The 54,708-nt window shown below is 74.4% G+C and carries 54 protein-coding genes and 1 riboswitch (2 of these 55 only partly in view); of the genes, 32 read left to right on the plus strand and 22 right to left on the minus strand.

Features of this window, described 5'->3' with window-relative positions; translation table 11 throughout:
- Positions 1-12, minus strand: partial view of an SDR family NAD(P)-dependent oxidoreductase gene (locus tag ACFCY1_RS15430; protein WP_074002653.1) — the 5' end (the start) only. It extends 1,440 nt beyond the left edge of the window; the window shows 12 of its 1,452 coding nt (coding positions 1-12); its start codon is at positions 10-12; the stop codon falls past the left edge of the window.
- 429 nt (positions 13-441) lie between these two features.
- On the opposite strand from ACFCY1_RS15430, the gene ACFCY1_RS15435 reads away from it, so the two are divergent.
- The gene (locus ACFCY1_RS15435) at positions 442-1,881 is read left to right on the plus strand and encodes a GuaB1 family IMP dehydrogenase-related protein (RefSeq protein WP_049656920.1); all 1,440 of its coding nucleotides are present in this window, start codon (positions 442-444) and stop codon (positions 1,879-1,881) included.
- On the opposite strand, the gene ACFCY1_RS15440 is transcribed toward ACFCY1_RS15435, so the two are convergent.
- Positions 1,842-2,831 (minus strand): DUF5995 family protein, encoded by a 990-nt coding sequence (locus ACFCY1_RS15440; RefSeq protein ID WP_375874868.1) that lies wholly within the window; start codon positions 2,829-2,831, stop codon positions 1,842-1,844. The two genes, ACFCY1_RS15435 and ACFCY1_RS15440, sit on opposite strands and share 40 nt — an antisense overlap.
- A gap of 189 nt (positions 2,832-3,020) precedes the next feature.
- Here ACFCY1_RS15440 and ACFCY1_RS15445 point away from each other — a divergent pair, with 189 nt between their 5' ends.
- Positions 3,021-3,860 (plus strand): poly-gamma-glutamate hydrolase family protein, encoded by an 840-nt coding sequence (locus ACFCY1_RS15445; protein ID WP_375874869.1) that lies wholly within the window; start codon positions 3,021-3,023, stop codon positions 3,858-3,860.
- 38 nt (positions 3,861-3,898) lie between these two features.
- On the opposite strand, the gene ACFCY1_RS15450 is transcribed toward ACFCY1_RS15445, so the two are convergent.
- Together ACFCY1_RS15450 and ACFCY1_RS15455 are read right to left on the minus strand one after the other, a co-directional pair.
- Positions 3,899-4,294, minus strand: a complete 396-nt coding sequence (locus ACFCY1_RS15450) for a DUF3224 domain-containing protein (protein WP_375874870.1) — start codon at positions 4,292-4,294, stop codon at positions 3,899-3,901.
- Positions 4,295-4,456: 162 nt separating this feature from the next.
- Entirely contained in the window at positions 4,457-5,548 is a 1,092-nt protein-coding gene (locus ACFCY1_RS15455) for a PP2C family protein-serine/threonine phosphatase (RefSeq protein ID WP_375874871.1), read from the minus strand.
- Between the two features lie 209 nt (positions 5,549-5,757).
- Here ACFCY1_RS15455 and ACFCY1_RS15460 point away from each other — a divergent pair, with 209 nt between their 5' ends.
- Positions 5,758-6,735 carry a pseudouridine synthase gene (locus ACFCY1_RS15460; protein ID WP_375874872.1) on the plus strand — a complete coding sequence of 326 codons (978 nt, stop codon included), beginning with the start codon at positions 5,758-5,760 and terminating at the stop codon, positions 6,733-6,735.
- Between the two features lie 137 nt (positions 6,736-6,872).
- The gene (locus ACFCY1_RS15465) at positions 6,873-7,631 is read left to right on the plus strand and encodes an SDR family NAD(P)-dependent oxidoreductase (protein ID WP_375874910.1); all 759 of its coding nucleotides are present in this window, start codon (positions 6,873-6,875) and stop codon (positions 7,629-7,631) included.
- 84 nt (positions 7,632-7,715) lie between these two features.
- Here ACFCY1_RS15465 and ACFCY1_RS15470 read toward each other — a convergent pair whose 3' ends face one another.
- Positions 7,716-11,399 (minus strand): SpoIIE family protein phosphatase, encoded by a 3,684-nt coding sequence (locus ACFCY1_RS15470; RefSeq protein ID WP_375874873.1) that lies wholly within the window; start codon positions 11,397-11,399, stop codon positions 7,716-7,718.
- Positions 11,400-12,872: 1,473 nt separating this feature from the next.
- Positions 12,873-14,318, minus strand: coding sequence for an MFS transporter (locus tag ACFCY1_RS15475; RefSeq protein WP_375874874.1), 1,446 nt, complete (start codon positions 14,316-14,318; stop codon positions 12,873-12,875).
- 122 nt (positions 14,319-14,440) lie between these two features.
- Between ACFCY1_RS15475 and ACFCY1_RS15480 the strand changes: the two genes are divergently transcribed.
- Complete coding sequence (locus ACFCY1_RS15480) at positions 14,441-14,986, plus strand: winged helix-turn-helix transcriptional regulator (protein ID WP_375874875.1); 546 nt, start codon at positions 14,441-14,443, stop codon at positions 14,984-14,986.
- A 106-nt stretch (positions 14,987-15,092) separates the two neighbouring features.
- Here the strand turns inward: ACFCY1_RS15480 and ACFCY1_RS15485 are convergent, their stop codons facing one another.
- From ACFCY1_RS15485 to ACFCY1_RS15500, 4 genes are all read right to left on the minus strand, one after another.
- The gene (locus ACFCY1_RS15485; protein ID WP_375874876.1) at positions 15,093-16,283 is read right to left on the minus strand and encodes an alpha/beta hydrolase family protein; all 1,191 of its coding nucleotides are present in this window, start codon (positions 16,281-16,283) and stop codon (positions 15,093-15,095) included.
- Between the two features lie 149 nt (positions 16,284-16,432).
- Complete coding sequence (locus tag ACFCY1_RS15490) at positions 16,433-17,173, minus strand: hypothetical protein (RefSeq protein WP_375874877.1); 741 nt, start codon at positions 17,171-17,173, stop codon at positions 16,433-16,435.
- Positions 17,174-17,670: 497 nt separating this feature from the next.
- The gene (locus ACFCY1_RS15495) at positions 17,671-18,735 is read right to left on the minus strand and encodes a serine hydrolase domain-containing protein (RefSeq protein WP_375874878.1); all 1,065 of its coding nucleotides are present in this window, start codon (positions 18,733-18,735) and stop codon (positions 17,671-17,673) included.
- Positions 18,736-18,880: 145 nt separating this feature from the next.
- Positions 18,881-19,294: an HIT family protein gene (locus tag ACFCY1_RS15500; RefSeq protein WP_375874879.1), complete on the minus strand. Its 414-nt coding sequence runs from the start codon at positions 19,292-19,294 to the stop codon at positions 18,881-18,883.
- Between the two features lie 183 nt (positions 19,295-19,477).
- Between ACFCY1_RS15500 and ACFCY1_RS15505 the strand changes: the two genes are divergently transcribed.
- Positions 19,478-19,666 carry a DUF1508 domain-containing protein gene (locus ACFCY1_RS15505; RefSeq protein ID WP_049651337.1) on the plus strand — a complete coding sequence of 63 codons (189 nt, stop codon included), beginning with the start codon at positions 19,478-19,480 and terminating at the stop codon, positions 19,664-19,666.
- A gap of 234 nt (positions 19,667-19,900) precedes the next feature.
- Here ACFCY1_RS15505 and ACFCY1_RS15510 read toward each other — a convergent pair whose 3' ends face one another.
- Positions 19,901-20,605, minus strand: coding sequence for an MSMEG_1061 family FMN-dependent PPOX-type flavoprotein (locus ACFCY1_RS15510; protein WP_079272680.1), 705 nt, complete (start codon positions 20,603-20,605; stop codon positions 19,901-19,903).
- 195 nt (positions 20,606-20,800) lie between these two features.
- On the opposite strand from ACFCY1_RS15510, the gene ACFCY1_RS15515 reads away from it, so the two are divergent.
- The 11 genes from ACFCY1_RS15515 to ACFCY1_RS15565 all read left to right on the plus strand — a co-directional run bounded on the left by ACFCY1_RS15515 (position 20,801) and on the right by ACFCY1_RS15565 (position 30,607).
- The gene (locus tag ACFCY1_RS15515; RefSeq protein ID WP_049651338.1) at positions 20,801-21,148 is read left to right on the plus strand and encodes an antibiotic biosynthesis monooxygenase; all 348 of its coding nucleotides are present in this window, start codon (positions 20,801-20,803) and stop codon (positions 21,146-21,148) included.
- A gap of 202 nt (positions 21,149-21,350) precedes the next feature.
- Positions 21,351-21,478: riboswitch (FMN riboswitch) on the plus strand.
- A 222-nt stretch (positions 21,479-21,700) separates the two neighbouring features.
- A complete protein-coding gene (locus ACFCY1_RS15520; RefSeq protein ID WP_375874880.1) occupies positions 21,701-22,456 on the plus strand; it encodes a riboflavin synthase in 756 nt (251 codons plus the stop codon).
- Positions 22,453-23,100, plus strand: a complete 648-nt coding sequence (locus ACFCY1_RS15525; RefSeq protein ID WP_049651339.1) for a nicotinamide mononucleotide transporter family protein — start codon at positions 22,453-22,455, stop codon at positions 23,098-23,100. The genes ACFCY1_RS15520 and ACFCY1_RS15525 overlap by 4 nt, the downstream gene beginning before the upstream one ends.
- Positions 23,101-23,105: 5 nt before the next feature.
- Positions 23,106-24,389 (plus strand): bifunctional 3,4-dihydroxy-2-butanone-4-phosphate synthase/GTP cyclohydrolase II, encoded by a 1,284-nt coding sequence (locus tag ACFCY1_RS15530; RefSeq protein WP_049651350.1) that lies wholly within the window; start codon positions 23,106-23,108, stop codon positions 24,387-24,389.
- A gap of 48 nt (positions 24,390-24,437) precedes the next feature.
- On the plus strand, positions 24,438-24,911 hold the full coding sequence (gene ribH / locus ACFCY1_RS15535; protein WP_049651340.1) for a 6,7-dimethyl-8-ribityllumazine synthase: 474 nt from the start codon (positions 24,438-24,440) through the stop codon (positions 24,909-24,911).
- 112 nt (positions 24,912-25,023) lie between these two features.
- Positions 25,024-25,296 (plus strand): phosphoribosyl-ATP diphosphatase, encoded by a 273-nt coding sequence (locus ACFCY1_RS15540; protein ID WP_049651341.1) that lies wholly within the window; start codon positions 25,024-25,026, stop codon positions 25,294-25,296.
- A 57-nt stretch (positions 25,297-25,353) separates the two neighbouring features.
- Positions 25,354-26,202, plus strand: coding sequence for an ATP phosphoribosyltransferase (gene hisG, locus ACFCY1_RS15545; RefSeq protein WP_049651342.1), 849 nt, complete (start codon positions 25,354-25,356; stop codon positions 26,200-26,202).
- A 108-nt stretch (positions 26,203-26,310) separates the two neighbouring features.
- The gene (locus tag ACFCY1_RS15550; protein WP_049651343.1) at positions 26,311-26,751 is read left to right on the plus strand and encodes a PH domain-containing protein; all 441 of its coding nucleotides are present in this window, start codon (positions 26,311-26,313) and stop codon (positions 26,749-26,751) included.
- Positions 26,752-27,108: 357 nt separating this feature from the next.
- Positions 27,109-28,452 (plus strand): hemolysin family protein, encoded by a 1,344-nt coding sequence (locus ACFCY1_RS15555; RefSeq protein ID WP_049651344.1) that lies wholly within the window; start codon positions 27,109-27,111, stop codon positions 28,450-28,452.
- Positions 28,449-29,495 carry a hemolysin family protein gene (locus ACFCY1_RS15560; RefSeq protein WP_049651345.1) on the plus strand — a complete coding sequence of 349 codons (1,047 nt, stop codon included), beginning with the start codon at positions 28,449-28,451 and terminating at the stop codon, positions 29,493-29,495. The genes ACFCY1_RS15555 and ACFCY1_RS15560 overlap by 4 nt, the downstream gene beginning before the upstream one ends.
- A 125-nt stretch (positions 29,496-29,620) precedes the next feature.
- Positions 29,621-30,607 (plus strand): NAD-dependent epimerase/dehydratase family protein, encoded by a 987-nt coding sequence (locus ACFCY1_RS15565; protein ID WP_375874881.1) that lies wholly within the window; start codon positions 29,621-29,623, stop codon positions 30,605-30,607.
- 20 nt (positions 30,608-30,627) lie between these two features.
- Here ACFCY1_RS15565 and ACFCY1_RS15570 read toward each other — a convergent pair whose 3' ends face one another.
- Positions 30,628-32,805, minus strand: coding sequence for an AAA family ATPase (locus ACFCY1_RS15570; protein WP_375874882.1), 2,178 nt, complete (start codon positions 32,803-32,805; stop codon positions 30,628-30,630).
- A 323-nt stretch (positions 32,806-33,128) separates the two neighbouring features.
- The gene (locus ACFCY1_RS15575; RefSeq protein WP_375874883.1) at positions 33,129-33,785 is read right to left on the minus strand and encodes a uridine kinase; all 657 of its coding nucleotides are present in this window, start codon (positions 33,783-33,785) and stop codon (positions 33,129-33,131) included.
- A 212-nt stretch (positions 33,786-33,997) separates the two neighbouring features.
- Between ACFCY1_RS15575 and ACFCY1_RS15580 the strand changes: the two genes are divergently transcribed.
- Positions 33,998-35,161 carry an acyl-CoA dehydrogenase family protein gene (locus tag ACFCY1_RS15580; protein ID WP_074005169.1) on the plus strand — a complete coding sequence of 388 codons (1,164 nt, stop codon included), beginning with the start codon at positions 33,998-34,000 and terminating at the stop codon, positions 35,159-35,161.
- A gap of 267 nt (positions 35,162-35,428) precedes the next feature.
- On the opposite strand, the gene ACFCY1_RS15585 is transcribed toward ACFCY1_RS15580, so the two are convergent.
- The gene (locus tag ACFCY1_RS15585; RefSeq protein WP_181970507.1) at positions 35,429-35,950 is read right to left on the minus strand and encodes a hypothetical protein; all 522 of its coding nucleotides are present in this window, start codon (positions 35,948-35,950) and stop codon (positions 35,429-35,431) included.
- A gap of 229 nt (positions 35,951-36,179) precedes the next feature.
- Between ACFCY1_RS15585 and ACFCY1_RS15590 the strand changes: the two genes are divergently transcribed.
- From ACFCY1_RS15590 to fxsA, 5 genes are all read left to right on the plus strand, one after another.
- On the plus strand, positions 36,180-36,620 hold the full coding sequence (locus tag ACFCY1_RS15590; protein ID WP_045694655.1) for an Lrp/AsnC family transcriptional regulator: 441 nt from the start codon (positions 36,180-36,182) through the stop codon (positions 36,618-36,620).
- A 31-nt stretch (positions 36,621-36,651) separates the two neighbouring features.
- Positions 36,652-38,259, plus strand: coding sequence for an amidohydrolase (locus ACFCY1_RS15595; protein ID WP_375874884.1), 1,608 nt, complete (start codon positions 36,652-36,654; stop codon positions 38,257-38,259).
- A gap of 42 nt (positions 38,260-38,301) precedes the next feature.
- A complete protein-coding gene (locus ACFCY1_RS15600) occupies positions 38,302-38,751 on the plus strand; it encodes an N-acetyltransferase (protein WP_199823138.1) in 450 nt (149 codons plus the stop codon).
- 95 nt (positions 38,752-38,846) lie between these two features.
- Positions 38,847-40,493: an apolipoprotein N-acyltransferase gene (lnt, locus tag ACFCY1_RS15605; protein WP_375874885.1), complete on the plus strand. Its 1,647-nt coding sequence runs from the start codon at positions 38,847-38,849 to the stop codon at positions 40,491-40,493.
- A gap of 55 nt (positions 40,494-40,548) precedes the next feature.
- Positions 40,549-41,127 (plus strand): FxsA family membrane protein, encoded by a 579-nt coding sequence (gene fxsA, locus ACFCY1_RS15610; protein ID WP_074005174.1) that lies wholly within the window; start codon positions 40,549-40,551, stop codon positions 41,125-41,127.
- A gap of 160 nt (positions 41,128-41,287) precedes the next feature.
- Here fxsA and ACFCY1_RS15615 read toward each other — a convergent pair whose 3' ends face one another.
- From ACFCY1_RS15615 to ACFCY1_RS15625, 3 genes are all read right to left on the minus strand, one after another.
- Positions 41,288-41,662, minus strand: coding sequence for an RNA polymerase-binding protein RbpA (locus tag ACFCY1_RS15615; RefSeq protein WP_049655293.1), 375 nt, complete (start codon positions 41,660-41,662; stop codon positions 41,288-41,290).
- A gap of 311 nt (positions 41,663-41,973) precedes the next feature.
- Positions 41,974-43,590 (minus strand): hypothetical protein, encoded by a 1,617-nt coding sequence (locus ACFCY1_RS15620; protein ID WP_375874886.1) that lies wholly within the window; start codon positions 43,588-43,590, stop codon positions 41,974-41,976.
- Positions 43,591-43,704: 114 nt separating this feature from the next.
- Positions 43,705-43,899, minus strand: coding sequence for a hypothetical protein (locus ACFCY1_RS15625; RefSeq protein ID WP_049660046.1), 195 nt, complete (start codon positions 43,897-43,899; stop codon positions 43,705-43,707).
- Between the two features lie 398 nt (positions 43,900-44,297).
- Here ACFCY1_RS15625 and ACFCY1_RS15630 point away from each other — a divergent pair, with 398 nt between their 5' ends.
- From ACFCY1_RS15630 to ACFCY1_RS15645, 4 genes are all read left to right on the plus strand, one after another.
- Positions 44,298-44,714, plus strand: a complete 417-nt coding sequence (locus ACFCY1_RS15630; RefSeq protein WP_049660049.1) for an ankyrin repeat domain-containing protein — start codon at positions 44,298-44,300, stop codon at positions 44,712-44,714.
- A gap of 24 nt (positions 44,715-44,738) precedes the next feature.
- Positions 44,739-45,254 carry a GNAT family N-acetyltransferase gene (locus ACFCY1_RS15635; protein ID WP_049660050.1) on the plus strand — a complete coding sequence of 172 codons (516 nt, stop codon included), beginning with the start codon at positions 44,739-44,741 and terminating at the stop codon, positions 45,252-45,254.
- Positions 45,255-45,302: 48 nt separating this feature from the next.
- The gene (locus ACFCY1_RS15640) at positions 45,303-46,391 is read left to right on the plus strand and encodes a serine hydrolase domain-containing protein (RefSeq protein WP_375874887.1); all 1,089 of its coding nucleotides are present in this window, start codon (positions 45,303-45,305) and stop codon (positions 46,389-46,391) included.
- Between the two features lie 106 nt (positions 46,392-46,497).
- Entirely contained in the window at positions 46,498-46,998 is a 501-nt protein-coding gene (locus ACFCY1_RS15645) for an NUDIX domain-containing protein (protein ID WP_375874888.1), read from the plus strand.
- A 7-nt stretch (positions 46,999-47,005) separates the two neighbouring features.
- On the opposite strand, the gene ACFCY1_RS15650 is transcribed toward ACFCY1_RS15645, so the two are convergent.
- From ACFCY1_RS15650 to ACFCY1_RS15660, 3 genes are all read right to left on the minus strand, one after another.
- Positions 47,006-47,662 carry a vitamin K epoxide reductase family protein gene (locus ACFCY1_RS15650; protein ID WP_375874889.1) on the minus strand — a complete coding sequence of 219 codons (657 nt, stop codon included), beginning with the start codon at positions 47,660-47,662 and terminating at the stop codon, positions 47,006-47,008.
- Positions 47,663-47,768: 106 nt separating this feature from the next.
- The gene (locus tag ACFCY1_RS15655) at positions 47,769-48,572 is read right to left on the minus strand and encodes a thioredoxin domain-containing protein (RefSeq protein WP_049659252.1); all 804 of its coding nucleotides are present in this window, start codon (positions 48,570-48,572) and stop codon (positions 47,769-47,771) included.
- A 153-nt stretch (positions 48,573-48,725) separates the two neighbouring features.
- On the minus strand, positions 48,726-49,400 hold the full coding sequence (locus ACFCY1_RS15660; RefSeq protein WP_074005178.1) for a hypothetical protein: 675 nt from the start codon (positions 49,398-49,400) through the stop codon (positions 48,726-48,728).
- A 167-nt stretch (positions 49,401-49,567) separates the two neighbouring features.
- On the opposite strand from ACFCY1_RS15660, the gene ACFCY1_RS15665 reads away from it, so the two are divergent.
- Positions 49,568-50,446 (plus strand): CHAD domain-containing protein, encoded by an 879-nt coding sequence (locus tag ACFCY1_RS15665; protein ID WP_375874890.1) that lies wholly within the window; start codon positions 49,568-49,570, stop codon positions 50,444-50,446.
- A 115-nt stretch (positions 50,447-50,561) separates the two neighbouring features.
- On the opposite strand, the gene ACFCY1_RS15670 is transcribed toward ACFCY1_RS15665, so the two are convergent.
- Positions 50,562-51,398: a uracil-DNA glycosylase gene (locus ACFCY1_RS15670; RefSeq protein WP_375874891.1), complete on the minus strand. Its 837-nt coding sequence runs from the start codon at positions 51,396-51,398 to the stop codon at positions 50,562-50,564.
- A gap of 155 nt (positions 51,399-51,553) precedes the next feature.
- Here ACFCY1_RS15670 and ACFCY1_RS15675 point away from each other — a divergent pair, with 155 nt between their 5' ends.
- Positions 51,554-52,546, plus strand: a complete 993-nt coding sequence (locus tag ACFCY1_RS15675; RefSeq protein ID WP_375874892.1) for a slipin family protein — start codon at positions 51,554-51,556, stop codon at positions 52,544-52,546.
- Positions 52,547-52,628: 82 nt separating this feature from the next.
- Positions 52,629-53,078 carry a CBS domain-containing protein gene (locus ACFCY1_RS15680; protein WP_049657806.1) on the plus strand — a complete coding sequence of 150 codons (450 nt, stop codon included), beginning with the start codon at positions 52,629-52,631 and terminating at the stop codon, positions 53,076-53,078.
- Between the two features lie 180 nt (positions 53,079-53,258).
- Here ACFCY1_RS15680 and ACFCY1_RS15685 read toward each other — a convergent pair whose 3' ends face one another.
- Positions 53,259-53,882, minus strand: a complete 624-nt coding sequence (locus ACFCY1_RS15685; protein WP_375874893.1) for a TetR/AcrR family transcriptional regulator — start codon at positions 53,880-53,882, stop codon at positions 53,259-53,261.
- A gap of 74 nt (positions 53,883-53,956) precedes the next feature.
- Between ACFCY1_RS15685 and ACFCY1_RS15690 the strand changes: the two genes are divergently transcribed.
- Both ACFCY1_RS15690 and ACFCY1_RS15695 read left to right on the plus strand, forming a co-directional pair.
- Positions 53,957-54,460, plus strand: a complete 504-nt coding sequence (locus ACFCY1_RS15690; RefSeq protein WP_074005182.1) for a DUF1453 domain-containing protein — start codon at positions 53,957-53,959, stop codon at positions 54,458-54,460.
- A 42-nt stretch (positions 54,461-54,502) separates the two neighbouring features.
- Positions 54,503-54,708, plus strand: partial view of a hypothetical protein gene (locus ACFCY1_RS15695; protein WP_375874894.1) — the start only. The gene runs 307 nt beyond the window's last position; only the first 206 of its 513 coding nucleotides appear in the window; its start codon is at positions 54,503-54,505; its stop codon lies beyond the right edge, outside the window.

Genomic DNA, 54,708 nt, shown 5'->3' on the forward strand with positions numbered 1-54,708 from the left:
ACCGAAGTCGATCTCCTCCTCGGCGCCCTCGACCGGGTCCTGGCCGAGGTCCGTCCGCCCGGTGCCCGTCTGCTCGATGCCCGCCTGTCGGAGGTCCGTCTGGTCGATGTCCGTCTGACCGATGCTCACGCCTGCTGCCGCTTTCCCGATTCGCCACGCCCACACGCGTGAAGCCAAGCCCCTTACCGCGTGAATGCTACGGGAGCGGTCCGGACCGGGGCGAAAAGCCGACGTCGGAGGGGGTCTTTGGATGATCCTCCATGTCTACGCGCGGAGTATTGATCACGGTTTGTACGCAGCCCCAGCAATGCCCGTCGAACTGGCTTTTGCCCCCACCCTCACGGAGAATCGAACGCTGGGTGCCGGGCGCCCGAGTGCGCTCCGGCGGCATCGCCGCAACCGCACCCGAGGTGTATCCCCCCAGCCAGAGAGCCCTCCTTCATGCGCTTCCTGAACGACCTCAAGCCCTCGTACGACCTGACGTACGACGACGTCTTCATGGTCCCCAGCCGTTCCGCCGTGGGCTCCCGGCAGGGCGTCGACCTCTCCTCGAACGACGGCACCGGCACCACCATCCCGCTGGTCGTGGCCAACATGACCGCCATCGCCGGCCGCCGGATGGCCGAGACCGTCGCCCGCCGCGGCGGCCTGGTCGCCATCCCGCAGGACATCCCCACCGAGGTCATCGCCGAGGTCGTCTCCTGGGTCAAGCAGCGCCACCTGGTGTTCGACACCCCGATCACGCTCGCCCCCGGCGCCACCGTGGCCGAGGCGCTCTCGCTGCTGCCCAAGCGCGCGCACGGCGCCCTCGTGGTGGTCGAGGACGGCAAGCCCGTCGGCGTGGTCACCGAGTCCGACTGCCAGGGCGTGGACCGCTTCACCAGCCTGGCCGACATCATGTCCCGCGAACTGCTGCTGCTGGACGAGGGCATCGACCCGCGGACCGCCTTCGAGAAGCTCACCGAGGCGCACCGCAAGCTCGCCCCCGTCGTGGACGGCGAGGGCCGACTGGTCGGCATCCTCACCCGCAAGGGCGCGCTGCGCGCCACCCTGTACACCCCGGCCGTGGACGAGGCCGGCAAGCTGCGGATCGCCGCCACCGTCGGCATCAACGGCGACGTCGCGGGCAAGGCCGCGGCGCTGATCGAGGCCGGTGCCGACGTGCTGGTGGTCGACACCGCGCACGGCCACCAGGAGTCCATGATCAGCGCGCTGCGCGCGGTGCGCGGCCTGGACCCGCGGGTCCCGATCGTGGCCGGCAACGTGGTCTCCGCCGCCGGTGTCCGCGACCTCGTCGAGGCGGGCGCCGACATCCTCAAGGTCGGCGTCGGCCCCGGCGCCATGTGCACCACCCGGATGATGACCGGCGTCGGCCGGCCGCAGTTCTCCGCCGTCCTGGAGTGCGCCGCCGAGGCCCGCCGGCTCGGCAAGCACGTCTGGGCCGACGGCGGCGTGCGCCACCCGCGCGACGTCGCGATGGCGCTGGCCGCCGGCGCCTCCAACGTGATGATCGGCTCCTGGTTCGCCGGGACCTACGAGTCCCCGGGCGACCTCCAGACCGCCGCCGACGGGCGCCAGTACAAGGAGAGCTTCGGCATGGCCTCGGCCCGCGCCGTCAGCAACCGCACCGCCCAGGACTCCTCGTACGACCGGGCCCGCAAGGCGCTGTTCGAGGAGGGCATCTCGCACTCCCGGATGTTCCTCGACCCGACCCGCCCCGGCGTCGAGGACCTGATCGACTCGATCATCGCGGGCGTCCGCAGCTCCTGCACCTACGCGGGCGCCGGCAGCCTGGAGGAGTTCCAGGAGAAGGCGATCGTGGGCATCCAGAGCGCGGCCGGCTACGCCGAGGGCAAGCCGCTGCACTCCAGCTGGGCCTGACCGGCTCCGGCGCCAGCTGCGCCTGTTGTGCCTGCCGGGCCCGCCGCGTCGGGGCCCGCACCGTCGGCCGTCCGGTTCCTCGCCTCGGGGAGCCGGGCGGCCGCGGCCGTCGCGGGGGGTGTCGCGGGGGCCGTTACGGGGGTGCGGTGCCCGGGGGCCTGGCCGCGGTTCGGGGCGCCGGCCGCTCCGGTATCGCGCCCGTCCTCCGGTCCGCCGCCCTGCCTCCCGCCCTGCCTCCCGCCCGGCCCGAGCGGGAGCAGCAGGACGCGGCCGAGCAGCCCGACCGAACCGTCCAGCGCCGTGGCGAGGGCCCGGGCGGCGCCCGGCAGGTGCCGCAGCTCCCAGAGCGCCTCGACGGTGCCCCAGGCGCCCTCGCGGGCGGCCCCGACCGACCAGGCGCCGAGCAGGTGGGTGAGCGGCTCGGCGCGCTCCAGCAGGTCGGGTCCGGGCATCAGCTGCTCCCGGACGGCCGTCTCCACCTCGGCCAGCACCCGGTCGATCCGGTGGTAGTCCGGCTCGACGTCGGACGGCTCGCAGCCCCGGCGGCGGCAGGTGTCCACGACGGCCAGCGGCAGGTCGTGCTGGATGTGGGCGGCCATCCCGGCCAGCGCGAACTGCAGCGGGTGCACCCCCGGGTGGGCGCGCAGCGCGAACAGCGGCCGCCAGCAGGCGGGCGGCTCCTGCCCGGCCGCGTCGGCGGCCACGGCCCGCAGGTACCGCCCGGCGAACACCACGTCCAGCTCGGCCACCGCCGACGGGTCGGCGAAGCGCCCGCCGTCCAGCCGGTCGCGGACCGCCTCCGTCACGGTGAGGTAGAGCCGGTTGAACACCCCCACCCCGTCGGCCGGGGGCAGCCCCGCCCCGATCTCCCGCAGCCGGCCGACCACCTGCTCGACCGTCCGCGCCTCCACGACCACTGCCGTCGTACGATCCACCGCCGTGTCGGGCATGCGCCACCCTCCGATGCCGATCGTGCACTGATCGCATCATCGTGACAGCGCTGCCCGTGCCCGGGCGGATGCGGCACGCCTCCGCCCGGGCCGGTGTCGCACGACCGGGCCGGTCCCGTCGTGACATGGCGTCGACTTGGCCAAAGCCTTGCCGGTACTTTTCCGATCCCCCACCTCCTGTCATGATCCGTGACCGTGATTAACCGTCGTACCCTGATCGCCGCGTTCGCCGCGGCCCCGGCCCTCAGCACCCTCGGCGCCGCCGTGGGCAGCACCCCCGCGAGCGCCGCCGCCGACCTGTACCCCTCCAACACGGCCCTCTACGCCAACCCGACCGTGGTCGAGGGCGTGGACTACGGCCGCCGCTACCGCCGGCACCTGGTCGACGACCAGAGCCCGCAGGGCCGTACGCCGTTCGTCCGGACCACCGTCATCGCCCCGCACGGCGGCGGCATCGAGGGCGGCACCTCCGAACTGTGCCTGGCCATCGCCGGCTACCACCCGGCCGACCTCGCCCCGGCCCCGGCCGCCGGGCCGACGCACGACTTCTGGATGTTCGAGGGCCTGCGCTCCTCCAACAACAGCGAGCTGCACGTCACCTCGACCCACTGCGACGACGGAGTGGCCCGCGCGATGTGCGTCGGCAGCCGCAACGTGCTGTCGCTGCACGGCTGCACCGCCGCCCAGGCCGGACTGGAGGCCGGCGCCCAGGCCGTGCTGGTCGGCGGCCTGAACCCCACCTTCCGCCAGTACCTGATGGAGGAGTTCGCGGCCGCGGGCATCCGGGCCGTGACCGCCTCCGGCGAGGAGGAGATCGCGGGCATCTCCCCGGAGAACATCTGCAACCGCAGCCTGCTCGGCATGGGCGCCCAGCTGGAGATGACCACCGAGCTGCGGGCCGCGATGTTCGCCCCGGGCAAGAACACCCGCACCGAGCGGGCGGCCAACACCCTGCCGCTGTTCTGGGCCTACGCGACCGCGGTCCGGACCGCGATCCAGCGGCTGGAGGCGACCCAGCCCATCCTCTGACGGACCGGGGCCGCCGGCCGCGCGCGCCGCGGCCGGCGTCAGCCCAGCCCGTACTCCAGGACGTAGGTGTGGGTGCCGGACCCGTCGACGGTCAGGTGGAACTCGCCGGTGATCCCGGCCAGCTCGCCCGTGCCCGTGCCCGGCACCACCCGTATCGTCGTGCCGGTGCTGTCCCAGGCCGCGTGCTGGAGCACGAACGAGCCCTTGCGCCCGTCCAGTTCACCCGTCACGTGCTCCACCGCGACGTACGAGGCCGGGCTGCCGGAGGGGCCCGCGACGGAGAGCATCCGCACCTCGCTCTCCCCGCTCAGCCCGCCCGTGAAGGTCTTGGCGATCCGGACCCGCCCGAACGCCGCGCCCTCCCGCTCCTCCGTCTCCACCGGCTCGAACGCCGTGACCTCGAAAGACCCGCTCGCCCTGCTCCCGCTCCCCATGGCACCGTCCCCTCGTCGATCCGCGACCACCCTGCGGCCGGCTCCCCGCCGACCGTGGACCGAGCCTTGCACACACCACTGACAATCGCGGCCGGGCAGTTCTCCGGACGGCTCTCCGGACCGCTTTCCGGACCGTCCTCCCGAGCCGTCGGCGCGGCCCGGTCACGGCTCCCAGCGGATCGCCAGCACCGCCGCGTCGTCGGCCAGCCCGGCGTCCCCGACCCAGCCGCCGACGTCCGTCAGCACGGCGTCCAGCAGGTCCGCCGGGGTGCCGCCGTGCAGTCCGGGCAGCCGCTCCGCGATCGGGTAGAACCGGCCCGCGGCGTCCCGGGCCTCCGACACGCCGTCGGTGTGCAGGAGCAGCAGGTCGCCGGGCTCCGGGTCGAACCGCCGGTCCGGGTAGCTGTCGTCGGTGAGCCCGAGCAGCCCCAGCGGCGGCGCCGGGAACGGGGGCTCCAGCTCGCTCACCCGGCCCGCGCGGCGCAGCAGCGGGGGCGGGTGGCCGCAGTTCACCAGCCGCACCGGCCCCCGGTCCGGCGCCACGTCGAGCAGCAGCGCGGTGGCGAACCGCCCCTCCTCCGAGGGCCGGGCGGCCAGCGCCGCGTCCAGCCGTTCGGCGAGCCGCCCGGGGTCCGGCTCGGTCCGCGCGGCCTCCCGGAACACCCCGAGGACGTCCGCCGCCGTCTCCACCGCCGGGAGGCCGTGCCCCTGGACGTCCCCGAGCAGGATGCGCAGCCCGAAGCGGGTCTCCACCACGGCGTACAGGTCCCCACCGATCCGGGCCTCGGCGGCCGCCGCCACGTACCGCACCGCCAGGCGCAGCGGCCCGATCCGCTCCGGCGGCGGGCGCAGCAGGGCCCGCTGGGCCGCCTCGGCCACCGTCCGGACCTGGAACAGCTCCCGCTCGCGGGCCGCCACCAGGACGACGCTGGCCGCGCTGGCCAGGGTCGAGGCCAGGACGGTGACCGGCACGCTGATCCGGACCGAGAGCGGCAGCTGCGCGTTGGCCGACTCCAGCAGGCCGACGGCGACCACCGCCGCCGCGCCGACCAGCAGCGGCACCCGGGCCCGCCGGGTGGTCGCACCGGCCAGCACCGGGGCCACCGCGAGCAGCGGCGCCAGGGTGGTCCCGGGCCCGATGGCCAGCGCGGCCACCACGGCGGCGACCAGCAGCAGGAGCGAGCCGTAGAGCAGCAGCCGGGTCCGCCTCGGCAGGTGCAGCGGCGGCACCCCGTCCGGGCAGTCGGCGGTCACGCGTCCTCCAGTGGTGCCGGCCGGTCGGTCCGGCGGATCGGTCGGTTGCTCGGTTCGGTTCGGCCGGTGGGGCGGCTGGTCGGCCCGGTCGGCGGACGGTCGGAGGCCCCCGGCGTCACGAGGGCCTCCGGTCCACTTTCCCTGCCCGGCCCCGGGTCAGCACCTCGGCCGAGGGGCGCGCGCCGGCGCGCACTAGGCTGGGCCGGGAGATGAGACGCAAGAGCCGCCGCCCGGCCTCCCCCCTCCCGCAGCGCCACGGTGTGGACCCGGTCCACCTCCGGCTGCCGCTCGAAGGCCCCTGGCCGACCGTGCGGGACCACCTGGTGGACCGGCTGCCCGCCGTCCCGGCCGAGCGGATCGACGCCGCGCTGCGGGACGGCGAGATCGTCGGCGAGCAGGGCCCGATCGCCTCGGCGGAGCCGTTTCGCCCCGGCGCCCACCTGTGGTTCTACCGGGACCTCCCCGAGGAGGTGCGCGTCCCGTTCGAGCTGGTCGTGCTGCACCGCGACGAGCGCCTGGTGGTGGTCGACAAGCCGCACTTCCTGGCCACCACCCCGCGCGGCCGGCACGTCACCGAGACGGCGCTGTCCCGGCTGCGGCACGCCCTCGACCTGCCCGCGCTCAGCCCCGCGCACCGCCTGGACCGGCTCACCGCGGGCCTGGCCATGTTCGTCGTCCGCCCGGAGGACCGCGGCGCCTACCAGACGCTGTTCCGGGACCGCCTGGTGCGCAAGGAGTACCAGGCCGTCGCCGGGTACGACCCGGAGCTGAGCCTGCCGCGCACCGTGCGCAGCCACATCGTCAAGGAGCGCGGGGTGATCGCCGCCCAGGAGATCGACGCGCCGCCGAACAGCGAGAGCCGGATCGACCTGCTGGAGCGCCGCGACGGCCTCGCCCGCTACCGGCTGCGGCCGCTGAGCGGGCGCACCCACCAGCTGCGGCTGCACATGTGCGGCCTCGGGCTGCCGATCCTCGGCGACCCGGTCTACCCGGTCGTGCTGCCCGAGCCGGCCCCCGACGACTTCCGCCGCCCGCTGCAACTGCTCGCCTCGACGATCGAGTTCACCGATCCGCTGACCGGCCGGGAGCGCCGCTTCGAGACCCGTCGCACACTGACCGCCTGGACCGATCCGCAGGGCTGGGCCGATGACGCCGGTCCCGGGCCCCAGGACCTCCGAACGATCTAGCTAGGGCCAACGTCCGAGCCGGTTCCCGTTCCGGTGGCCGATCCGCCGACCGGCCCGGCGGCGGGATGGTGTGCGGCATGAACGCAGGTACCAACGCAGGCACCAACGCAGACAACAACGCGGGCATGAGCGCGGGCATGACGAGCGCAGGCACCGGCGGGGCGCGGCGCGCCGCCGTACCGCGGAGCGCTCCCGTCGCCCTGGTCACCGGAGCCTCCCGCGGCCTCGGCCTGGCCCTCGCGCGCGCCCTCGCCACCGACGGCTGGCAGCTGGTGATCACCGCCCGGGGAGCGGCCGAACTCGCCGCCGCCGCAGCCGATCTGGCCGCCGTCACCAGGGTCGTCGCCCTGCCCGGCTCCGTCGTCGACGACGACCACCGCGCCCACCTGGCCGGGGCCGCGGAGGAGCTCGGCGGCGCGAGCCTGCTGGTCAACAACGCCGGAACGCTCAACGGCGCCCCCGGCCCCGGCGGGCAACCGCTGCCCCGGCTGGCCGACTTCCCGCTGCCGGGCCTGCTGGAGACCTTCGAGGTCAACACGTTCGCCCCGATCGCCCTCACCCAGCTCGTGCTGCCCCAGCTGCGCGCCCACGCCGGCGCCGTCCTCAACGTCAGTTCCGAGGCCGCCGTGGTGCCCTACCGCGGCTGGGGCGGTTACGGTGCCAGCAAGGCCGCGTTGGACCTCGCCGGCGACGTACTCGCCCGGGAGGAGCCGGAGTTGCGGGTCTGGTCGGTGGACCCGGGCAGTATGCGCACCCGGATGCTCCAGGAGGCCGGCCCCGGCGAGGACGTCTCCGGCGCGCCGCTGCCCGAGCGGGTGGCGCCGGCCCTGCTCGGCCTGCTCCGCGACCGCAGGCCCTCCGGCCGCTACCGCGCCGAGGACCTGGCCGGCCGCTGACGACACCCCCCCGCTCTCGGTGTCCCGCCCCAACTTGCCGCCCGCACACCGGCCGAGAGACGCGGTGCGACAGCCGCCGGTCGTTCAGGCGGACGGTGTTGCCCCCGGGGGCAGCTCCAGCTCGAACCAGACCACCTTGCCGTCCTTGGTCCGGCGGCTGCCCCAGCGGTGCGCGAGCTCGTTGACCAGGTGGATGCCCCGGCCGCCCTCGTCCTCGCTGCGGGCGCGGCGGATCCGCGGCACCTCGGACTCCTGGTCGGCGACCTCGACGGTGAGCACCCGGTTGCAGTACAGCCGCAGTTGGGTGGGCGATCCGGCGTGCACCAGCGCGTTGGTGATCAGCTCGCTGGTGAGCAGCTCGGCCCAGTCGATGAGCGCGTCGAGCCCCCAGGAGGCCAGCGTCTCGCGGGTGAAGCGGCGCGAGTGGGCGACCATGGCGTGGTCGCCGGTGAGCCGCAGGGTGGCGATCCGGTCCGCGCCCTTCGGGCGGACCTGCGCCATGATGACGGCGATGTCGTCCTCGCCGGTGGTCTCGGTGAGCCGCTTCAGGACGGCGTCGCAGGTCTGTTCCAGCGAGCCGCGCCGGTCGGCGACCGTCCGGCACAGCAACTGCAGTCCCTCGTCGAGGTCCTGGCCCCGGCGCTCGACCAGCCCGTCCGTGTAGAGGGTCAGGATGCCCTCCTCGGGAAGGGTGAACTCGGCGCTCTCGAAGGCGACTCCGCCCACCCCCAGTGGGGCGCCGGTGGGCAGCTCGACCAGGTGCGCCCGCCCCTCGGTGTCGGCGACCACGGGCGGCAGGTGCCCGGCGCTGGCCGCGGTGCACTGGCGGTCCACCGGGTCGTAGACCACGCAGACGCAGGTGGCGAACTGGCCCTCGCCGATGCCCGCGGTCGCCTCGTCCAGCCGGTACAGCACCCGCTCGGGATCCAGGTCCAGGGTGATCAACGTCCGTGCGGCCGTGCGGAGTTGTCCCATGGTGGCGGCGGCCCGGATGCCGTGGCCCATCACGTCGCCGACGATCAGCGCGACCCGCCCGGAGGACAGCGGCACCACGTCGAACCAGTCGCCGCCGACCTCGCTGACCACGCTGCTCGGCAGGTAGCGGTAGGCGAGGTCCAGCCCGAGCGTGCGGTGCACCTCCTGTGGCAGCAGGCTGCGCTGGAGGGTGAGCGCGGTGTCCCGTTCGCGGCGGTAGAGCCGTCCGTTGTCGATCGCCAGCGCGGTGCGGGCGGCCAGCTCCTCGGCCAGCGAACGGTCCGCCGACCCGAACGGCACCGGGTTGCGGGAGCGGACGAACTCCGCGCCGCCCAGCACCTGTCCGCGCGCCACCAGCGGCACCATCAGGTACGAGTGCACCCCGGCGTCCAGGCTCGGCTGCACCCGGTCGGGCGAGGCGACGATCCGGCTCAGCTCCTCCTCGGTCACCTCGGAGACCAGGATCGAGCGCCGGGTGCGCAGGCTCTGCGCGTACAGCCCGGCCGACTGCGAGGTCTCGCCCACCTGGTCGGCCGCCCCGAGCATGCCGCCGTCCGGGCCGGTGTCGCCGACCGCCACCGCCCGCATCAGCACCGGGCCCTCCGCCGGGACCGCCCCGGGCTCCTCGCCGCTGAGCACCGCCTCGCGCAGGTCCACGGTCACGAAGTCGGCGAAGCGCGGGATCACCACCTCCACCAACTCCCGGGCGGTGCGGTGCAGATCGAGCGTGGTGCCGATCCGGTTGCTGGCCTCGTTCAGCAGCGACAGCCGCTGCTGGGCGGCCCACGCCTCGTCCAGCGCCCGCTGCCGGGCGGCGGCCGCGTCGCGCTCGCGGGTGAACAGCAGCGCGTTGTCGATCGAGACGGCCGCCCGCACCGCCAACTCCCCGGCCAGCGCCACGTCGTCGTCATCGTACGGGCGCTCGACCCGGGTGCGGTAGAAGCCCGCCACGCCGACCGGGGTGCCGCGCGCGATCAGCGGGACCACCATGAACGACAGCACGTTCTGCTCCCGTACGGCGGCTTGCCGCACCGGGTCGTCCGCGAACCAGGCCATGCCCTCCTCGTCCATCCTGGGCACCAGGACGGGCTTGCGGTGCGCCAGGCACCAGGCGTACGGCGAACCGGGCACGAAGCGGTGCAGGTTGCCGGTGCGGGCGATCGGCGCCAGCGTCGAGCCGGGCACCGAGTGGAAGGCCATCCGCCGCAGCAGCGCCGAGCCGTCCACCGGGGCGGTCGCCTCGCGCTCGCCGCGGACCAGCTCCTCCAGCACCTCCACCACCACCGTGTCGGCCAGCCTCGGTGCCGCCACCTCGGCCAACTCCTGCGCGGTCTGGGCGAGATCGAGCGTGGTGCCGATCCGGGCGGAGGCCACGTTGACCAGCGCCAGACGCTCCTGCGCGGCCCTCGCCTCGCGCAGCGCCTGCTGCCGGGCCAGCACGGTCTGGTGCTGGCGCAGGTACAGCCGGGCGTTGTCGATCGCGACGGCCGCGCGCGAGGACAGCTCGTCGCCGAGCGTGATGTCGGCCGCCGCGAAGGACTCCCGCGCGCCGCGCCGCGAGTACACCACCATGCCGAGCGTCGTACCGCGCGCCACCAGCGGGGTGATCCGCACCGAGCGCGGGCGGTCGCCCAGGTAGGCCTGGCGGCGGCTCTCGTGGACGGGCTCGCTCAGCATCGGCAGCTCCCAGGAGGGCACCACCACCGTGCGCCCGCCGGCCAGCGCCCGGGCGTACGGGGAGTCCGGCCGCAGCTCGTACACCGCGTCGACCGGCAGCGAATCGGCCGGGTAGACAGCGTCGGCGGAGGCGATCGCCAGGCGGCGCACCAGCAGCGGGACGTCCGGTGCGGGCGGCTCCACGTTCCGGCCGGCCACCAGTTCCTCCAGCCCGAACACCGCGCTGATGTCGGCGACCCTCGGCACCATCGCGTCGACCAGCTCCCGGGCAGTCTGCCGCAGGTCCAGCGTGGTGCCGATCGAGGCGGTCGCGTCGACCAGCAGGGACAGCCGCTCCTGGGCGCGGGCCGCCCGGGCGTCGGCATGGAACCGCTCGGTGATGTCGATGACCGTGGCGCACACGCCGAGCACCCGGCCGCCGCGGTCCCTCAACCGGAAGTACGAGGCCGACCAGGCGTGGTCGTGGCTCGGGTCGCCCGGGGTACGGCCGTGCGCCAGGTCGTCCACCACCGGCTCGCCGCTCTCCAGCACCCGGCGCATCACCGCCTCGGACTCCGGGGCGTTGATCCCCGGCAGCACCTCGGTGAGCCGACGGCCCAGCGGCTCCTCGACGCTCAGGCCGTTCGCGTCCGCCAGCGCCGCGTTCAACCGGACGAAGCGCAGGCCGGTGTCGAACACCGCCATGCCGACCGGGGACTGCGTGAAGAACCCGTCGAGGAGCGCCAGATCGGCCTGGAGCCGGCGCAGCGTCGTCACCTCGGAGGCCACCGCCAGCACCATCGGGGCGCCGCCCGGGCCGCGGATCGGATACGTACGGAACTCCAGGTTCACCAGGTGCCCGTCCCGGTGCCGCACCGGGAACACCCCGGACCACGACCGGCCCGCCAGGATCTGCCGGAACAGCTGGAGCACCTCCGGCCGGTGCTCCTCGGAGGTCAGCAGCGTCGCCGCCCGCGCCCCCACCGCCTCCTGCGCAGGGTGCCCGAGCAACGCCTCCGCGTCACCGCTCCAGTGCAGGATCCGCCCGTCGGCGTCGATCAGCGCCGTGGCGATCGGCACCATCAGCAGGGCGTCCTGCCGAGGCTGCCCCGCGCGCTGCGCGTATTCGTCCACCATGGCCAGAGAACCGTCCCAGAAACCGTCCGGAGATCGTTCCCACCAGCCCTGCCATCTTCGCACGCACCCCCACCCACCGCAGCCGCCCCAGCCCCCACACCCCGCACCCACCCTCAGGCCCTGCCCACGGCGGCAGGGCCTCCACCACCACCTCGAACCGGCAGCTCCCGCACGAGAAGTCGATCCAGCCGGCTCCCTGTGCGCCCTACCCGAGCACGGTTCCTGTCGCTGCGGCCTCCACCACGCCCCGAGCTGGTGCCCGCGCGAGAAGTCGGCCCAGTCGACTTCTCGCGTCCCTACCCTCAGACGCCGCCCACGGCAGCGCGGCTTTCACCACCACTCGAACCGACAGCTCCCGTGCCATCCGTCGGCCTCGGAGCGACTGCCCCGAGCCCCTCACCCCGGTTGTGCGCAGGAAGTCGACCGGGCCGACTTCCTGCACCCCGCACCCTCTGGCGTTCTCGATACCGGTGCGGCCTCCCGCTGCCGCGACGAATCGACGGGTCCCGTGCAGGAAGTCGATCCAGCCGACTTTCCGTGCTTCGAGTCCGAGTGCGGTTCCTGCCGGCAAGGCTTCCAGCACGCCCCCCAAGCGGTGCCCGCGTAGGAAGTCGGCTTGGCCGACTTCCCATGTCCTGCTCCAGTGACCCTGCTCGCCAGGCAGCGTATTGCCAGGGCTTGCTTCGCTTGTGCCGCGCTATCTGTTTGGCCTCGGCGCGAGCGTCCGGAAGCAGCCCACCCCCGGCTGCGCGCAGGAAGTCGACCGGGCCGACTTCCTGCACCCCATTCCCAGGTGTTGTCCATGGCGGTGTGGCCTTCACTGCCGCGACGGATCGGTGGGTTGCGCGCGGAAAGTCGATCTAGCCGACTTTCCGTGCTTCCTGCCCGAGCGCGGTTCCTGTTGTTCCGGCCTCCGCCAGGGCCCCGAGCCGATGTGTGCGCGAGAAGTCGGCCCGGTCGACTTCTTGCGCCTCGCCCAGTGGCGCTATTCAGGACGGGGCGTTTGGTCGGGGTGCCCGCTTCGCCGGTGTCCGGCTCGCACTTCAGGCGGCCGAGCTCCGGTTGATGTCGGTGGAGCCGGGGCGGGCCCTTCCGCCTGGGTGTGCGTGGGAAGTCGATTGAGCCGACTTCTCGTGCGCTTGGAGGGTGGGATTTCAGTGTGTGGGCTCCCGGTCTGCTCACGAATTGTCCGTCGGCCTCGGCGCGGTCGTCCGGAGGCCTTCAGCATTCTGGCGCCTGGATCGGCCCCGGCGGCTCCGGGGTTCGCTGCTTCAGGCCACATGTTGCGGCAAATGGCATCGGCAGCGGCTCAATTTGGGTTCTGGGTCACGGAAAGTCGTCCAGAACGTCAACCGTTGCCGACAAAACCGGTGCCTGTGTTGCCACAGGTGGGGAGGCGTTTCGGCTGCCGCGGCGGAAGTCGGCTTGGCCGACTTCTGGTGTCTCGCGGGGGTGGGAGGGGGGTCTGGTGGCTCACGGGACGGGGGTGGGGTGGGTGGTGCGGGATTCGGTGGTGTGGGCGGCGAGGGCGAGGAGGGCGCCGAGGAGGCAGAGGGCGGCGGCGGTGAGGGTGGCCCGGTCGGTGCCTGCGGCGAGGGTGTGGGCGGTGGGGTGGGGGGAGCCGGCGACGGTGACGGTGAGGGCCACGCCGAGGGCCGAACCCAGGTAGCGGGAGGTGTTGTTGGCGCCGGAGCCCATGGCGGCCCGGTGTGCGGGGACGCTGCTGACCGCGAGCCGGGCGAGCGCCGCGTTGAGGATGCCGCTGCCGATGCCCGCGACGGCGAGTCCCGGGGCCAGTCGCAGCCAGGACGAGCCGGGGGTGAGCCCGTACAGCGCGGCCTCGCCGGTGCCGCAGACGAGCAGGCCGAGGGCGACCTGGGCGGTGGCGGGCAGGCGGGTGGCCAGGTGGCGGGCCTGGAGCGCGGAGACCACCGAGAGGCCCGACCACAGGGCCAGCACGCCGGCCGCGGCCGGGCCGGACAGGCCGAGCACGCCCTGGAGCAGGGTGGGCAGGTAGCTCATGAAGCCGACCAGGGCCAGCCCGGTGAACAGCGCCCCGCCGGTGGCCGCGATGAAGCCGGGGCTGCGGAACAGGGCGAGGTCCAGCATCGGCTCCCGGACCTTCGCCTCGACCATGGCGAACGCCGCCAGCAGCAGCACCCCGCCCGCCAGCAGCGCCACCACGGCGGGCTGTCCCCAGCCGCCGCGGCCTTCGGCCAGTCCGGCGATCAGGCAGGAGGTGCCGGCGGCGAGGGTGAGCACCCCGTACGGGTCGAGGGCACGCGGGCGTTCGGCCCGTGACTCCGTGAGGACCCCGGCGGCGCAGCCGGCCACCACGGCCGCGGCCACCGCGATCCCGCCGCTGACCGCGCGCCATCCGGCCCACTGCTGGACCAGGGCGCCGTACACCGGCCCGATCGCGATGCCCAGCCCGACCGCCGCGCCCCAGACGCCGAGCGCCCGGATCCGGCCGGGCCCGGGCGGGTGGGCGTGGCTGATCAGGCCGAGCGCGGGGGCCAGGACGGCGGCCGAGGCGGCGCCGAGGAGCACCCGGGAGGCCAGGTAGACGGCGCCGCCGGGGGCGAGGGCGGCCAGCGCCTCGGCGGCGGCGAACAGCAGCACGCCGAAGGTGAAGACCCGCTTGCGGCCGTGGTCGTCGGCGGCGCTCCCGGCGGTGAGCAGCAGCGCCGAGATGCCGACCAGGGTGCCGGTGAGGATCCAGGTGCGGCCGGAGGCGCCCAGGTGGGCGGCCTGGGCGGTGGCGGCGAGCGAGGCGGTGGGGGCGGTGTACGCGACGGTGGTCAGGGCGGTCGCCGCCGCGGTGGTCGCCAGCGTGGCCCCGGGCCGGACGCGCGGACCCGGGGCGGTGGGGGTGGCGGGGGAGGAGGCGGGTGAGGAGCCAGGTGGTGCGGGGGGCATGGGTGTTCCCTCCGAGGGCCGGACCTTCATGGTCTGGTGAATGAACCTTCGTCTCGAATGGCACGCTACCACCGCTGGTCTGTTCATTGAACCCACTAGGGGGGTGGACTAGGCTGACGCCCATGGCCCTGGGAACCGACTACGAACTGCAGGAGTGCGCGCTGGCCCGCGCCCTGGAGGTGGTCGGCGAGCGCTGGAGCCTGCTGATCGTGCGCGACGCGTTCTACGGCGTGCAGCGCTTCAACGACTTCCTCGCCCACCTCGGCATCCCGCGCGCCGTCCTCACCTCGCGCCTCAACGCCCTGGTCGCAGCCGGGGTGCTGCGCAAGGAGCCGTACCAGCAGGCGCCGCTGCGCCACGGCTACCTGCTGACCAGTACCGGGCTCGAACTCTGGGGCCCGCTCTACCAGTTGAGTCGCTGGGGCGGCCGGCACGCCACCGAGGGGGGCCCGTACCACCTCTTCGCGCACGCCGTCTGCGGCACCGACCTCGACCTCGTCGGCGTCTGCCCGGCCTGCGGCGGCGGGCCCGTCCCGCCGACCGTGGTCGTCATGCGCCCCAACCCCGCCCGGGCCGGCGGCCACCGCGAGGACCCGGTCTCCCGCGCCCTGGTCCGCCCCCACCCGCTGCTCGAACCGATCGCCTCGGCGGCGGTGCTGCCCGGCTGACCGTCGGCAGAGCGCCCGTACGCCGACGGGGCCGCCGGCGCGCTGCCGACGGCCCCGCCCCGGGAGCCGCTGTCACTCGGAAATCGCTGTCATTCGGGGACGGCCATCAGGGGGTGAACCGCACCTCCGGGTTGGCGGCGCTCGGCCCGTCGAGCAGCGGCTGCGGGACGCCCTTCAGCTGGAGGTCGAAGAACGCCCCGACGTACTGCCGGGTGAGGGCGACGGCCCGCTGGCTGCCGATGGTGGTGTCCGGGCCCTTGGGGAGGCCGAGCCCGTCGAAGAAGAGCGGGAAGTCGGTGAAGCTGCCGTGGTCGGTGCCGTCGACGGTCAGCCAGCGCTTCCAGCCGTCCAGCCGGGGCCAGCTCCTGAGCCAGCTCTCGTCCTCGCCGCCGCCGGGCAGCGGGTGGCCGATCATCAGGTACGGCTTGCCCTTGATGCCGGACTCGGGCACCAGGTAGTCCATGGTGCCGTCCAGGTCGACCCCGGCCCGGATCCGGTCGTCGGTGAGCAGGGCCGGGACGGTGGCGGCGCCACCGGCGGAGTGCCCGGCCATGGCGATCCGGTCGCGGTCGATCAGCCGGGCGTAGCGCCAGGCCGGGTGCGGGCGGTCGGTCAACTGGTCGATGACGAAGGAGACGTCCTTCGCCCGGCTCGCGTCCAGGGCCTCCCAGGCCTCCTGGGTCCTCAGCGTCCCGCACACCTCGCAGGGGAGCGTCCGGCCGTCGGGGAAGGTGGTCCCGGTGTTCTCGTAGGTGTGGTCGACCAGCGCGACGACGTAGCCGCGGCTGGTCAGGTCCTCGGCGAGGCTGCTGAGCGTGGCGCGCGGCATGGTGAAGCCGGGCGACAGGACCACCAGCGGGTAGTGGCCGCCCTGGGGGCGGGCCCCGGACTCCGCCCACGTCCGGGTGCCGGACACCGCCTCGGTCGGGATGGTGTTGCCCGGCAGCTTCCCGTCCAGCAGCGCGCGGGCGGCGGCGGGCGTCATGTACGGGGCGGGGGTGCCCGTCCCGGCGTGCGCGGGGTAGTACATCGAGACCATCAGCTGGCGCGGACCGGCGGCGGGCACCCACGGGTCCGGACGGTTCTGGTCCACGAGGTGCAGGACCTCCTGCCCGACCGCGTACGGCCCGGCCGGGCGGGGGAGTTCGACCTGGGCGGCGGCCCGGGTGGTCGGGTTCGCGGGAGCGGTGGCGGAGTTGGCGGGCGCGGCCGCCAGGGCCGGCGCGGCGGCGGCGACGGACAGCGGCAGCGCGAGCAGCAGGGCCGCAGCGGCGGCGGTCGTACGGAGTCGGCTCATGTCAGCGACCGTAGGCCGCCCGCCACGGAACTGACGTCCACTCAGCGGCGTACTGATCCCTTCCGGAAGGCGCTGTGGGGCCCCCTAGGGGACGGGCCTGGGCGGACCTGCGGGAACCTGCACCGGGGCTGCTCGGCCCGGGCGGGCCGTCAGCCGGTGGAGGCCGTCCGTAGGTCCTCCAGGAAGCCTGCGGCCGCACGGGCGTTGGGCACCAGGAAGGTGAGCGGGAGACCGGCCGAGTGCGTCCGGACCTCCAGCTCGCCGAGGGCGGAGGCCCGGGCCGAGTGCACCTCCGGCCACCGGTAGGCCTCCGTCGCGGCGAGCGGGTGCGGCGGCCGGTGCACCAGCCCGCCGGCCGTCACCGTCAGTCGCCCCCGGACGAAGCGGACGCTCCCCTCCGCGCGCAGCGTCTCGTGCAGGGCGGCCCGGAGCCCGGGGGAGAGGCGCTCCTCCAGCTCCCGGAACAGCCTGCCCAGCCCGCCCAGGTGCGCCAGCACCAGCGGCTCGTCCGCGCCCGCCGGCCATATTCGCCCGTGCTCGTACTCCCCGTGCGGACCTCCCGGGGAGTACTCGGTGGCCTCCATCGCGCGCCAGGGCAGCGGCTCCTCGCCGCCGCCGGCCGAGACCAGCACCAGCCCGCCCTCGTGGACCCGTACGGAGCGCAGCCCGGGTGTGGGCCGCAGCCGCTCGTACCCGCTCACCGCCACCACCGCGGCGGCGGCCAGTACGGGCGCGGGCCACCACTCGCCGAGCGCCAGACAGACCACCACGGAGACGGCCACCCCGAAGGAGTGCAGCCACACCCGCGCCGGCCAGGACAGCGGCCGGAACCGTCTGTGCACCCGCAGCACCGGGCCCAGTCGACCGGCAGCGCCGGCCACATCGGCCACGCCGGCCGCACCAGCCACGCCGGCCGCACCGGCAGAAGCGGCCAGGTCGGCAGAACCGGTCGCACCCGCCGACCGCACCCGCGTCGGCGACCACGTCACCGCCACGTCGGCCCCCTTTCACTCGGCTCAGTCGGAGGGCTCCCCCAACGGAACCGCGACTTCCAGAACCCCAGCATCGACCGCGCGCCGCCCCCGGCGACAGTGCCAATCAGCACCTTTTGGCCTGGTTCGACCCCGCCATCATCGCGCCCCGGCCGCAGCGGCCCGCCATGGGGGTGGGGACGAACGGCCCAGGTGCCCCGGGCGGGGCCGCAACGCCCGCCCGGGCGCCCGCACCACCGTCATGCCGAGCTCCCTCCGCTCCGCGGCAACCCCTCGGGAGGGCCGCAACCATCGGATGCCCAGGATCGACTCCTCACCGCGCCCGCCGACAGTGCCGATCGGCACATTCCGACGGAAATCCCCCGCCGTCACCGCCGGAACCCCCGCCACCGCCCTCACCCCGTCGTCGCGAACCCGTTCTGCAGCCCGCGCAGCAGCGCCGTGCCCGCCGGATCGACCGACCGGCGGGTGTTGGCCAGCACCACGGCGCCGACCCGCTTCTCCGGGTCGAAGGCCACGAACGAACGGAACCCGCCGGTGCCCCCGTTGTGCCAGATCTGGAGGTGCCCGCCCTGCTGGGTGTGCAGCCGGTGCCCGAGCCAGCCCAGGTGCGTCCAGGCGAAGGGGTTGACCCGGTGGCGGGTCTCCCGGGTGAGGGCGATCGCGGCCGACAGCGGCGCCTCCGGCTCGCGCCCGGCGGCCAGTTGGGCCCGCAGGAACACCACCAGGTCGGCGGCGGTCGACCGGAGCCCGCCCATGCCGGGCACGGCCCCGAAGCTCCAGTGCGGCACCGGCCGGCCGCCCGGCGTGTGCCCGTGTGCCAGCCGCGCGGACTGCTCCTCGTCCGACCGCACGCAGGTGTCCACCAGGCCCAGCGGTGCGCAGACCTCGCGCGCCACCAACTCCTCGTACCCGACGCCGGACCGCTGCGCGAGGGCCAGGCCGAGCAGCCCCGCGCCGAGGTTGGAGTAGCGGAAGCCGCGCCCGGGCGCGGTCCGCAAGCGCGTCCGCGCGAGCCCGTCGAGCACCCGCTCGGTGGTGCAACCGGCGTACGGATCGGGCTTGTTGGGGGACAGCAGTGACTGCGCCAGCATGCCCCGGGGCAGCCGGGGGAGCCCCGAGGTGTGGGTGGCGAGGTGCCGCAGGGTGATCGGCTGCGGGCCCCTGGCCGGGACGACGGCCCGACCGCCCGAGGCCCCCGTGAGCACCTCGGCGAGCGGTTCGTCCAGCCGGACGGCTCCGTCGAGCGCCAGCCGTGCGAGCACGAGCGAGGTGAACACCTTGGTGACGGAGCCTATGTCGAACAGCGTGTGCGGCCCGGGTATCCCACCGCCCGGACCGGTCCGCCCGGCACCCCGGATCTCCACGTGGTCGCCGGCCAGCCCGGCGACCACCGCGCCGACGTGTCGGCCCGCGAGCCGGTCGGCCGTCTGCTGCACGAGACAGGCGAGTTCGTTCATGCTCGCGAGCCTAGGCGCCCCGTTCGGCCGGATCGTCCGCCCGGAAAACGATATCGACCCCGCCGATGCTCCTGCGGAGGTACGACCCCCCGTCGCCCCCCCGCGCGATCCCCACGGCAGGGCACGGAGCCGGAGCCCCGCCCCGTCACCCCTCCAGCGCCTCCCGCAGCCGGGCCGCGACCTCCGCCGCCCCCGCCTCGTCCGGATACCGCCGCCGGGGCCAGAAGAACCCGCGCAGCCCGTCCTTCGGATTGCGCGGCACCACGTGGACGTGCAGGTGCGGCACCGACTGGCTGATCCGGTTGTTCGCCGCCACGAAACTGCCCGCCGCGCCCAGCCCGCGCTCGACGGCCCCCGCCACCCGCTGCACCCGCAGGAAGAACGGCCCGACCTCGGCCGCGGGCAGGTCGGCCAGCGTCGGGTGGTGGGCGCGCGGCACGACCAGGACGTGCCCGGGGAACAGCGGCCGGCGGTCCAGGAAGGCCACCGCCACCTCGTCGTCCAGCACCCGGTGCGCCGGCTCCTCGCCCGCCACCACCGCACAGAAGACGCAGTCCATCCGTCCATTCAAACCACCGGCCGGCCGCCCCGGCACCTCCGCAAACCCCGGTGGGCCCGGCATCACCCGTCCGGCCGCCGCCCGGGTGCGGCCTGGGCGGTGCCGGGCGCACGGTGGCGCCGGGGGCCGGACAGCGGGCGCATCGAGCGCTCCACGAGGAGGCCCCGCGAGGAGGTGGCCCCGATGTCGGGCAAGTTCGAGGTCTATCAGGACGCCGGTGGCAAGTACCGGTTCCGGCTCAAGGCGGGCAACGGCGAGATCGTCGCCACCGGCCAGGGCTACGCCAGCAAGGACGCGGCCCACAAGGGCGTCGAGGCGGTCCAGCGGGCCGCCGACGGCGCGCCCGTGGTGGACCTTCCCAAGGCGGCCTGAGCCCAACGCCGCCCGAACCCGAGGCGGCCTGAGCCCACCGCCGCCTGAACCCAAGGCGGCCTGAGCCACGGGGCGGCCGGAGCCCCGAGGCTCAGGCCGGGCGCGCGGCCCGGCGCCCGACCCACCGGGCCGGCCGCCGGGCACCTCGCCGAGCACCTCGCCGGGCACCCGCAAAACCGACCGCCGGACACTCACAGCGAGACGGGGACCCCGAGCGGAGAAGTCCCCGCTGCCTCACTCGTACCGGTACAGCAGCGCCTCCCGCTCGATTTGCTCGATCATCTCCACGGTCAGCGACTCGTCCCGCAGGTGCGAGAGCGTGACCTCCGCCGAGCTCGGCTGCTCGTCCTTGGCCAGCCAGTTCTCCGGCTTCCACGCCGAGGAGCGCAGGAAGGCCTTCGGGCAGTGCCCGTACACCTCCTCGACGGCGACCACGATGGCGCTGCGCGGCGGCTTGCCGACGGCGGTCAGCTGCCGCAGCAGCTCCGGGTCGGTCGAGACGCAGGCCCGCCCGTTGACCCGCAGGGTGGCGTCCCGGCCGGGGACGACGAAGAGCAGCCCGACCCGGCCGGTCTCCAGGATGTTGTGCAGGGTGTCCAAGCGCTTGTTGCCGGTGGCGTCCGGAATGGCCAGGGTGTACTCGTCGAGCACCGAGACCAGCCCGGCCGGCCCGCCGCGCGGGGAGACGTCGCAGCGCCCGGCGGCGTCCGCGCTGGCCACGAAGACCAGCGGGGAGCAGGCGATCAGGCGCTGGGCTACCTCGTGCAGGTGGTCGACCTGCTTGCGGCGCGCCTGGTCGCCGGGCTGCTCGTAGATCTCGCGCAGCTGGGCGGGATCGCTGAGCGCGCCCGCGTGGAGGGCGTCGAACAGGCTGCCCGGCCGGTTCGGCGCGGTGGTTGCGGTGGTTGACGAAACGACAGATTCCGGTGTGGTCGTCATACCGGGAATGTAGCCGAGGCCGCTCGGCGCACCCCGTTCCCCGGGCCCCGGCAACCCTCCGTGAAATTCCGGCCCCACCCCTCCCCACCAGCGGTTTTCCGCTCATAATGGGGGCCAGGGACCACTGGCTCGGGGCTCGCCGGGCGGGGACCGCCGGGTCAGTGGTCAGCGCGTCCGGGCGAGGGATGCCCGGGCGTGGGACGCCAGCCGCAGCCGGAGGTGGTGGTCGTGATCGTCAGGATCTGGGCCGGGCAGGTCTCGGCCGGTCGCATCGAGGAGTTCTGCGCGCACCTGGCCGCCCAGGTGATCCCGCAGCTCGGGCGGACCGACGGCTGCCTCGGCGGCGAGCTGCTGCGCTCGGTGTCCGAGGACGGGCACCGGGTGCTGGTGCTGAGCCGCTGGCGCGACGAGGAGGCGCTGCGCGGGTACGCGGGGCCGATGTGGCGGATCCGGCCGGTCTGGTCGGAGGGCGAGCTGAGCTACCTCGCCCACCCGCCGGAGGTCACCCACTTCACGTCGATCACCGCCCCCGCGGCCCTCTGAGCCGCGGCCCTCCGAGCGCATGGCCCGCCGAACACGCGCACCCCCGCGCACACGGCCCTCCAACGTACGCTCGCCCCCCGGCGGAGCCGCGGTAGCACCCCGCCGCGCATTCCCCGCAAGCCCGTGAAACAGACCACAGCCGGAGGCCCTCCCTGCCCTTGCGCCGACCGTGGCACAATGACGGCATCAAGCAGTGACGTTCAGCGCACTCCGGGGTCGGTGAAAATCCGAACCGGCGGTTACAGTCCGCGACCCGTCCGCAGCCAGCGGCCGGTTGACCAGGTGAAATTCCTGGACCGACGGTTAAAGTCCGGATGGGAGGCGTGCGCGGGCGGACGAAGAGCAGTACCCGTGGGTCCACTGGCAGGAGACTGCCTCCCGGCCCCGGTCAGGTGAACGACGGGAGCGGTGTCTCCCGTGCCGGGCGAGCGATCTCCCGGTGGCCTCGGCATCCCCGGCGACGGGTGTGTCCCGGGTCCGTGCGCCGGTGCCCGTCCGTGTCATCTCCCATGCCGCCCCGGAGTCCGCGCCCCAAGCGCGAGGAGAACCCGGGTGTTCACCGGCATCATCGAAGAGCTCGGCGAGGTCGTGTCGATCGAGGAGATCGGCGACTCCTCGCGGATCCGCCTGCGCGGCCCGGTGGTCTGTACGGGTGCTCGGCACGGCGACTCCATCGCGGTCAACGGCGTGTGCCTGACCGTTGTCGACAGCCCGGCGGAACTGGCCGCCGGCACCGGTGAGTTCAGCGCCGACGTGATGGCCGAGACGCTGCACCGCTCCAGCCTCGGCGAGCTGGCGCCCGGCTCGCGGGTCAATCTGGAGCGCGCCATGGCGCTCGGCGCCCGGCTGGGCGGCCACCTCGTCCAGGGCCATGTCGACGCCACCGGGCGGCTGTTGAGCCGCGAGCCGGGCGAGCGCGACGCGGCGGGCGAGCTGCGCTGGGAGGTGCTGCGGTTCTCGCTGCCCGGCACGATCTCCCGCTACCTGGTGGAGAAGGGCTCGATCACGGTCGACGGCGTCAGCCTCACCGTGGTGGAGGCGGCCGCGGACAGCTTCACCGTCAGCCTCATCCCGACCACCCTCGCGCTGACCACGCTCGGCGCCAAGGCCGTCGGGGAGGGCGTCAACCTGGAGGTGGACGTGCTCGCGAAGTACGTCGAGCGCCTCCTGGAGTCCCGCACCCTGCCCGACTTCCCGAACCTGTCGAACCTGCCGAACCTTTCCAACCCGCCCCACCCGTCCGACCTTTCCAGCCTGTCCACCCCGTCCGGCCTGCCGGTCGACGGAACCCCGGGGGAGTCCGAGTGAGCTGGCTCAGCGGCGAGGCGTTCACCGTCCTCGGCGAACACGTCAAGTGGGCCGACATGTTCGGCAACATCCTCGGCCTCGGCGGGCTCGCGCTCGGCTGGCGCCGCTCGGTCTGGAGCTGGCCGGTCCAGCTGCTGTCCGGCGCGGTGCTGATCGCGGCCTACCTCGGCGGCCACGTCCCCGGCCTGATCGGCAAGCAGCTGATCGTGATCGTCACCGCCGCCTGGGGCTGGGCGCAGTGGCAGCGGGGCCGCCGCGAGGGCGGCACGATCGCCGTACGGTTCGCGAGTTGGCGCGAGCGGATCGCGCTGGCGGCGGGTACGGCGGCCGGCACGGTCGCGCTCGCCCTGCTCTTCACGTCCTACCCCAGCCTGTCCTGGAGCCCCTGGTCGGACGCCTACGTCTTCGTCGGCACGCTGGCCGCGATGGTCGCCCAGGCCCGCGGCTGGGTGGAGTTCTGGTTCGCCTGGATCGCGGTCGACGCGGTCGGCGTGCCGTTCGCCTTCAACAGCGGCTACACCTTCTCCGGCCTCACCTACTCCGTCTACTTCGTCCTGGTGCTGCTCGGCCTGCGGTCCTGGTGGCTGAGCACCCGTGAGCCGCGCGCCAAGTCCGCCACCGTCCCGCAGGGAGCCACGGTATGACCGAGATGACCGAGAACCAGTCCAGCAACGGGGCCACCGGGCCCGACTCCGACCCCGAGCTCGTCCTCGACCCGGTCGAGCGGGCGATCGCCGACATCGCGCTCGGCCGCGCCGTGGTCGTGGTCGACGACGAGGACCGCGAGAACGAGGGCGACATCGTCTTCGCCGCGTCCGCCGCGACCGCCGAGCTGATGGCCTTCACCGTCCGCTACAGCTCCGGCGTGATCTGCGCCCCGATGACCGGCGAGGAGCTGGACCGCCTCAAGCTCCCGCCGATGACCCAGGTCAACGAGGACCGCAAGGGCACCGCGTACACCGTCTCGGTGGACGCCCGGGAGGGGGTCGACACCGGCATCTCCGCCGCCGACCGCGCCCGCACCGTACGGCTGCTCTCCTCGCCCGGCACCGAGCCCGGCGACCTCACCCGCCCCGGGCACGTCTTCCCGCTGCGCGCCGTCGAGGGCGGCGTGCTGGTCCGCCCCGGCCACACCGAGGCCGCCGTCGACCTGGCCCGGCTCGCCGGGCTGCCGCCGGCCGGCGCGATCGCCGAGGTGGTCAACGACGACGGCACCATGGCCCGGCTGCCCGAGCTGGTCGCCTTCGCCCGCGAGCACGGCCTGGCGATCATCTCCATCGAGGACCTGATCGCCTACCGCCGCCGTACCGAGCTGCACGTCGACCGGGCCGCCGCCACCGGCCTGCCCACCGTGCACGGGGAGTTCACCGCCGTCGGCTACCGGGGGACCATCGACGGCGTCGAGCACCTCGCGCTGGTGGCCGGCGGCCTGGACGCGGAGGGGCGGCTGCCGGACGGCGAGGACGTCCTGGTGCGGGTCCACTCCGAGTGCCTGACCGGTGACGTCTTCGGCTCGCTGCGCTGCGACTGCGGCCCGCAGTTGGAGGCCTCGCTGCGGCGGGTCGCCGAGGCCGGGCGCGGCGTGGTGCTGTACCTGCGCGGCCACGAGGGGCGGGGGATCGGCCTGGCCCACAAGCTGCGCGCGTACGAGCTGCAGGAGCGGGGGCGGGACACCGTCGACGCCAACCTGGACCTCGGCCTGCCCGCCGACGCCCGCGACTACAGCATCGCGGCCCAGATGCTGGTGGACCTCGGCGTCCGCTCGCTCACCCTGCTCACCAACAACCCGCAGAAGCTGACCGCGCTCACCGAGCACGGGCTCAAGGTCAAGGGGCGCGAAGCGGTCGAGATCGCGCCCGGCGAGCACAACCTGCGCTACCTGCGCACCAAGCGCGACCGGATGGGCCACGACCTGCCCGGCCTCGGCTCCTGAAACCGCACACCTCAGAACCAGCGACGACACCAGAGAACGGAAGAGAACATGAGCGGTCACGGAGCCCCCGAGCTGACCATCGACGGCGCCGCCGGCCTCAAGGTCGCCGTCGTCGCCGCCCAGTGGCACGACACGGTGATGAACGGCCTGCTGGACGGCGCCCACCGGGCGCTCAAGGAGCTGGGCGTCGCCGAGCCGACCGTGCTGCGGGTGCCCGGCACCTTCGAGCTGCCGGTCGCCGCCAAGCGCCTCGCCGAGCGCGGCTACGACGCCGTGGTGGCCCTCGGCGTGGTGATCCGCGGCGGGACCCCGCACTTCGACTACGTCTGCCAGGCGGCCACCAGCGGCCTCACCCAGGTCAGTGTGGACACCGGCGTCCCGGTCGGCTTCGGCGTGCTGACCTGCGACAACGAGGAGCAGGCGATCGACCGCGCCGGCCTGCCCGGCTCCGCCGAGGACAAGGGCCACGAGGCCGTCACCGCCGCCGTCGCCACCGTCGTGGCGCTGCGCGCCGCGCTCTGACACGGGGCCGCACCCGGTCCGTCCGGTCCCGGAGCGCGGACGTCCACCCGACTGTCCACGCTCCGGGACCGTTTACCGTCCGTCCGCCCGCACGCCGTAAGGTGGCCCCATCATGGCTTCGAAGACATTCGAGGAGCTCTACGCCGAGCTCCAGCAGAAGGCCGCCACCGGCGACCCCTCGTCCTCCCGTACCGCGCAGCTCGTCCAGCAGGGCGTCCATGCGATCGGCAAGAAGGTCGTCGAGGAGGCCGCCGAGGTCTGGATGGCCGCCGAGTTCCAGACGGACGAGCAGACGGCGGAGGAGATCTCGCAGCTCCTCTACCACCTCCAGGTGATGATGATCGCCCGCGGACTGACGCTCGACGACGTCTACAAGTACCTCTAGACACCCCCGCTCTCCCGAGCACCCCCATCCTCCGAACAGGTAAGGAAGCAACCTCCCATGCTGCGCATCGCCGTCCCCAACAAGGGTTCGCTCTCGGGTCCCGCGGCGGAGATGCTCCATGAGGCCGGCTACCGCCAGCGGAAGGACCCCAAGGAGCTCGTCCTCGTCGACCCGAACAACGAGGTGGAGTTCTTCTTCCTCCGCCCGCGCGACATCGCGGTGTACGTGGGCTCCGGCCGCCTCGACGTCGGCATCACCGGCCGCGACCTGCTGCTGGACTCGCACTCCAACGCCGAGGAGGTGCTCGCCCTCGGCTTCGCCGGGTCGACCTTCCGCTTCGCGCGCCCCGAGGGCGTGGACGTCGAGGACGTCAAGGGCCTGGAGGGCCTGCGGATCGCCACCTCGTACACCGGCCTGGTCGAGCAGCACCTGGCCGACCACGGCGTGAAGGCGACGGTCACCAAGCTGGACGGCGCGGTCGAGACCGCGGTGCAGCTGGGCGTCGCCGACGTGATCGCCGACGTGGTGGAGACCGGCACCAGCCTGCGCAACGCCGGCCTGGAGGTGTTCGGCGAGCCGATCCTGGTCTCCGACTCCGTGGTGATCCGGCCCAAGGGCGCGGGCGAGGACACCCGGGTGGAGCAGTTCCTGCGCCGCCTCCAGGGCGTGCTGGTGGCCCGCCGCTACGTGCTGATGGACTACGACATCCGCGCCGAGAAGGTCGGCGCGGCCGTCGCGCTCACCCCGGGCCTGGAGTCGCCGACCGTCTCGCCGCTGCACACCGAGGGCTGGGTCGCGGTCCGGTCGATGGTGCTCCGCAAGGAGGCCCAGCAGATCATGGACGACCTCTGGGGCATCGGCGCCCGGGCCATCCTGGTCACCAACATCCACGCCTGCCGCCTCTGACCCGCCCGCCCGAGCGCGGGTAAAGAACGGTTCAATGGGGCGGGGACGCCGGTCGGCGTCCCCGCCCCGCCGCGCTGCCGCCCCCAGAACCACCCCCGGAGAACCCACGTGTCCACGCCGTCCGTCCAGTTCCCCGTCACCTGGGCTCCGCGCCGCACCCGCGCCGTACTGCTGCCGGTCTGCGTGCTGATGGTGGTGCTGTTCTCCGCGATGGCCGTGCTGCTCCCGGAGAACTGGCAGCTCAACGACCGGATCATGATGACGGCCAGCGGCCTGCTGTTCGCCGGCGTCGGCCTGATGCTGGCCCGCCCCAAGGTGAGCGCCGACGCGGAGGGCGTGACGGTGGTCAACTTCGTCCGTCGGCGCCGGCTGGCCTGGGCCGAGATCGTCCGGGTCAACTTCCGCCAGGGCGACCCGTGGGCCACCCTCGACCTCGCCGACGGCACCTCGCTCGCCGCGGTCGGCATCCAGTCCGGCGTCGGCAAGGACCAGGCGATCGCGGACGCCCGGGCGCTGCGCGACCTGGTCGAGCACCACGCCCAGGCCTGAGCCCGCTCCAGGGCCTGAAAGCCTGCACCGGGCCTGAGCCCGCTCCCGGGCCTGAAAGCCTGCGCCGGGCCTGAGCCCGCTCCCGGGCCTGAAGGCCTGCGCCGGCCCTGAGCCCGCGCCCCGGCCCGCACCCGGGCGGACGTCCCCCACCTGGGGTTCCCCGCCCCCGGCGGGCCGAACGGGCTTCCTACGCCCATCCGGGTATGGTCTACGCTGGTAAAAGCAGGGCAAAGTTCGCCCTGCCCGAAAATCGAGTGCCCGAACCCGACCAGAGGAGTGACACTCCCCCTCGATGGACGATCCGTCCGGTAGTACCTGCGCCGCCTCGCTTCCGCTCCCCGGAAGGCAGGCGGCACTGTGATCACCGCCTGGCTGCTGTTGCTCGCAGCCGTTCTCCTGATCCTCGCCAACGGCCTCTTCGTGGCTGCCGAGTTCGCCTTCGTGACCGTCGAGCGCGGTGAGGTGGAACGCTCCGCGGAGACGGGCGACGCCAAGTCCCGCCGCGTCGCCGGGGCCCTGCGGCACCTCTCCTTCGAGCTGTCCGGCGCCCAGCTCGGCATCACCGTCACCTCGCTGGTGGTCGGCATGCTCGCCGAGCCGGCCCTGTCGACCCTGCTCGCACCCGTCATGACCGGCATCGGCGTGCCCGACTCGGCCGCCCGAGGCGTCTCCGTGATCGTCGGCATGGTGCTGGCCACCGTCGTCCAGATGGTGATCGGCGAGCTGGTGCCGAAGAACTGGGCGATCTCCCGCCCGCTCCAGGTGGCCCGCGCGGTCGCCGCCCCGCACATGGCCTTCTCCCGGGTCTGCCGCCCGCTGATCAGCTTCCTCAACGGCACCGCCGACCGGACCGTACGGGCCTTCGGCGTCGAGCCGCAGGAGGAGCTGGGGCACGCCCGCACCCCCGACGAGCTGGTCTCGCTGGCCCGTCACTCGGCCAAGGCCGGCGCGATAGACGAGGAGTCGGCGACCCTGTTCGTCCGCACCCTCGCGCTGAGCGAGCTGACCGCCGAGTCCGTGATGACCCCGCGCGTCGACGTGGCCGCGCTCCAGCGCGACGCCACCGCCTCCGACGTCATCAACCTGACCCGGGCCACCGGCCTGTCCCGCTTCCCGGTGCACACCGACAGCCTGGACGAGGTCACCGGCATCGTCACGCTCAAGGACGCCCTGGCCGTCCCGGCCGCCCGGCGCGGCCTGGTGCGGGTCGCCGAGCTGGCCTCGCCGCCGCTGCTGGTGCCCGAGACGCTGCCCGCCGAGCGGCTGCTCGACCAGCTGCGCCGCCTCCAGCCGATGGCCATCGTGGTCGACGAGTACGGCGGCACCGCCGGCGTCGTCACCGTCGAGGACATCGTCGAGGAGATCGTCGGCGAGGTGCAGGACGAGCACGACCCCGACGACCACCCCGAGCTGTTCCCGCTGCCGCCGGTCAACGGCCTGCCGGTCTGGGAGGCCGACGGCCGCGCCCGGATCGACCAGCTGGAGCGGATCGGCCTGAACGCCCCGGACGGTCCGTACGAGACCCTGGCCGGCCTGGTCGCCGACCTGCTCGGCAAGCTCCCCGAGGTGGGCGAGCAGGCCGAGCTGCCCGGCTGGCGGTTCACCGTGACCGGTGTCGACCGCCACCGCACCACCGAGGTCCGGGTGGAGCGCACCACCGCGCCCGCGCGCTTCGACGAGGACCGGGAGGAGGGCCGATGACCGCCCTGCAACTGGCCGTCGCGCTGCTGCTCCTGCTCGGCAACGCCTTCTTCGTCGGCGCCGAGTTCGCCGTGGTGTCGGTGCGCCGCAGCCAGATCGAGCCGCTCGCCGAGGCCGGGCACAAGCGCGCCCGCACCGTGCTGCACGCGCTGTCCAACGTCTCGGCGATGCTGGCCGCCGCCCAGCTCGGCATCACGGTCTGCTCGCTGGGCCTCGGCGCCCTCGCCGAGCCGACCATCGCCTCGCTGCTGGAGGGCCCGTTCCACGCGATCGGCGTCCCGTCCGGCCTGATGCACCCGCTCTCGTTCGGCATCTCGCTCGCCCTCGTGGTCTTCCTGCACATGGTGTTCGGCGAGATGGTGCCGAAGAACATGGCCATGGCCGGCCCGGAGAAGGCCGCGCTCTGGCTCGGCCCGCCGCTGGACCGGCTGGCCCGCTGGCTCGCCCCGGTGATCCGGGCGCTGAACGCCTCCGCCAACGGCATCCTGAAGCTGTTCCGGGTGGACGCCAAGGACGAGGTCGAGTCGGTCTTCACCACCGAGCAGCTGATGTACCTGCTGGCGGACTCCCGGGACGCCGGGCTGCTCGACGAGAGCCGCCAGGAGCGGCTGGAGGACGCCCTGGAGCTGGGCCGCCGCCCGGTCACCGAGGTGCTGCTCAAGCCCGAGCAGCTGGTCACCGTGGACACCAAGGCGACCGCCGCCGAGGTCGAGGAGCTGGCGCTGCGCACCGGCTTCTCGCGCTTCCCGGTCACCGACGGGGACCCGGCCGGCCACGGCTACCTCGGCTACGTCCACCTCAAGGACATCCTCGACGTGGACGACCCCTCGGCACCCGTCCCGGCCCGCCTGTGGCGGCCGATCACGGTGCTGCGCGGCAGCCTCCCGCTGGACGACGCCCTCGGCGCGATGCGCCGGGCCACCTGCCACCTGGCTGCCGTGCTGGACCAGGACGGGCGCACGCTCGGCGTGGTCATGCTGGAGGACGTGCTGGAGGAGCTGGTCGGCGAGATGCACGACCCGGACCACCGCGCCACGGCCTGACGCCCGTCGGTCGGCGCCTCCCCGGAGAGTTCCGGCTTTCGCTGACGGCGTGTCCGCTCCTGGCGATTCTGCCCTGAGCATGCACCCGTTCCCATGCCGGCCACCCTGGTAGCAGGGTGGTCGGCATGAGACTTCTCCTGCTGGGTGGAACCGGGTTCGTCGGACGGGTCGTCGCCGAGGAGGCGCTGGCCAGGGGCTGGGAGGTGACGGCCCTCAACCGCGGCACGCAGCCCGCGCCCGGGGGCGTCCGGGTGCTGACGGGCGACCGCACCGCGCCGGACGGCCTCGCGGCGCTCGGCACGGGGGAGTGGGACGCGGTGGTGGACACCTGGTCCTGGGCCCCCGCGGCGGTGCGCGACAGCGCCCGCCTCCTGAACGGCCGGGTCGGCCACTACGCCTACGTCTCCAGCCGGTCGGTGTACGACCACCCGCTGGTGGCCGGGGCCGGCGAGGCCGCGCCGGTGGTCGCCTCCTCCCCGGACCTCACCGGCGACGTGCCCTACGCCGAGGCCAAGCGCGGCGCGGAGCTGGCGCTGGAGGCGGAGTTCGGCGGGCGGGCGCTGCTCGCCCGGGCCGGGCTGATCATCGGCCCGCACGAGGACATCGGCCGGCTGCCCTGGTGGCTCAACCGGATCGCCGAGGGCGGCCCGGTGCTCGCCCCCGGGCCGCGCGACCTGGCCCTCCAGTACATCGACGTGCGCGACCTCGCGGCCTGGCTCCTGGACGCCTCGGCGGCCCGGCTCGGCGGCCCGTACAACCTGGTCGGCCCGTCCGGCCACGCCACCATGGGCGAGTTGCTGGAGGCCTGCGTACGGGCCACCGGCTCGGACGCCGAACTGCGCTGGACGGACCCGGAGCGGATCCTCGCGGCGGGCGTCGAGCCGTGGACCGAGCTGCCGATCTGGCTGGCGCCCGGCGGGCTGTACGACTTCCTGCACACCGGCTCGGTCGAGCGCGCGCTCGGTGCCGGGCTGCGCTGCCGCCCGGTCGCCGAGACCGTCGAGTCCACCTGGGCCTGGCTGCGGTCCATCGGCGGCAGCGCGCCGCAGCGGAGCGACCGGGTCAGGGTCGGGCTGGACCGGGAGCGGGAGGCCGCGCTCCTCAGGGGCTGAGCAGGGGGCCGGTGCGGGGATCAGCTCCGGCCGTCGATCAGCTCCCCGTACGCCTGGACGAGGTCCGGCAGCCGCAGGGTGGCCAGGTCCTCCCGGCCCGGCGGCTCGCGCAGCAGCGTCAGCCGCAGGTCCCGGTAGGCGCAGGACTTCTCGTACAGGGTGCGGATGAACCGGCCGTTGCCCAGCTCGTCGATCCAGCCCTCGCGGACCACGTGGGTGCAGATGCTGGCCAGCTCCTCGGCGGCGTCCTCGTCCCAGCCGTCGCCGTCCCGGCCGGCCAGCGCGGCGCCGATCGCGGTCAGCTCGCCGGGGCGGTAGCTGGGGAAGTCGACCCGGGTGGTGAAGCGGGAGTTGAGGCCGGGGTTGGTGGCGAGCAGCCGGTTCATGCCCTCGGGGTAGCCGGCCAGGATCACCACCAGCCGGTCCCGGTTGTCCTCGGCGCGCTTGAGCAGCACCTGGAGCGCCTCGTCGCCGTACGCGTCGCCCTTGGTGTAGCCGGAGTTGGAGAGGCTGTACGCCTCGTCGATGAACAGCACGCCGTCCAGCGCGGAGTCGATCAGCTCGTTCGCCTTCACGGCCGTCTGGCCGAGGAACTCGCCCACCAGGTCGGCGCGTTGGGCCTCCACGAGGTGGTCGCCGGAGAGCAGGCCGAGGGCGTGGAAGACCCGGCCGAGGATCCGGGCCACGGTGGTCTTGCCGGTGCCCGAGGGGCCGGAGAAGACGAAGTGTCGCTTCGGCGGCTGGACGGGCAGGCCCTGCTCGGCCCGCAGCCGCGACATTCTCAACTGGGCGGACAGCGCCCGCACCTGGCGCTTGACCGGCTCCAGGCCGACCATCAGGGAGAGTTCGGCCAGGGCCGCGTCCAACTCCCGTTCGTCGCCGGCGGACCGGAGCTCCGGCACGGCGGCGGTCCGGGGCTGCACCCGGCCGAGGGCGGGCAGCGGCGGTACGGCGGGGCCGGCCGGGGCGCCCGAGCCGGAGCGCTCCCCGGCGGCCTGCGGAGCGCCGTCGGCCGGGGCGCCGTCCAGCCGGGCGCCGCCGGTCGCGGTCCCGTCCAGCAGGGCGCCGCCGGCCAGGGCCCCGTCCGCCGGGGGGCCGTCCACCAGTCCGGCGTCCACCGAGGGTCCGCCGCCGTTCGACGCCAGGCCGTTCGACAGCAGGCCGTTCGACAGCCCGCCGGGCACTCCGTCGCTCGACAGCCCGTCGCCGGGGACGGTCGCGCCGCCCGGCCCGCCCGCGTCCGCGAACTCCTCCCCGTACCCGGGCAGTTCGGGGTATCCGGCGTCGTCCGGGTAGCCGGGATCGGCACCCGGCCCGCCCGGTGCGGCGGCGTCGGCCGCACCCGGGCTGCCGCCCGCCGTCAGCCCGTCCGCGAGCCCGTTGGCGAGCCCGTCCGCGATGGCGTCCACGAGGCCGTCGGCGAGCGCGTCCTCGGCCGAGATGGCCGTCAGCCGGGTCGCGGTGTCCATGAACGCCGGGTCCGCCCGGTGCACCGCCCGGTAGAGCGGCAGCGCCGCGGCGCTGCGCCCGGCCCCCTCGTACGCCCGGGCCAGCCAGTACCGCAGCTCCTTGCGCTGCGGCTGCTCGGAGCGGCAGCGGGCCAGCGAGGCGGCCAGCGGGGCCTGCGCCTGGGCGCACATGTCGAGGCGCACCCGCGCCATGCCGGCGAACAGCCCGGCCTCGATGCCGAGCAGCGGGTCGTCCAGCAGGCGGTCGGTGTCCCGGATCAGCTGCTCCCAGTCCTTGAGCAGGTAGGACCGGCAGGCGTACAGGAAGCGGGCGGACGGGTCCTCGCTGGGCGCCGGACACTGCTCCAACGCCCGGTCCAGTTCGGCCAGGTGGCGCCCGTCCAGCCAGTGCGAGGCGTGCGCCAGCGCGAGGTCGCGGGCGTCCTCCAGCACCGGCTGCACCCACCAGCCCAGCCAGTACCAGGAACTGAGCGGCCGTCGGTGCAGTTGCCGCTGCTCGCCGAACCGCTTCTGGTTGCGGTACATGGCCAGCAGCGCGGCCGAGGTGTCGCTGCGCAGCGCGTGCAGTCCGAGCCAGGCGTCGGCCATGCCCGGGTCCAGCCGGACGGCGGCCCGGAACTCCTCCTCGGCCCGGGTGTACGCACCGGCCGTGTACGCGTCCATGGCGCGCAGCCAGGCGCGGTCGGCGAGCCGGTCGGGCCCGCCCGCCGTGCTGTCGGAACTGTCCACCGTCGTCACTCACGCCCCCCGCGGTGCGGCCCGGGGCTCGGCCGGCGGGTTGCCTGCGCCTAGCCTGGCCGGTGGTCGTCGACCCCCTGTGGCGCAACTGCGCCTGCCAGGAATCGTACCGGCGCGGCGCTGATCCGGAAGGGTGCCGCACAGGGGCAAATGCGATCGCACGAGCGGCCGTTGAGCGGCCGGGCGACGAAACGGGCGGCGGGGGAGCGGGTTTCGGAAGGGGACTGGACGGCGTCCCCGGCTCACGGGGGAACAAGCCGGGGGCGCCGGGTCCGAGGCAACCGGAATCTGTTGTTCCGGTGGCTGAGGAGAACCTAGATCCTGGCGATGTCGCAGGTCAAGGCGTTGGTTGAAGATTCACCGACGGTGTCCGGGGCGATCCGGCCGGTCACCCCGTCGACCCGCGTCACGGCGTGCGGACGGCTCGGATCGGCGGCGAAATGCGCCGATTCGGCCCGGGCCCAGCCCGCCCAGAACTCGGCCAGTTCCGGCCCGTCCCGTTCCTCCCCGCGCCGCCGGGCCGAGACGGCGTCCAGCTCCATCCAGATCACCCGGGCCAGCCACGGCCGCACCGCCCGCCGCCCGGCGCCGACCCCCTCCACCAGCACCACCGGGGCGGCCGGCACCGCGGCCGCGCCCGCGAAGCGGCGCAGCGTCCAGTCGTACACCCGGTACTCGGCGTCCCGCCCGGCCGCCAGCGGCTCCAGCACCTGCTCGCGCAGCCGTCCGGTCCACCCGAAGGGCTCGCGGTGGGTGGCCAGGTCGTCGAGGTGGACCACCGGGGCCCCGCCGAGCGCCGCCGCCAGCCGTCCGGCGAAGGTGGTCTTGCCGGAGCCCGCGTGGCCGTCCACCGCGACCAGCCGCACCGGCCCGCAGGAGGGCGGCAGCGCTCGCAACTCGGCCGCGAGCGCGGTCAGCCGGTCGTCCGGAGCGGGCCGGAATCGGGTCGGGAGGGGTTCGGATACAGCCACAACGTCAACCCTACGGTGCCGTAGCCCGCCACTGCGTCCAGTTCATATGTGCAGGTCGTGACGGCAGCGCGGGTTTCGGGCATACTCGCCTTCGCCACGACTGTGAACGGCCGTTCACCGCAACCCGGTGCCGGTCGGTCCGACCAGCCACACCCACGCCGGACCGGCCGACACCTCGGTCCCGCGCCCCGATCGAGGAGGCGACCACCGCCATGACCCCCTCCCCTGTGAAAGCCGTGGAGCGCCAGCTGCCCACCGAGGAGGCCCGCGAGCTGCTGGGCCTCACCCGGGACCTGGTCCAGCGCGAGCTCCAGCCGCGCGCGGCGGAGGACGAGGCCGCCGGCCGCTTCCCGCGGGAGGTCTTCCGCACCCTCGGCGAAGCCGGCCTGCTCTCCCTCCCGTACGACGAGAAGTACGGCGGCGGCGACCAGCCCTACGAGGTGTACCTGCAGGTGCTGGAGGAGCTCGCGGCCGGCTGGCTGGCCGTCGGCCTCGGCGTCAGCGTGCACACCCTCTCCTGCCACGCGCTGGCCACCTTCGGCACCGACGAGCAGCGCGAGACGTGGCTGCCCGCCATGCTCTCCGGCGAGCAGCTCGGCGCCTACTGCCTCTCCGAGCCGCAGTCCGGCTCCGACGCGGCCGCGCTGCGCACCCGCGCCGACCTCGACGGCGACACGTACGTGGTGAACGGCACCAAGGCCTGGATCACCCACGGCGGCCAGGCCGACTTCTACAGCGCCCTGGTGCGCACCGGCGTCGACGGCCCCAAGGGCATCAGCTGCCTGCTGGTCCCCGGCACCCAGCAGGGCCTGTCCGCGGCCCCGCCGGAGCGCAAGATGGGCATGTGGTCCTCGCCGACCGCGCAGCTGCACTTCGACGGCGCCCGGGTGCCCCGCGAGCGGCTGGTCGGCGAGGAGGGGCAGGGCTTCCAGATCGCGCTCGCCGCGCTGGACTCCGGCCGCCTCGGCATCGCCGCCTGCGCGATAGGGGTGGCCCAGGCCGCGCTCGACCTCGCCGTCGACTACGCCCGCACCCGGCGCCAGTTCGGCCGCCCGATCGCCGAGTTCCAGGGCCTGTCCTTCATGCTCGCCGACATGGCCACCCAGATCGAGGCCGGCCGCTCGCTCTACCTCTCCGCCGCCCGGCTGCGGGACGCCGGCCGCCCGTTCTCCAAGGAGGCGGCGATGGCCAAGCTGTTCTGCACCGACGCGGTGATGCGGGTGACCACCGACGCCGTCCAGGTGCTCGGCGGCTACGGCTACACCCAGGACTTCCCGGCCGAGCGCTACATGCGCGAGGCCAAGGTGCTGCAGATCGTCGAGGGCACCAACCAGATCCAGCGCCTGGTGATCGGCCGCCACCTCACGAAGGCCTGACGGCCCAGGGCCTGTCCGGCGGGTCCTTGCCGGGTGCGCGACGCCGGGGCACGCACCTCGCCGCGTTGTCGTCGGTCGCCAATGGCCCCCAGCCTTCGGCCGGGAGGTGCCCCCACCGCAGTGGCTCCCTCCTCCGCCTTGCGATGCACGCACCCCAACGCCGCGCCCTGATCCGACAAAACCCACCGGACAGGCCCGGCTCCCTCACGGCCTCCGGCCGTCACTCCAGGGTGCGGAGTGACGGCCGGAGGCGTTCCCGGCGGAGCGTCAGCTCGCCTTGGCGGTACGGGCGGTCAGCGCCGGACGACGGCGGCGCTGCTCGGGGATGGCGGCCCGCATCGTCGCGACCGTCGGGGCGGCGGGCGCGGTCGGAGCGGCCTGGCCGACCGCGGCGAGCCGCACCGGGCGGTGCGCGACGGCGTGCGAGAACGGCTGGGTGCGCCAGTCCAGCCCGGTCGGGAGCTTGAACAGCGCGTCGATCCGGGCCGGTTCGGCGTCCTCCGGGGCCTCGACCTCGGCCAGGTCGTCCGTCGGGGTGCCCGAGCCCGGGCAGATCGCGGGGGCGAAGGGGTTCCAGGCGGTCGGCAGCAGCGCGTGCTGCGGCAGCCGGTCCTCGTCCGCCACCAGGGCGATCGGGCGGCGGCACTCGGGGCAGTCGACCCGGAAGATGTCCCAGTTCTCCGCCTCGCCGGGGTCGGTGCCCGGCATGTAATCGACCGCGAGGTCCTCGCGGTCGGTCATATCGTCGGTCTCGTCGGCGCCCAGCACACGCTGGTCAGTAGCAGGCATGAGGATCCCCCTAGGATCGGGCCCGGCGTGGTCGTCCAGGGCCACAACCAGCACTTCCCTGTGATCAGGACTCATAACCCTGCGGTCCCGTGCACCGTGATGCACCGGGTGTGTCCTTGGCCACACCGGACGCCACATTCGCCCGGCATGTGCCCGCCCGGTACCTGCGATCCCTCCCCGTGCCACCGCGTGCGCCCCCCGTGCTCCCGACCGGGTAGGTTTGCGCACTGTGGAGGATCTCGACCAACGCATCGTCCAGCTGCTCCTCGAAGACGGCCGGATGAGCTACACGGACCTGGGCAAGGCCACCGGCCTGTCCACCTCGGCGGTGCACCAGCGGGTGCGCCGCCTCGAACAGCGCGGGGTGATCCGCGGCTACACCGCGATCATCGACCCCGACGCCGTCGACCTGGCGCTGACCGCGTTCATCTCGGTCAAACCCTTCGACCCGAGCGCCCCGGACGACACCCCCGAACGGCTGGCCGGCCTGCCCGAGATCGAGGCCTGCCACAGCGTCGCCGGGGACGAGAACTACATACTCAAGGTCCGCGTCGGCGCCCCCGGCGACCTGGAGGACCTGCTGGCCCGCATCCGCAGCGCCGCCGGCGTCTCCACCCGCACCACCGTCGTCCTGTCCACCCCGTACGAGGCACGACCCCCGAAGCTCTGACCGCGAACGGGCGGGGTGCAGACTTGGCCGCATGACCGAACGCACTCCCCGGACCGTCCTGCTGCGCGGCGGCGCCGTCTACAGCCCCGCCGACCCCTTCGCCACCGCGATGCTCGTGGAGGGCGGGCACGTCGCCTGGGTCGGCAGCGACGGCGCCGCCGAGGCGTACGCCGCGACCGCCGACGAGATCGTCGAGCTGGACGGCGCCCTGGTCACCCCCGCCTTCGTGGACGCCCACGTGCACGCCACCGCCACCGGCCTGGCGCTCACCGGCCTCGACCTCACCGGCAGCCCCTCGCTGGCCGCCGCCCTGGCCGCCGTCACCGCCTTCGTCGACGCCCGGCCCGAGCCCGGCGGGGTGCTGATCGGCCACGGCTGGGACGAGAGCGGCTGGCCCGAGGGCCGCCCGCCCACGCTCGCCGAGCTCGACGCCGCCGCCCGCGGCGCCGCCCTCTACCTCTCCCGCACCGACGTGCACTCCGCCCTCGCCACCACGGCGCTGCGCGACCTCACCGAGGGCCTGGCCGAGGCGCCCGGCTTCAACCCCGAGGGCCCGCTCACCAGGGACGCCCACCACGTCGTGCGGCGGACCGCGCTGGCCCGGCTGACCCCCGAGCAGCGCCGCCGCGCCCAGCGGGCCACCCTGGCCCGCGCCGCCGAGCTCGGCATCGGCGCCCTGCACGAGTGCGCCGGCCCGGAGATCTCCTCGGAGGCCGACCTGGCCGCCCTGCTGGCTCTCGCCGCTGACGGCGAGGGGCCCGAAGTCTTCGGCTACTGGGGCGAGTTGGGCGGTGTCGAGACCGCCCGCCGGCTCGGTGCGGTGGGCGCCGGCGGCGACCTCTTCGTGGACGGCGCGCTCGGCTCGCACACCGCCTGCCTGCACGCCCCGTACGCGGACGCCGGGCACACCGGCACCGCCTACCTGACCGCCGGGCAGGTCGCCGACCACGTCGCCGCCTGCACCGGGGCCGGGCTCCAGGCCGGGTTCCACGCGATCGGCGACGCGGCCGTGGCCGCCGTGATCGAGGGCGTCCGGGAGGCCGGCGCCCGGGTCGGCGCCGACCGGGTCAAGGCCCTGCGCCACCGCGTCGAGCACGCCGAGGCCCTGGACGACGAGGCCGTCGCCGCCTTCGCCGAACTCGGCCTGACCGCCTCCGTCCAGCCCGCCTTCGACGCCGCCTGGGGCGGGCCCGAGGGCATGTACGTCCAGCGCCTGGGCGCCGAGCGCGCGGCCGCCCTCAACCCCTTCGCCGCGCTGCTGCGGGCCGGCGTCCCGCTGGCCTTCGGCTCGGACGCCCCGGTCACCCCGCTGGACCCCTGGGGCACCGTCCGCGCGGCGGCCTTCCACCGGACCCTGGACCACCGGATCTCGGTGCGGGCCGCCTTCACCGCCCACACCCGGGGCGGCTGGCGCGCCGTCGGCCGGGACCAGGACGGCGTGCTGGTCCCCGGCGCGGTCGCCAGCTACGCGATCTGGGCGGCCGGCGAGCTGGTCGTCCAGGCCCCCGACTCCCGGGTGGCCGGCTGGTCCACCGACCCGCGCTCCGGCACCCCCGGCCTGCCCGACCTCACCCCGGGCCACCCGCTGCCGACCTGCCTGCGCACCGTCGTCCGCGGCCGCACGGTGTACCAGCGGTAAACCCCGTGGATCGGCGGGTCACCGCGGCCTAGGTTGACCACCATGACCCTGGTACCCGCCGACTTCACCGTCCCGCGCGAGCTGCTCGCCCCGGAGTTCCGCCTGGAACCCCTGGGCGAGCGGCACAACGCCTCCGACCACGCCGCCTGGACGGGCTCCATCGCCCACATCCGCGCCACCCCCGGCTGGGCCGGCCGCGGCTGGCCGCCCGCCGACGGGATGCCGCCGGAGCGGAACCTCGACGACCTGCGCCGGCACGCCGCCGACTTCGAGGCCCGCACCGGCTTCACCTACACCGTCCTGGAGCCGGACCGCGACGAGGTGATCGGCTGCGTCTACATCTACCCGGACCGCGAGGACCCGTCCGCGGTCTCGGTCAGCTCCTGGGTCCGGGCCGACCGCGCCCACCTGGACGCCCCGCTGTACCGCGCCGTCTCCGACTGGCTCACCGGGCACTGGCCGCTGCGGGAGGTCCGTTACACCCCGCGCTGACCCCGCTACCACCCTGACCTCACGGGTCTCCGACCTTCCGGGGTACCTTCTTCGCACAGCGTCCGAACAGCAAGCCCCAGGAAGATGGTGCGCCGGTGGCCACTCCCGTCACCCAGGAACGGCCCGAGGCCGTCCCCGAGCCGCAGGAGCCGGCGCCCCGGGCGAGCCGCGGAGCCCGTGCGCTCGCCAAGGTCCGCGCCGGCCTCCCGCGCACCGGCCTCGCCGCCCTGGCCGGCCTGCTGCTGGCCCTCGCCTTCCCGCCGTACGACCTGTGGCCGTTGTCGCTGCTCGGCGTCGTCGCGCTGTCGCTGCTCACCCGGGGCCGCACCTTCCGCCAGGGCCTGTGGACGGGCTTCGCGTTCGGCCTGCCGTTCTTCCTGATGCTGCTCAGCTGGCTGCGGGTGGTCGGCTGGGACGCCACGATCGGCCTGTCGGTCGTGGAGGCGCTGTTCCTGGCCCTGCTCGGCGGCGCCCTGGCCGTCACCTCCCGGCTGCCCGGCTGGCCGCTCTGGACAGCCTGCCTGTGGATCACCCAGGAGTGGGCCCGCGACCGGCTGCCGCTCGGAGGCTTCCCCTGGGGCCGGCTCGCCTTCGCCAACACCGCCACCCCGTACACCCCGCTGGCCGCGCTCGGCGGCGCGCCGCTGGTGACCTTCGCGGTCGCCCTGTCGGGCGCCCTGCTGGCCTGGGCCGCCCTGCGGCTGCGCGGGCCCGGCAGGGCCCCGAAGGCGGCCGCGCTGGCGGCGCTCGGGGCGGTGGCCGCGCTGCTGGCCGGCTACCTCGTCCCGGTGCCCACGGCCGCCGACGACACCGTCAAGGTCGCCATCGTCCAGGGCAACGTGCCCAACCCGGGCATGGACTTCCTGGGCCGCCCGATGATGGTCCTCAACAACCACGCCGCGGCCACCGAGCGGCTCGCCGCCGACATCAGGGCCGGCAAGGTCGAGCGCCCCGACATCGTGATCTGGCCGGAGAACTCCTCCGACCTCGACCCGTTCAGCGATCCGCTGGCCCGCCAGCGGATCGACGAGGCCGTGAAGGCGATCGGCGTGCCCACCCTGGTCGGCACCCTGGTGGACGGCCCGGACGCGCAGCACGTCCAGAACGAGGGCATCGTCTGGGACCCGGTCACCGGCCCCGGCGCCTCCTACACCAAGCAGCACCCCGTCCCGTTCGGCGAGTACGTGCCCTTCCGCGCCCAGCTGATGAAGGTGATCACCCGCCTCCAGCGGGTCGCCCGGGACTTCTACCCCGGCGACCACAACGGCGTGATGCAGCTCGGCCCGGCCCGGATCGGCGACGTGATCTGCTTCGAGGTCGCGTACGACGAGATCGTCCGCGACACCGTGGACAGCGGCGCCCGGGTCCTGGTCGTCCAGACCAACAACGCGACCTACGCCAAGACCGGCCAGCCCGAGCAGCAGCTGGCGATGAGCCGGCTGCGGGCCGTCGAGCACGGCCGGGCGGTGCTGATCGCCGCCACCAGCGGCATCAGCGCGGTGATCGGCCCGGACGGCAGCGTCCGGCAGCGCACCGAGGAGCTGACCGCGGCCGAGCTGTCGGCCACCGTCCCGCTGCGCGACGGCACCACGGTGGCCGACCGGGTCGGCGCCGCCCCCGAGTGGACGCTGGCCGTCGGCGGCCTGCTGGCCTGCGGCGCGGCGGTGCTGGTCGGCCGCCGCCGGAAGGCCCCGTCCGGAACACCGGCCGGGCAGGAATCGTTGGACCAGGTGGTGCCGTAGCCGGCCCGGACCTCCCGTGCGGCGCGCAGAGCACCGCTTGGAGTGGATTCGTACCGTGACCCAGCAAGCTACCCCCACCCGTCCGGCCCCGCGTAGCAGGCTCCGCCGGGTGCTGCCGCTGCTGATCACCGCCTGGCTGGTGCTGGAGATCTGGCTGCTGGTCCAGGTCGGCTCGTGGCTGGGCGGCCTCACCGTCGTGCTGCTGCTCGTCGCGGGCGTCCTGATCGGCGGCTCGCTGATCAAGCGGGCCGGGCTGAAGGCGCTGTCGGCGGCGATCGAGCAGAGCAAGAACCCGCAGTCCCAGCAGCCGCAGACCGGCACCAGCATGACCGTGCTGGCCGGCCTGCTGCTGATCGTCCCCGGCTTCCTGACGGACCTGGTGGCCCTGACCCTGCTCTTCCCGCCCACCCGGGCGCTGTGGCGGGCGGTCGGGCGCCGGGCCGCGGACAAGGCGCTGCGCAGCACCTCCGCCGCCGGGGCCGACCCGTTCGCGGACGCGATGCGGCTCCAGGAGCAGCTGCGCATCCACCGCCCGGACGGCAAGGTGGTCCAGGGCGAGGTCGTGGACCCGGAGGACGGCCCGCGCGGCCCGCAGGGCCCGGACACCACCTACCGCCCGCCGATCGCCGGCTGACCGGACCGGCACGACGTACGAGCCCCCGAGGGGCGGACACCCCGCCCCTCGGGGGCTCGTCGCGCGGACGGCACCTGCGCCCGTCCGTGGGCAACGCGAAAGGGACCCTGGTGACCAGGGTCCCTTTTCGCGTCCTCCCGCACGGGGCGGGAGCGAGGTGTCAGGCGCTCTTACGGGTGTCTCGCGGGTGTACCGCGAGGTTCATCCCGCCGGAGCGGAGCACGGCCAGCCGTTCGGCCAGCACCTCCTCCAGCTCCTCGCGCGTCCGGCGCTCCATCAGCATGTCCCAATGGGTGCGCGTCGGCTTGATCTTCTTCTCTTCCGGCTCGTCGCCGTCGAGAAGCGCCGCCTCCTGTCCACAGAAGCGGCATTCCCAGGTCGCGGGGATCTCGGCCTCGACCGAGAAAGGAACCTCGAAACGGTGTCCGTTCTGACATGCGTACTCGACGGTCTGGCGGGGAGCCAGATCGATACCACGGTCGGTCTCGTAGCTAGTGGCCCCGAGTCGCGTGCCGCGGAGAGCTCGCTCGCTCATGAATCGTGCCTCCCGGGCTTATGGCCCACAGGACTAGTGGTCGCTGTTCTTCGTCGTTCGGTCAACGCTCGGCTTCCGACGAAGATTCCCGTCCCGGGACATGCGTCGTCTGTAGTGCCGCCCCTGTTTGTACCCACCTGCGCCCGATTTGTCACATCTGGCCGGTGATATCACCCCAGGTGTCACGTATTTCACATCTGGTGATCGTGCGGACTTTCCGTGACGAGCGTACCGGGACGGGATTCGGCGGTGGTCGCCGCCCCCGGTCGAGGGCCGGGGAACCGGCCCGGGAGACGGGCCCGGCCCGGCCGTCAGGAGATCGGCCGTGAACGGATCATCGGCTCGCCCTTGGCCAGGTCGACCGGGCGGGCCGGCGCGGCCGGTTCGGCGGCGGGGACCACCGGCGGGCGGTCCGGGCGGGGCGGTGCGGCGGCGGCCGCCTCGGTGCGGCTGTCCCGGTGCGGCAGCAGGGCGATCACCGCGTCCCGCAGCGGGGCCGGGGCCTCGTCGTCCAGCGGGTCGACGGTGGCGGGCACCTGGAGGCGGAGCGGGGCGCCGTTGCCGATCCGGGCGTAGCCGCGGCCGACCGGGGCGTGGGAGGCGGGCACGATGTCCAGCGGCGCGCCGAGCGCGTCGCGGCCCTCGTCGGGGCCGGCCGGGCCGAGCACCACCCGGGCCCGGGTGGTGGTGCGGACGGTGGTGGTGAGCCGGTCCCGGGCGGCGAGGTCGTCGGCGACCACCACGGTGACCCGGGCGGCCCGGCCGTGCCGCAGCGGGAGCTCCAGCAGGTCCTGCGGGTCGGGGCGGCCCTCGGCCTGGGCGAGCTCGCTCAGCTCGGTCGGGTGGTCCAGCAGCAGCCACAGCGGCCGGGTGGCGTCCTCGGGCGGGGCGGTGCCGGCGTGCCGGGCGGCGTTGAGCGCGGCGAGCCGGCGCTCGGTCTCGCCGACGGCCCAGTCCAGGGCGGCCAGCGCGCCGTGCAGGCTGGTCTCCACGGTGTGCACGCCGGGCCGGTTCACCAGGCAGGCGTGCTCGCCGGTGCCCGCGCCGTCGACCACCACCAGGTCCGCGTACGGGAGCGCCTGGAGGGCGACCGAGCGCAGCAGGCTGGAGGTGCCGTAGCCGGTGACGCCGAGCACCAGCAGGTGCGGCTCGGAGGAGCGCGGGCCGGTGCGCCAGACCACCGGCGGCTGCTGGACGGTGGTGCCGCCCCGGGTGACCGGGATGGTGCGGGCGGTGCCGTCCTCGTCGGTGAAGCCCAGCACGATCTCGCCGGGGGCGGCCACGAAGCGCTGGGCGGCGATGTCGGTGGGCAGCGGGGCGAGCGCGGTGATCCGCAGCCGGTTGGACTCCTCGTCCCAGTCGAAGCGGTACTCGCGGGCCCGGCCGGCCTTGCCCTGGACCACCTGCTCGATCCGGGCCCGGGAGGACGGCTCGGTGTCGGTGAAGTAGGCCGGGTAGCTCATCTCCAGCCGGGAGAGCCGGCCCTCGCGGTCGAACTCCCACGCGCTGAAGGCGCTCTTGTAGGCGCCCTCGAAGTGGTACAGCGGGTTGGCGTCCTCTGGGCCGCACAGGTACGGGGTGAGCGCCGCGTAGAGGGCGGCGAGCTTGACGTCGGCGGCGTCCGGCGCGGGCGGTGCGGGTGCCGCCTTGGGGGCCCGGCCGGCCCAGGCGGCGCTGGCCATCAGGGCGATCAGGGCGAACAGCAGGCCGTGCGGCAGCAGGTAGACGCCGATCAGCAGGGCGGCGGTCAGGAACAGCGTCGGGCCGCGGCGCTCCTTGGGGGTCTCCTGCCAGCGGGACCTGGCCCAGTCGACGTGGTGGCGCAGGCCGCGGCCGATGACGGAGAGCGGGGCGAACATGTCGGAGGCGTGGTCCCCGGCGGTCCGGGCGATCGTGCGGCCCTTGCTGAGGTGGCGGTGGAGCGGCATTCCTTGACTCCCCGGGCGGTGGGACGGGTGGGGTGGGCGCGGTGGGGAACGACGGGGCCCGGGGGCGGTGTGGGATCCGCGCCCGGGCCGGTACGGCGGGGGAGGAGGTGGCGGCTAGAACCTGATGCCGCTGAGCAGGCTGGCGAGGCTCGCGCCGCCCGCGGTGATGCTCGGCGCGATCGAGGAGCCGGCGATGTAGAAGCCGAAGAGGGCGCAGACGATGGCGTGGGAGACCTTTAGTCCGTCCCGGCGGAAGAAGAGAAAGGCGATGGTGCCGAACAGGACGATGCCGGAAATCGAGAGGATCACGTTCCGCTCCTCAGGAAGTGGGGACAAGCAGGGGTGTTACGGAAAGTGCACTAATCGTGACAAAAAGTAATAGATGATGGAACGGTGCAAATGGGTGGTTCTGCCGTTCAATACCGTTCCGGCGGCCGGGTGGCGGTATGCGCACCGGCCGGGGTGGGGGCCGGGCCGCGCGGGGATTCGGTGCGCCCAGGCATTCCCGGGCGGCGGGTGGGAAGTTTCCGGGGGGTCCCGGAAGTTCGCTCGAATGGCTGCGCAACGCGTGCGGTCGCGTGTCGTGGCGGGTGCGGGCCGTCATCCGGATCCCGGACGTCCGCTGGCCCGTCGCGGCACCGGCCGCTACCGTGCCCTGGGCGCAGCCCCGAGACCGCCCGACGACCCGACCGGAAAGGCCGCCCGCCATGACCGACGCCGCCAGCCAGCAGCCCGCCGACGCCCCCGACGCCGAGGTGATCGCGCTCGCCGGGAAGCTCTTCGACGCCGCCCGGGCCGGGGAGACGGACACCCTGTCCGCCTACCTGGGGGCCGGTGCCCCGGCCGACCTCACCAACGACCGCGGCGATACCCTGGTGATGCTCGCCGCCTACCACGGCCACGCCGCCACCGTCGCGGAGCTGCTCCGGTACGGCGCCGACCCGAACCGCGCCAACGACCGCGGCCAGACCCCGCTGGCCGGTGCCGTCTTCAAGGGCGCCACGGACGTGCTCGACGTGCTGCTGGCCGGCGGCGCCGACCCCCGGGCCGGCGTCCCGAGCGCCGTGGACACCGCCCGGATGTTCGGCAAGGACGAGCTGGTCGCCCGGTTCGAGGTCCGCTGAGCGGGGATCGTAGGCTTTTTCACCATGAGCACCAGCACCGCCCAGGACACCGGCACCGTCGAGTTCCGTGTCACCGGCTACGCCCACCCCGACGCCCAGGCCCTGTCGGCGGAGGTGCAGCAGGAGTACGTGCGCCGCTACGGCGACCCGGACGAGACCGTCCTGCACCCCGAGGACTTCGAGGCGCCGGCCGGCCTGTTCATGATCGCCTACCTGGACGGCCGGCCGGTCGGCTGCGGCGGCTGGCGGGCCAAGCAGGCCGGCCCGGACGGCCTGCGCGACGGTGACGCCGAGCTGAAGCGGATGTTCGTGGTCCCCGACGCCCGCGGCCGCGGCCTGGCCCGCGCGGTGCTGCGCCGCCTGGAGCGGACCGCGGTCGAGGCCGGGCGCACCCGCTTCATCCTGGAGACCGGCACCGAGCAGCCCGAGGCCATCGCGCTGTACCAGTCCGAGGGCTACGCCGCGATCCGGAAGTTCGGCATCTACAAGGACCACCCGCAGAGCGTCTGCCTCGGCAAGGAACTCGCTCCGGCGGTCTGAGCCGCGGCCGCGCGGGGAAGGCTCCCGTCGGCCCGAGGAGGGGGACGGATGAGCCGCCGAGCGACTGGACCCGACGCACCCGGAGCCGACCGGCTCCCCGGCCTGGCCGCGCCCGGCGGGGAGCTGGACCGGCTGGTCGAGGACGGCGCGCGCACCGTCGGGGCGGGCGCCGTCTGGGCCGTCGGCGACGCCGGCGGCGCGCTCGGCGGCGGCGGGCACGGCGCGCTCGGGCAGGGGCCGTACGCGCGGCTGAGGCCCGGGCCGGACACCCTGTACGACCTCGCCAGCCTCACCAAGGTGGTCGCGCTCTGGCCCTGCGCCGGAGTGCTGTGGCAGTCCGGACGGCTGCCGCTGGACGAGCCGCTCGGCGCCTGGTGGCCGCCCGCCGCCGGACACCCCGCCGGAGCGGTGACGGTCCGTCAACTCCTGGCCCACACCGCCGGGATGCTCCCGTACACCCGCTTCGAGCAGCTCTACGGGCGCGACCCTTCGGCGATCCGGGCCGGGGTCCTCGCCGCCCCGTCGCACCGGCCGCCGGGCGCGGCCGTCGAGTACACCGACCGGGCCGCCGTGCTGCTCACCTACCTGGTCGAGGACCTCGGCGGGGCGCCGCTGGACCGGCTCGCCGAGCGGTGGGCCTGGGGGCCGCTCGGGATGGCCGACACCCGCTACGGTCCGCTCGGCGCCGCGCTCGCCGCCCGCACCGCGCCCACCGAATACGAGGAGGGCGCCGGCGCCCACCTGCGCGGCGTCGTCCACGACCCCTCGGCCCGGCTGCTCGGCGGGGTCTCCGGCAACGCCGGGGCCTTCTCCACCGCCCGCGACCTCGCCCGCTTCCTCACCGCGCTGCTCGCCCCGCCGCCCGGGCTGCCCTGGGGCGGGGCGTGGATCGAGGAGTCGCTGCGCGAGCAGACCGGCGGCCTCGCCCCCGCCCGCGGCCTGTCCTGGCTGTACGCCCCCGGCACCGGACCGGCCGAGGGCACCTTCGTCCACTACGGCTTCACCGGCACCGGCTTCTGGGTCTCCCGGCGGCTCGGCCGCTGGGCCCTGCTGCTCACCAACAAGGTGCACTATGACCGGGACATCCAGCGGCTCACCGAGCTGCGCAACGCCTTCCGGCGGGCCGTCTTCGGCTGAGGCCGGATCCGGCACTCATTCGGGTGGATTCGGCGCGAACAGCCGTTTGGCGGGCGGGGATCGCGGCAGATTGTCCCCGACGGCGGCGGTCGGCGGAGGAGGCGCGATGACGGACACCTGGGCACTCTCGGAGGAGGAGTGGCTCGCCGGGATGGTGCGCGCCTACGTCGGGTGCAGCGTGCTGCTCACCGACGAGGCGGGCAAGGTCCTGCTGCTGAAGGCCAGTTACCGCGACCAGTGGCAGTTCCCCGGCGGCGGGATGGACCCGGGGGAGGGGCCAGCCGAGTGCGCCGCCCGCGAACTGTACGAGGAGACGGGGCTGTTGGCCGGGCCGCTGCGGCTGCTCGTCGTGGAGTGGCGCGACGCCATCCCCGACCAGGGCGAACACGCCCACCCCGCCGTGCAGTTCATGTTCGACGGCGGGACGGTCGCGGCCGGGTCGGTGGTCCGGGCGCAGGTCGAGGAGATCGCCGACCACGGGTACTTCACCCCGGCCCAGGCGGCCGTCCTGCTGCAGCCCGGTGCGGCGCGCCGGCTCACCGGGGCCCTGGAGGCCCGGCGGACGGGCGCCGCCACGCTGCTGCACTCGGACGGGTACGTGGGGTGACGGACGGTCAGAGGAGCGTGCTCCAGTAGTACCAGAACCGGTTGAGGACCAGCAGCGCGATCACCGCCGCCCACAGCACCGGCAGCGCCCAGTGGTAGCGCGCCGCCTCCCGGACGACCACGCCCAGCCGCGGGCCCACCGGGATCACGCCCGAGCGCAGGTTGTGCAGCGTGGTGTACCAGAACAGCGCCACCACCGTCGCCCACACCACCATGCAGTACGGGCAGAGCGCGCCGATGTCGTACAGCGCCTGGTAGATCAGCCAGTGCGCGAACCCCACGCCCACCGCGGTGCCCGCGTTCAGCCCCAGCCAGAACCAGCGCCGGTACGCCGCACCGGCGAGCAGCCCCGCACCGATCGCCGCCAGCGCGCCGAAGGCGGCCAGCCCGAGCAGCGGGTTCGGGAAGCCGAAGACCTCCGCCTGCTCGGTGCGCATCACCGAACCGCAGCTGATCACCGGGTTGATGTTGCAGTTGGGGACGTAGGAGGGGTTCTCCAGGATGCGGAGCTTGTCGAAGGTCAGGACCGCCGAGGCGGCCAGCCCGACCAGACCGCCGAGGAACAGCAGGAAGGCGTAGGCCCGGCTCGCGCCGATCGGGGCCCGGGCCCGGGCGGCGTCGTCGGGAGCGGAGCGGGACGGGGGCACGGTGGTAGCAGCGGACATGGCAGCACACTCCGGTGGCTGGCTGGGAGGAGCCGGCCCGGCCGGGAGTTCGGCCGGGCCGGGTGGTGCCGTACGGTGCGGTGGTGCGCGGGGGTGGGGGCGCGGCCTACTGGAGGCCGGCGGCCTGCTTCACCTGCGCGGTGAACTGCTCCGGCGGGACCACGGCGTTCCCGGCGAACAGGGTGATCTGCTTGCCGTCCACCTTGACGGTCGGAGTGCCGGTCACGCCGCTGTCGTTGAACGCGTCGGCGACCTTGGCCGCCCACGGGGCGTAGGTCTTGTCGGTCACCGCCTTCACGAAGGCGTCCGTCTTCAGCCCGGGCACCTGGCCGGCCAGGTCCAGGATGTGGTTGACGTCGCCGAAGCCGTCCTCGCGCTCGTCCGGCTGGTTGGCGTACAGCACGTCGTGGAACGCCTTGAACTGGTCCACGCCCTCGTTCAGCGCGGCGCCGACGGCGGCCAGCGCGGTGCGCGAGCCCTTGCCGCCGAGGCTCTTGTCCAGGAAGGCCGCCAGGTGGAACTCCACCTTGATCTGGCCGTCCTCGGTGAGCTTCTTGACGGTCTCGCCGTTCGCCGCCTCGAAGTGCTTGCAGACCGGGCAGCGGAAGTCCTCGTAGACCGCCATGGTGTGCGGGGCGTCGGCCTTGCCGTAGGTGATCACCGTGCCGTTCGGGCCGGAGGCGTTGGCCGGGGTGACCAGCGGCGCCGACGCGGCGGCGGAGGACTTGTCGTTCTTGTCCGAGGCCGAGTTGACCGCCACGGCGACACCGCCCGCGAGGGCCAGCACGACGACGGCGGAGACCGTCACGACGATCCGCTGACGGCGCTTGGCGGCCTGCTGCTCGCGGCGCTGCGCCTCCTGGATCCGCTCGCGGGCACTGATGCGCTTCTTGTTCTTGTCCTGGGACACGGGGGAGTCAACTCCTGTACGCGGCGCGCGGGTGCGCGCGGGAAGCCGCAGCTGCTGCGGCGGGGTCGGTGAACGCGGGAGTCGTGCGCACTGCCTGCGGGCGTACCGGGCCCGTTTCGGGCGGGTACGGGGATGATCAGATGAGGCCGGAGATCAGCAGGCAGGCGCGAAGGCGGGCGGGCCGCGCCGGGGCGCCGGGCTCAGCACCACGTCCTCGCGGCGCGGTCGCGGGCGGTCCGACACCGGCAGCGGCACCCGCAGCACCGGACGGACCGGGGCCGGGAGCAGCAGGACGACCAGGGCGCGCAGCGGGCCGGCCAGCGACTCGCTCAGCGCGCGCAGTGCCCGGGCCAGGCCGGACAGGGCGGCGTCGCCCATCCGCAGCCAGGCGGAGGCCGCCAGCGCGATCACCAGGTGCACCAGCAGGAGCAGCAGCTGGGTCGCGGCGGGCGCCAACTGGGCGGTGTGCCCCAGCGGGCCGCTCAGCAGCGAGCCGTCCACCGAACCGCCGCCACAGACCAGCAGGTTCACCCCGCGTGCGGGCACCTGACCGGCCAGCACCGGCGAACAGCCGGCCTGGCCCAGGTTGAACGTGGTGTTGAGCAGCAGCTCGACCGGCACCATCACGCCGGAGATGTGCAGCAACCGCCGCTCCCCGCCGGCCAGCACGGTCGCGACCAGGAAGACGACGGCACCGGCCGTGGCCACCAGCGACAGCGGCAGCGGACGGCCCGTGATGACCACCTGGCCCAACGCGGCCATCGGCACGGCGAGCGCGGTGAACACCGCGGCCCGCAGGGCCCTGGTCGCATGGGAGGAGGTCGTCACGCTCCGGAGTATGCCATGGCCTCCGCGTCCGGCACGAGGGCCCGTAGGTCCCTGGTCCGGCTGACGCGCGCTCAGTAGCCTGCGAGGTCGCCCGTCGGGTCGACAGCAGCCGTGGCCGGATTAGCCTGGAAGGCGTTCCCGCTGACCCGACGAGGGGGCGAGCGCGCATGGCGAAACCCGAGACCACGGTGGGACAGGTGCTGCTGGCCCGCATCGAGGCGCAGGCCGTGGTGCTGGCCGGCCTGGACGAGGCCGTCCGGGCCGACGAACCGGACGCCGTGCACCGGATGCGGGTCGCCTGCCGGCGGCTGCGCAGCGCCCTGCGGACCTTCCGGCGGCTGTTCGCCCCCGGCACCACCGACGAGCTGGTCGCCGAGCTGCGCTGGCTCGCCGCCGCGCTCGGCGGGGCGCGGGACCGCGAGGTGCTGGCCGAACGGCTCGCCGCCGAGGCCCGCGAGCTGCCCGCCGAATGCGGGCCGCAGCGGGTCGCCGCCGCGCTGGAGCGGTGGGGCGAGGCCGAGTACCGGCAGATCTGGCCGGAGGTCGTCGCCGCCCTCGACAGCCCCCGCCGCCGGGCCCTCGACGAGGCCCTCGCCACCCTCCTCGCCGACCCGCCGCTGCTCCCGCGCGCCGCCCGCGGCGCCGTCCCGGAGCTCTCCCGGATCGCCGCCCGCGAACAGGACCGCACCGCCGAACGCGTCCGCGCCGCCCTCGCCGCCGCCCCCGGGGAACGGGACCTCGCCCTCCACGCGGCCCGCAAGGCGGCCAAGCGCGCCCGGTACGCAGGCGAGACCGCCGCCCCGGCCGTCGGCGCCCGGGCCGAGCGCTACGCCCAGCGGATGAAGGCCGTCCAGGAGGTGCTGGGTGAGCACCAGGACGCGGTGGTCGCCGCGAGCACCCTCGCCGCCCACGCGGCGAGCGGCGGCGAGCCCTTCGGCTACGGCGTCCTCTACGGCCGCCAGCTGGCCGCGGAGGAGGCCGCCCGGCGCCGGCTGCCGGAGGTCTGGCGGCCGGCGGGCAGGCGGAAGCTGGCCCGCTTCGGGTAGCGGCGGCCTGGCCGCCGAGCGACCGGGCCTCGTCCGTCGCGGGCGTCACGCTGCCGGTGGACGGCGGGATCACGGCCACCCACCGGTTCGACCGACCGGCCCGCTCCGCCGCGCCCTACCGGGGGTCGAGCCCCGCCGAGCGGGCGGCTTCGCGCAGCAGGTCCCGGAGCATCGCGGTGGTCAGCCGGCCGGTGTTCGTGTTGCGCGGGCTCACGTGGTAGCAGCCGTACATCCGCAGGTCCGGTCCGCCGTCGCGGGCCGGGAAGGCGGCCACGGCGGCGTGGCCGAAGGCGGGGCGGGGGCGGGGGAGCCGCCAGCCGGCGTCCGCGATCACCGGCAGCATCGCCTGCCAGGCGAAGCCGCCGAGGGCGACGACGGTGCGCACGGTGGGGCGCATCAGCTCCAGCTCCCGGGTGATCCAGGGGCGGCAGGTGTCGCGTTCCGCGGTGCTGGGCTTGTTGTCCGGCGGGGCGCAGCGGACCGGGTCGGTGATCCGGACGCCGGACAGTTCCAGGCCGTCGCCGTAGCGGACGGACTCGGGGCGGTTGGCGAGCCCGAGCTCGTACAGGGCGGCGTAGAGCAGGTCGCCGGAGGGGTCGCCGGTGAAGATCCGGCCGGTGCGGTTGGCGCCGTGGGCGGCGGGGGCCAGGCCGACCAGGACCAGCGGGGCGTCCGGCGGGCCGAAGCCGGGGATCGGGCGGGCCCAGTAGTCCTGGTCCTGGTAGGCGCGGCGCTTGGTGCGGGCGGTCTCCTCGCGCCACGCGACCAGGCGCGGGCAGGCCCGGCAGCCGGTGACGACGCGGTCCAGCGCGGCGAGTCCGGCGGCCCGGGCGGCCGCCTCGGTGGGGTGCCGGGGGTGCTCGGGGTCGTCGGCGGCCTGGTCGGAGGCCGGATCGGACGCCAGGTGGGAGGGCTCGTCGGCGGGGGAGGAGGGTGCGGCCTCGGTCGGCATGGTCAAGATCCTAGGGGGAGCGGGACGTTCATACCGGCGTCGTCCGGGCAGGCGTAGCGTGGAATCAGTTGCTCCGGCGGTCCCCGGCCGGTCCGGGTCGGCGGCGGCCGGAGACGCCGGTGTGCGCGCAGTGCGCCGGTCGCGAGGAGGCCGCGATGATCGTCGATGCGGTGCTGGGTGCGCTCGGGGGGCTGGCCGGGCTCGGGGTGATCTGTGCGGGCCTGAGCATCAGGGTCGTCCAGCAGTTCCAGAAGGGCGTGGTGTTCCGCTTCGGGAAGGTGCGCGACGAGGTGCGCGAGCCCGGGCTGGTCGCGCTGATGCCGGTCGCGGACCGGCTGCGCAGGGTCAACGTGCAGATCGTGACGATGCCGATCCCGGCGCAGGAGGGCATCACCCGCGACAACGTGACCGTACGGGTGGACGCGGTGGTCTACTACCGGGTGGTGGACCCGGTGAAGGCCACCGTCAACGTGCAGGACTACAACTTCGCGATCTCCCAGGTCGCGCAGACCTCGCTGCGCTCGATCATCGGCAAGAGCGAGCTGGACGACCTGCTGGCCAACCGGGAACCGATCAACCAGGGGCTGGAGTTGATGATCGACAGCCCGGCGCTGGGCTGGGGCATCGAGATCGACCGGGTGGAGATCAAGGACGTCGCGCTGCCGGAGTCGATGAAGCGCTCGATCGCGCGGCAGGCGGAGGCCGAGCGGGAGCGGCGGGCCCGGATCATCACGGCGGACGGCGAGTACCAGGCCTCGCAGCGGCTGTCGGACGCCGCGGCCGTGATGAGCGCGACTCCGGCCGCGCTGCAACTGCGGCTGTTGCAGACCGTGGTGGAAGTGGCGGCGGAGAAGAACTCGACGCTGGTGCTGCCCTTCCCGGTGGAGCTGCTGCGCTTCCTGGACAGTGCCACGGAGGTCCAGCAGCGGAACCTGCTGACGGCGGCGGCGGTCGCGGCCGGGGCGAAGGCCGTGGAGGAGGCGGTGGAGAGCGGCGAGATCCCGGAGGAGGGGCTGGAGCCGGAGCCGCCCAGGCATGAACTCCCGCCCCTGGAAGAGGTGTTGGAGCAGTCGCCGCTGGACCGTCCGGAGTCGCCGGACGGCCGGTTCGGGCGCGGCGGCCCCGCCGGGCCGGACGGAGCGGAGTGAGCGGGTCGGCCCCGGTGGCGTCGGCCATCCGCCCGGACCACGATGGACGAGGGGAACGGGAAGCCAGGTCAGGAGGCGGACCATGACCAGAGCCAGCGACATCATGCACCCGGGCGCGGAGTGCATCCGTGAGCACGAGACGCTCGCGGCCGCCGCCCGGATCATGCGGGAACGCCATGTGGGCGCCCTGCCGATCTGCGGACCGGGCGACAAGCTGCTGGGGATCGTGACCGACCGCGACATCGTGCTGCGCTGCGTCGCCGAGGACCGCGACCCGGCGTCGGTGACGGCGGGCGAGCTGGCGCAGGGGCGGCCGATGACGGTGGAGGCGGACGAGGACTGCGAGCAGGTGCTGCGGGTGATGGAGCAGTACCAGGTGCGCCGGCTGCCGGTGATCAACCACCCGGAGCACAAGCTGGTCGGCATGATCAGCGAGGCGGACATCGCGCGCGGCCTGCCGCAGGCGCGGGTCGCCGAGTTCGTCTCGGCGGTCTGTGCGGAGGAGGCGCCCGCGGGGGCGGCCCAGGGCTGACACCCCCGCCGCGCGTACGCGGGTTGCGGCCCCCGCCGACGGACGGGCGGGGGCCGCAGTCGTGCCGGTCCGGTCATCCCAGGGCGTAGACGGAGGTGGCGTGGGCGGCGGGGGCCCGGTGCCGTCGATGCTCTCCGTGCCCTCGGCGACCTCGGCGTTCTCGGGGGTGTTGGCGCGGTCTCAGGAGGCGGGGGCGGCCAGGGTGTCGAGGTGGCGGCGCAGCACCGCGCGCAGCTCGTCCGGGCCGACCAGGTCGGGGTGCTGGACGGCCTGGAGGGTGAGGCCGTCCAGCAGGGCGGAGAGCCGGCGGGTCTCGAGGTCGAGGTCGAGGCCGGGGGCCAGGCCGCCGGCGCGTCGGGACTCGGCGAGGACGCGTCGGACCAGGTCGTCGAGTCCGGTCTGCATCTCGACGGCGCGGGGCCGCAGGTCGGGCCGGGTGCGGGCGGCGGTGACGAAGGAGAGCCAGAGCGCGGACTCCTCCCGGCGCCCGGCGTCCAGCGGGAGGATCTCGGCGAGCAGCCGGACGGTCCGTTCGCGCCGGTCGGTGCCGGCGGCGGCCGGGTCGAGCAGGGCGGCGGCGTGGGCGCGGATGCGGGCCTCGATCCGCCGGGCCAGCTCGCGCATCGCGAAGATCATCAGCTCGGAGCCGCCGGCGAAGTAGTGCCGCACTGAGCCGACGGCCAGTCCGGCCTCCTCGGCGACGTTGCGCAGGGAGGCGTGCTCCAGTCCCTCCCGGGCCGCGACGCGCAGGACGGCGTCGGCGACGGCCTGGCGGCGTTCGGCGGGGTCGACGATCTTCGGCATGTTGCCGTTATAGCACGAGCGAGCTAAATTGCTGATTTAGCACGGTCGAGCTATAAAAATTCGGGGAGGCAGGAATGAACGGCTGGGTGCACGCGGGGCTGATCGCCGTCGTGGTCGTGGTGGTGGTGATCCGGCGGCTGCGCGGCGAACCGCTCAACGCCCGGGACCTCTTCGCGCCGCCGGTGGTGCTCACCGCCCTCGGCGTGTGGGCGCTCGCCCAGAAGCACGGGCTCGGCGCGGCCGACTACGGCTGGATCGCGGCGGGCGCCGGGCTCGGCGTCGCGCTGGGGGCGGTGCGCGGCGCCACCATCCGGGTCTACGAGCGGGAGGGCGTGCTGTGGCAGCGCTACACCGGGCGGACCTTCCTGGTCGCGGCGGTGTCGCTGGCCCTGATGGCCGGTTTCGCCGCGCTCGCCGCGCACTTCGGCCTGGCCGCGGACGCCCGTCCGATCCAGCTGTCGATCGGGGTGGGCTTCCTGGGGGAGGCGCTGGTGGTGGGCTTCCGGGCGCTCTCCTCGGGCACGCCGTTCGCGCCGGAGAAGCGGGGCGCGAGCCCGCTGGACCGGTTCGGCCGGTAACTATGGTTGTCGTGGACGAGTTCGTTAACTATGGTTGTCACCATGACGACCGTGGAGATCACTCCGGAGGAGCGGGCCGCGCTGGCCAAGGCCCTCCTCGACGCGCTCGACCCCCTCGCCGCCGCCGTGCGCGCCCGCGCGACGGGCCTGCCCGCGGAACGGATGTGGAACGCCGAGCCGGTCGAGGTCGCGCTCTCCGTCCTGTCCGCCTGGAAGCTGGTGGACGCCGAGGTCAAGCTGCTCGCCGC

The organism is Kitasatospora sp. NPDC056273 (assembly GCF_042268845.1).
Classification (GTDB): Bacteria; Actinomycetota; Actinomycetes; order Streptomycetales; family Streptomycetaceae; genus Kitasatospora.

What these genes read in the sequence shown, in the direction of transcription:
- ACFCY1_RS15630 (WP_049660049.1), top strand. Translation starts at nt 44,298, where the DNA reads ATGACCGACGCCGCCAGCCAGCAGCCCGCCGACGCCCCCGACGCCGAG.
- ACFCY1_RS15640 (WP_375874887.1), top strand. Translation starts at nt 45,303, where the DNA reads ATGAGCCGCCGAGCGACTGGACCCGACGCACCCGGAGCCGACCGGCTC.
- ACFCY1_RS15440 (WP_375874868.1), bottom strand. Translation starts at nt 2,831, where the DNA reads ATGCCCGACACGGCGGTGGATCGTACGACGGCAGTGGTCGTGGAGGCG.
- ACFCY1_RS15585 (WP_181970507.1), bottom strand. Translation starts at nt 35,950, where the DNA reads ATGCCTGCTACTGACCAGCGTGTGCTGGGCGCCGACGAGACCGACGAT.
- ACFCY1_RS15530 (WP_049651350.1), top strand. Translation starts at nt 23,106, where the DNA reads ATGACCGAGAACCAGTCCAGCAACGGGGCCACCGGGCCCGACTCCGAC.
- ACFCY1_RS15465 (WP_375874910.1), top strand. Translation starts at nt 6,873, where the DNA reads ATGACGAGCGCAGGCACCGGCGGGGCGCGGCGCGCCGCCGTACCGCGG.
- ACFCY1_RS15565 (WP_375874881.1), top strand. Translation starts at nt 29,621, where the DNA reads ATGAGACTTCTCCTGCTGGGTGGAACCGGGTTCGTCGGACGGGTCGTC.
- ribH (WP_049651340.1), top strand. Translation starts at nt 24,438, where the DNA reads ATGAGCGGTCACGGAGCCCCCGAGCTGACCATCGACGGCGCCGCCGGC.
- ACFCY1_RS15460 (WP_375874872.1), top strand. Translation starts at nt 5,758, where the DNA reads ATGAGACGCAAGAGCCGCCGCCCGGCCTCCCCCCTCCCGCAGCGCCAC.
- ACFCY1_RS15505 (WP_049651337.1), top strand. Translation starts at nt 19,478, where the DNA reads ATGTCGGGCAAGTTCGAGGTCTATCAGGACGCCGGTGGCAAGTACCGG.
- ACFCY1_RS15450 (WP_375874870.1), bottom strand. Translation starts at nt 4,294, where the DNA reads ATGGGGAGCGGGAGCAGGGCGAGCGGGTCTTTCGAGGTCACGGCGTTC.
- ACFCY1_RS15645 (WP_375874888.1), top strand. Translation starts at nt 46,498, where the DNA reads ATGACGGACACCTGGGCACTCTCGGAGGAGGAGTGGCTCGCCGGGATG.
- ACFCY1_RS15650 (WP_375874889.1), bottom strand. Translation starts at nt 47,662, where the DNA reads ATGTCCGCTGCTACCACCGTGCCCCCGTCCCGCTCCGCTCCCGACGAC.
- ACFCY1_RS15540 (WP_049651341.1), top strand. Translation starts at nt 25,024, where the DNA reads ATGGCTTCGAAGACATTCGAGGAGCTCTACGCCGAGCTCCAGCAGAAG.
- ACFCY1_RS15680 (WP_049657806.1), top strand. Translation starts at nt 52,629, where the DNA reads ATGACCAGAGCCAGCGACATCATGCACCCGGGCGCGGAGTGCATCCGT.
- ACFCY1_RS15435 (WP_049656920.1), top strand. Translation starts at nt 442, where the DNA reads ATGCGCTTCCTGAACGACCTCAAGCCCTCGTACGACCTGACGTACGAC.
- ACFCY1_RS15495 (WP_375874878.1), bottom strand. Translation starts at nt 18,735, where the DNA reads ATGAACGAACTCGCCTGTCTCGTGCAGCAGACGGCCGACCGGCTCGCG.
- ACFCY1_RS15510 (WP_079272680.1), bottom strand. Translation starts at nt 20,605, where the DNA reads ATGACGACCACACCGGAATCTGTCGTTTCGTCAACCACCGCAACCACC.
- ACFCY1_RS15595 (WP_375874884.1), top strand. Translation starts at nt 36,652, where the DNA reads ATGACCGAACGCACTCCCCGGACCGTCCTGCTGCGCGGCGGCGCCGTC.
- ACFCY1_RS15475 (WP_375874874.1), bottom strand. Translation starts at nt 14,318, where the DNA reads ATGCCCCCCGCACCACCTGGCTCCTCACCCGCCTCCTCCCCCGCCACC.
- ACFCY1_RS15665 (WP_375874890.1), top strand. Translation starts at nt 49,568, where the DNA reads ATGGCGAAACCCGAGACCACGGTGGGACAGGTGCTGCTGGCCCGCATC.
- ACFCY1_RS15670 (WP_375874891.1), bottom strand. Translation starts at nt 51,398, where the DNA reads ATGCCGACCGAGGCCGCACCCTCCTCCCCCGCCGACGAGCCCTCCCAC.
- ACFCY1_RS15635 (WP_049660050.1), top strand. Translation starts at nt 44,739, where the DNA reads ATGAGCACCAGCACCGCCCAGGACACCGGCACCGTCGAGTTCCGTGTC.
- ACFCY1_RS15600 (WP_199823138.1), top strand. Translation starts at nt 38,302, where the DNA reads ATGACCCTGGTACCCGCCGACTTCACCGTCCCGCGCGAGCTGCTCGCC.
- ACFCY1_RS15480 (WP_375874875.1), top strand. Translation starts at nt 14,441, where the DNA reads ATGGCCCTGGGAACCGACTACGAACTGCAGGAGTGCGCGCTGGCCCGC.
- ACFCY1_RS15500 (WP_375874879.1), bottom strand. Translation starts at nt 19,294, where the DNA reads ATGGACTGCGTCTTCTGTGCGGTGGTGGCGGGCGAGGAGCCGGCGCAC.
- ACFCY1_RS15470 (WP_375874873.1), bottom strand. Translation starts at nt 11,399, where the DNA reads ATGGTGGACGAATACGCGCAGCGCGCGGGGCAGCCTCGGCAGGACGCC.
- ACFCY1_RS15560 (WP_049651345.1), top strand. Translation starts at nt 28,449, where the DNA reads ATGACCGCCCTGCAACTGGCCGTCGCGCTGCTGCTCCTGCTCGGCAAC.
- ACFCY1_RS15690 (WP_074005182.1), top strand. Translation starts at nt 53,957, where the DNA reads ATGAACGGCTGGGTGCACGCGGGGCTGATCGCCGTCGTGGTCGTGGTG.
- ACFCY1_RS15620 (WP_375874886.1), bottom strand. Translation starts at nt 43,590, where the DNA reads ATGCCGCTCCACCGCCACCTCAGCAAGGGCCGCACGATCGCCCGGACC.
- ACFCY1_RS15685 (WP_375874893.1), bottom strand. Translation starts at nt 53,882, where the DNA reads ATGCCGAAGATCGTCGACCCCGCCGAACGCCGCCAGGCCGTCGCCGAC.
- ACFCY1_RS15675 (WP_375874892.1), top strand. Translation starts at nt 51,554, where the DNA reads ATGATCGTCGATGCGGTGCTGGGTGCGCTCGGGGGGCTGGCCGGGCTC.
- ACFCY1_RS15485 (WP_375874876.1), bottom strand. Translation starts at nt 16,283, where the DNA reads ATGAGCCGACTCCGTACGACCGCCGCCGCTGCGGCCCTGCTGCTCGCG.
- hisG (WP_049651342.1), top strand. Translation starts at nt 25,354, where the DNA reads ATGCTGCGCATCGCCGTCCCCAACAAGGGTTCGCTCTCGGGTCCCGCG.
- ACFCY1_RS15580 (WP_074005169.1), top strand. Translation starts at nt 33,998, where the DNA reads ATGACCCCCTCCCCTGTGAAAGCCGTGGAGCGCCAGCTGCCCACCGAG.
- ACFCY1_RS15615 (WP_049655293.1), bottom strand. Translation starts at nt 41,662, where the DNA reads ATGAGCGAGCGAGCTCTCCGCGGCACGCGACTCGGGGCCACTAGCTAC.